Below are 57057 nucleotides of genomic sequence, written 5' to 3' on the forward strand. Positions count from 1 at the left end.
AGGTTTCTAAAGAAATTTGGGGATGAGGACTTCCGGTTTTTAAGGAATCCTGCTATCCGAGGTGAAAAGGGTACTTATGGTTAACATCGGGGACAGAGTGCCCCTCCTTTTACCCATCTAAGATAAAAATACATCTTGAAAAAATGATGCCTTTTCGCAACTATAAACTTCAATAGTTTTGACCATGCCAATGGCTAAAAGGGTTGATGGGAATGAAAAGAAAATCTTAGAAAGTGCATCTTTGTAAAATAGAAAGACGGCTAATGAACAAATTGCTAAGACGAAGAGTCCTAATAGAAAGAGTGGAAAAAACTATGGAAAGCGGCAGCGTGAAAAATAGGGAAAAACAAATTCTATTATGACTACAGGAATATTCAGTGTAAAGGCAGGAACAAGGGGAAGCCATCTTGTTCCTGTCTTTTGTTTTATGCCTATTGAAATTAGTGCTATTATGATGAGTAAATGGGGGAGTAAAGGGCCTCGACCCTGGGACAATGTACCTGTCCCTCCGTCCCGCAGGAAGGTGAATTATATTGAAAATGAGTGAAAATACCAAAATCACTGTGACGCCTGATTACCCTTCTTATCTAGTAGAAAACTTCAGAACCTATTTAAACTACCTATTGACACATACTATTAAATTAACGAGAAGAAGCGCTTATTTTACGAAGAAAGATCTGCTTTCCCTCCATTCTCAGATGAAGGGAGAATGGAGGGAGGTTCCCAATCATGCTGCACAGGCGGATTACCCTATTCTTCATTTGTTTTACGAGCTTTCGAGGGTTCTTAGTTTTATAAAGGTTCGTCGTACTTCGTCCACGGCGGCTGCTATCATCCAAACGGACCGGATTGAGGATTTTATGAAACTGACAGCTGCCGAGCAGTATCTCTCTTTGCTTGAGGCATTCTGGATGGAAGCGGATTGGGATGAGCTTCAAGGTGAAAAGAGGGGAAAAGCGTTCTTTGCAATTCATTCTTTATTTGAGGAATTAGAGCGGTTTCCGGCAAATGAAGTGATTCAACTGAAACATCATCCGGAAATACTGGATAGTGTGAGGGAGTTTGGATCTTTTCTCCATACTTTAGTTACTTTTGATTTTGGGAAGTCAGGATAAATGAAGAGAAATCAAGTGAGCTTACTTTCGCTGAATCCATTGAATTAACACCTTTTTTCAAGAAGATACAGCATGTTCTAAGCGACACGTATGAAATGTACTCAGATCCCAGGGAAGAACAGGCCTTTGCTGCAATGGAAGAACTTTTCGGGCTGCCAGGCGGATTGGACGAAGAAGAGGAATATGAAGAGCCTGCAGAATCTCTTACTGCCTTATTACTTCCATATTTTTCGGAGGAGGAAGTACGAACGACTTTTTAAAAAAAGGAGCCTGCCTGTGAAAGTGGAAACTACCTTTTCAAAGTGAGTGAGGGTTCTTCTTCCTGGATAAGTCTCATACTCTCCAGTTCTCATACCTTGTTGGACTTAAATGATTCTATTCAGAAATATTTTGATTTACATGATGACCATTTTTACGCCTTTTATATGGATGGTAAAAAGTTTGGCAAACACTTCTATAATGCTCCGACGAATCCTGCTGGCCCCTATGTCAATGAAGTGCAGATCGGGAGTTTGGATTTATATGAAGGTCAGACGTTCCTCTATCTATACGACTTCATGGCAGAATGGGGGTTTCGTATTCAGTTACTGAAGATCATTGAAGAAGAAGAGGCTGCAGACCCCTTGTTGAAAGAAAAGTTCATGGAGGATTCAGAGTGATTGAAGTAATAATGGAAACCAATAGTTAGATAGAAATTTGTAAGGTGAGGTCAGGCCTATGAATCTGAATAATTTTAAAAAAATTGTAAATAAGAAAATCCTGGAGAGAGGACACGACTATTACTTGGAGGGTAATATTACTGAGGTTTTTAAGAAGAGAGAGAATGAATATCTTTTCTTGATCGAAGGAACTTACAATTATGAAGTAGTGGTTAAATTGGATGAAGCTGGAGAAATCATTGACTCTCGGTGTGATTGTCCATATGACTTTGGCCCGGTTTGTAAACATGAGGCGGCTGCTTACTTTGAGCTGTATGAAATCATTTATGAGCACCCAGAGAGGGAAGTGGGATTGACCAGGGCCGAAGATCCTTCAACCATCCAGGACATACTGAGAAATTTATCAAAAGAAGAATTGATTTCTATCATTATGGATATAACCAACACGGATGAAGTTTTGGCAAACACTCTAATGATGAAATACTCTCATGGAGACAGTGAACTGGAGTCCTGTCAAAAACTGATTGATGAAATTGTGAGGAAATATACTGGCCATAATGCACTGATTGCTTATCGTGATACTGCTTCTTTTACAAGTGAGCTGGAAACTATCCTGCATAAAGCAAGGAATACGGAGGACCTTTCTCTGGCATCCGATATTTCCTTGCTTCTTCTTGAGGAAGCGGTATATTCGTTTCAATATGCGGATGATTCAAGTGGAGATATTGGACATCTCGTCGGGCAGACTTTGAAAACGATAGAGGAAATTGCAATGGAATCAAAGGGGAGCGCGTGCTGGGAGGAAGTTTTTCTTAAGCTGTTAACTTTTTCAAAGAGTGAAGTTTTTGATGGATGGGAAGACTACAGGGTTGATTTATTAACTATTTGTTTACTAGCTGCTGATGAGGAAGCTTATAGAGAAAACCTGAGAAGTGCCATTGAGTCTTTGCTAAAAAGAGATTGGGATGATGACTATTCGAAGTATGCGAACGAAAGCTTGCTTCAATTACTTTACGATGTGATTGAGCAGTACGGCACGAAAGAAGAAGCCGCACAGTTTGTAAACGACCATCTGCAATTTTCTTCCTTCCGAAAACGGTTGCTCAACAACTATCTTGAAAAACAGGACTACCAAAAGGTCATTGAAATTGCTCTTGATGGAGAGGAACAGGATCAAGAGCTGCTGGGACTATTGATTAAATGGAAGAATTTCCGGTACAAAGCTTATCAATCTCTTGGATTGAGACAAGAGCAGCAAATGCTGGCTAAAGAGCTGTTTTTAAAAGGAGACTTTGATTACTATTATGATTTAAAAGATTTGTCAGAGAGTCATGATCTATTCTATGAAGAGCTAAAGCAAGAGTTGAAAAGTGCAAAAGGGCGGTATGATAACCACTTATTCTTGAAACTGCTAGAAGTAGAAGATGATCAGGAAGAGTTAATGAAATTCATTAGAGAAAACACTGCCCACATTGAAAAGTACGCCGGCAAGCTGGCTGCACACTATGAAAAAGAAGTTCTTGAAATCTATAGGAATTATATATTTGCAGAAGCAAGGCTTGCCTCCAACCGCAGCCATTATCGGGAAATTTGCAGAAAACTCAAGCGTTATGAGGGGATTGCAGGTAAGCAGAAACAGAAGGCAATCGTCGATGAATTGATGAAGCTGCAAAAGAGGAAACCGGCTTTTATAGACGAGTTGGGGAGTTTGCTCTCAAGTAAGAAAAAGGTGTGAAGGGAAATGGTGAAATAAAAATGAAGCGGCGTGGATCGAAGAAAAAAAGAGATGCCGTCTTAATGAGGCAGATATCAGAATGGCGAAGGAGCTGGGAATGACTCCAAAGAGCTTGATAAAGAATATCCCATCGGCAAATCAGCAGTGGAAAGCACCTGTTAAGATATGGGTCAGGGACCTGTACGAGGGGAAGTTTGGAAAAGTATTAGGAACTGATGATTCCTCGGGTAAACGAAAGACCGGGGCCAGCCGTATACTTGATGATGATGATTTGCCTTTTTGATAATACAGGAATTATTTTAGAGGTTACAGGGCCGCTGGAAGATGAGGTTCGGCTTTACAGCATCAACGGTGGGGGTGCTGATGCTGTATAAGTGAGGTTTAAACGGCATCAAAGGTAGGTGTTTGTTAGTTTGATGCTGTATAAGTGGTGTTTAAACAGCATCAACTGTAGGGATTTGTGGATTTAATGCTGTATAAGTGTGGGTTAAACAGCATCAAGTAGAGGGATTTGTGGATTTGATGTGGTATTAGTGTGGTTTGAGCAGCATCAAGTAGAGGGATTTGTGGATTTGATGTGGTATAAGTGTGGTTTAAGCAGCATCAAGTAGAGGGGTGTATAGGTTTGATGGTGTATAAGTGTGGTTTAAGCAGCATCAAGTAGAGGGGTGTATAGGTTTGATGCTGTATAAGAGGGGTTTAAGCAGCATCACGTATAGTGGTTTATTGGTTTGATGTAGTATAAAAGGGCTTTAAGCAGCATCAAGTAGAGGGATTTATTGGTTTGATGCAGTATAAGTAAGGTTTAAACAGCATCAGCTATCCAGAGCTTTAACTTTCATGCGGTATAAAACGAGGTGTAACCACCCTAAAAGCGTACCCCTCCCACAATCCCAGGTTGTCGAGCCAGCAAAAGAGCTATATAATAAAGGTATCTTAAACATAAAGGAGGGAATATCATGAAATCGTTTATTGTAGACGTCAAAGCAGAGAAAAAATATCTTGTGTTTATGATGTCTATTTTTGGATTCTCGGCTGCCAACGGGACAGGTCTGTCCTTTTTCAGCGGAAATTCCAACTGAACGATCGCATGATTTCCTGAAGATATTTACAGCCGCAGGGGATCTCCCTGTGGTTTTTTACTTTTGTGTTTAAGAGAGGACTTTTTATTATGACTATCAAAAAGAATAATATTTACATGCTGTATTTTTATATATTTTTTGCTCAGTTATTTTTTGACCGGGCATTGTGGGTTATCTATCTTGGTGATAAGGGACTGACATTGGGCGAAATCGGAGTTTTGGAAGCTCTTCTCCATCTGGCCATCGTCCTTTTCGAGGTTCCGACAGGCATGATTGCTGACTTGTATGGAAGGAAAATCAGCCTGGTGGTCGGAAACATCTTCAGCTTGCTTTATGGTCTTTTTATGCTGATGAGCGGTTCGTTTTCGATGTTCACATTAGCTTTTTTATCCATGGGATTGATGGTTACTTTTCATTCTGGAGCCGAGCAGGCATTTGCTTATGATACGTTGAAAAATCAAAACCGTGCAAAAGATTATACAAGGGTCATTGGAAGCATGACGGCTATTAGTTTGCTGTCATTGAGCCTGGCCAAATTCCTCGGCGGCTTCATGGCGGATGTCAGCTGGGAATGGGTGTATGGTTCAACGATCTTCACCCATGTCCTGGCGATGATTCCGCTGTTATTTTTAAAAGAACCACTCCGGGAGAAGCCGGAAGAGGTGGCGGGGCGCTGGTACCATCAATGGGTTCATCAATTCAAGCTGGGGGTTAATGTCTGGAGAACGAATTCGATTATCCACCAGCCGGTCGTACTTTTTATTTTAGCGAGTGCCGTTATGGTGATTATTGTTTTCTACGGACAGGAATACTTCATTCAATTGGGATACTCTCCGGTTGTTGTCGGGGCAGTGTTTACGATTGAAGGACTGCTGGGAGTGGCGATGGCGAAGATTGCTTACAGGGTAGAAAGACGATTGAAGTTCTTCAATATTCTCTATTATGGCTGGGGTCTGTTTCTTCTGTTCTTTATCCTTTTCATCTTTGCCAGTGACTGGGCAATTCTGTTGTCGTTCCTTTTCCTTGCGCAGCTGCTGAGCCTTTTTGAACCGATATTCAGCTCGTTCGTGCAGCAATTTTTAAAAAGCAATATTCGATCAACTTTCCTATCGCTCATTGGGCTGGTGGAAAGCTTCGTCATCATGATCAGCTTCCCGCTGTTCGGGTTTGCGGTGGAACGTGCTGGCTTCACCAACGGCTTTGCCGGCCTGCTGCTTATTTTCTTTGTTGGGGCAGGCGGATATCTGGTCATCCAACGAATCAAGATGCATAGAAAAACGGAATAAAGTATTTTATACGTAAAAAGCTGAAGATCTGTTTATTGGGATCTTCAGCTTTTTTATTGAGCTAATAAAATTGGAAGGTGTCAGAGGCAATTGAGTATGGAGAGCTGAATTGAGAAGCCTTAAAAATAAAATAATCGGAATAGAAAATTAAATGGAGGTAGTGTAGTTAAGCTCTTATGGAGGCTTTCAAATCCTTTATTTCACTTTCATGCTTAATAGAACGAGCTGAAAGTGTGTCAATCATGCTTTGCTGCTCATTGAGGGTTTCTTTGATTGATTCCGTTTTGGTGTCAATGTGCTTCTCGATTTGTTCAAAGTACGGCCCTAATCCATTAATGAGGTTGTCTTTCAACTGGTCTTGTCCAGTTTGCAATCGATCTAGTCCAGCTTGAAAATGGTCCTGTCTGGCTTGCAGTTGGTCTTGTCGAGCTTGCAACCGGTCCTGTCCAACTTTTAATTCTTTTACGTCTTTGGTTAAACCGTCGAGTCGTCCTTCAATTGAAACAAAGCGCTGGTCTACTTGATCAAAACGGTTATTCATTTGTTCCATGAACTGCTTCAATAATTGTTCCATCCTAGTCTCCTCCTTTCTTTTTTACTATTATATCACGGTGTGGTGCGACTGTCCCTTGGTACCAAAAGGAATTTTTTGTACTTTTATTGAGGAAGGGAAAGCTTAAATTGTAGTGCTTTTACAAGCGTTTTGCTTCTCCCCAAAGTGGTATATATAGGAATAAAGTCTTTTAATGAAAAAGGAGGAAGAGAAGTTGTCAGATCATAAAGAAATGCCGAAAGAGACGGGGCTGATGGAAAATGTCCGCCTTCTCAGGGAAGGGTATTTATACATAATGAATCGAAGTGAAAAGTATGATTCTCCCGTTTTTGAAACGAATCTCTTGGGGGAAAAAGGTGTTTGTCTGACAGGTAAGGAAGCCGCGGAACTCTTTTATGACAATGAGCGCTTCAAGCGTGAAGGTGCAGCTCCGAAACTTGCGCAAAAAACGTTGTTTGGCGAAGGCGGTGTTCAAGGACTGGACGGAGAGGAGCATCGAAACCGGAAAGCGATGTTCATGTCGATGATGACAAAGGATTCGCTTGAAGAAATTCAAGGACTCTTTAAAGAAAAATGGGAGCGGTACAGCCGGAAGTGGGAAGCGGAGGATGAGATCGTCCTTTACGATGAAGTGAAAAAAATGCTGGCTGAATCTGCCTTTGAGTGGACGGGTGTTCCGCTTATGGAAGAAAACCTGGAAGAGTGGACAGACGAGTTGAGCGACATGTTTGAAGGCGCGGCGAGTTTTAGCTTGAAGCATTTTCAGTCACGCCGGTCCCGTTCCAAAGCAGAAGAACGGATGGAGGCATTAGTTGAGAAGGTGCGTTCCGGAGGTGTTCATGCTGATGAACAGAGGGCGCTTTATCAGTTCTCATTCCATAAGGATACCAATGGAGAATTATTGAGTCCAGCTGTTGTTGCGGTGGAACTCTTGAACTTGCTGCGTCCAATCACAGCAATCTCCGTCTACGCAGATTTCACTGCCCTGGCTGTCCATGATCATCCAGAGGAAGCGGCGAAAGTGAAAAACGGCGGGGAGGATGAACAGCAGCGCTTCATTCAGGAAGTCAGGCGCTATTATCCATTTTTCCCATTTGCTGCAGCACGTGTGAAGAAGGACTTTGAATGGAAGGGGTACGAGTTTAAAAAAGATACGCTTACTCTTCTTGATTTATATGGCACGAATCACCACCCTGACTTATGGAACCAGCCGGATGTATTCAATCCTGACCGTTTTCTCTCTTGGTCCGGAAGCCCATTTGATTTTATCCCGCAGGGCGGAGGAGAGTACGATATCGGCCACCGCTGTGCCGGGGAGTGGCTGACGCTTGATATCCTGAGGGTGACGGTCGATTACTTGGTGAACCATTTGGAGTATACCGTTCCGAAGCAGGATTTAACCTACAGCATGAACGATATTCCGAGTCTGCCTGAGAGCAGGATGAAGCTTCGGGATGTGAGAAGGCGAGACTAAGGGACAGGTTCCTTGTCCCACCATATAATTCCAGTTGCACTCTTTAATTCACGCTGTTCTTTATACCAAAAAGACATGCCGCATTGGCATGTCTTTTTGGTATGTCTCCTCAGTTGAATGTTCCCTCTATTGGAGATAGGCCCAAGAAGGTCTCATACCGATGTTGGCTGATGTTGTCACGCCAATCATGGTTTCTCCTTCGTGTTCATAATGCTCGACATTGGAGGCGACGACTACTTTTTCGCCTCTTGTGCCGTACACTTCTTTAATTTCATCAGGCTGGAGTTCCGGGTTGAACCGGACGACTAGGAAATAGACGATATCGGCCTGGCGTTCCAGCGTTAAGGTAGACTCGCCTTTAGAATCCACTTCTATTAACTCTTCAACTACAGGTGTCTCCGCCGGTTGTACTTCATCGTTAAAAATCTCCCGCAAGGAGGCTTCCTTAGGATACGCTCTCAGAATTACTTTTAAGAGTGCTCCTTCTTGTAAGTTAGTGTACGCCTTCAAGTTGAGCTGAGACTCATCGTACTCGATATCTCCATTAATGAAGATGCTTAAACTTTCATTTTGCCCGGAAGTGTTCCCGGAAGCCGGTACACTCGACTGAGCAGTGGTTCCAGTGGCAGGGGGGGAATCATTCAAACTCATCTCTATACGGCAGCCGCTCAATAGCAGCAAAAGGACCAGCATCAAACATACTCTGTACATAACCTGATTCAATCTCCCATCCATCTAAATTGAGGTTCCGATCATGTCTGAAACTCCATGCTATACTTTTCGACTTAACGGGTGGAAAATCCTGCATGGGACAAGGAACCTGTCCGAGGGTACAGAAAAGTCCCACCAAAGACTTTTCATACAGAATCGTGCCTTTTCCGCTTCAAATGTATGAAAGAGTGCTGGTTTCCGTTCAAGATACCAGCTCCACTTGGTTGTGTGCCTGATGAAATGTACTTTATAGCGAAAGCGGCATGTCAATTTCCTTAATCGGGTATACAGCGGGAAAAAATAAAGGACTTTTTTTCCCTTAATTGCAAATTCAAGCTCATTTTGGGGTGAATAGAGGAACTTTTTTCCCTTATTTAATAAAAAAGCCCATTTTTCTAGTGTATTAAGTTAAATAAGGGAAATTTATTCCCCTAATTTAGCTCTTTTTGGTATTTTGCAGTAAATAAAGGAACTTTTTTCCTCTATTCACCACCCGAAATACTGAACGACATGGATGAGTACCAACCACCGGTCACTCCTTGAATCAGTATCTTTCCATTGACTCGTTAAGAAAGTACCTTCCCAGGCAGGGCAGGGAAATCTTCTCAGAACCATTAGAAAACCCAAGGATAAAGAGAGCAGCCTATCCATTGCTTTCAAGAAAAAAAAGTCAACTTCTCTTCCTATTTAAGGAAGGATAGTTGACTTTATCTTTGGTCATAACAAGCAGATTATAAAATTCGGCAGATCTGCAGGGCCCTCAACCTGTCCCCCGCTCCGCCCTACCGCATATTCGACAACCCTTTATTAATAAAATTATTAAGGATTTCCGCCATTTCCTTCGGTGTTTTGTTTTGTCCGCTTTCCAGCCAGTTCTTGGTGACGTAGATGCTGCCGCTGACGATGAAAAGGTTGATGTATTCATAGGTTTCCTCATCCATTTTCATGTCGGTGATCCAGTCGTTGAAGATGTACTGCCGGGTGATCATCATGCCCTTTTTTTGAAAATGAATATCTGTATTTTCGCCTAAAAGGGTCTGGCAGACTTCACTGTTTTCCGCAATGAATTCAAAGAATTTCTCTGTCATTTGCAGAGTGTCATCTTCTTTTGAAAAAGTGTATTGAGTGAGGGTGCGGACTAGATTTTCTATGAACTCTTCTTCTATAGCATTCAACAGCTCGTATTGACTGGCGAAATGGGCATAATAGGTGGAGCGGTTGATGTCCGCTTTTTCACAGATTTCTTTGATGGTGATGCTGGAAATGGATTTCTGCTTCAGCAGGTCCATCAAACTCTCTTTTAACACCATCCTCGTGTATTGCTTTCTTCGATCCATTTTGGAACTCATAATCAGTAATCCTTCCTTCACAATATATTCACAAAGTTAACCAACATAATTTTAAAAAATGTTGTGGAATGTACATTTTATATACAACTGTTTGTTGAATACCCAACACTGTGTTTAATATAATGATATAGTGTAAATCGGAAAGTGACAAGAGAGGATGAAAAATCATTAATATAGCATCATGGATCATTAAACATAAAAAAGCTGTTTTGGCTGCTTTCGTCCTTATTACGGTGCTCTCAACAGCCGCGCAGTTTTTTGTATCTGTCAATTACAATATGGTCGATTACTTACCGGAAGACGCCCAGTCGACTCGTGCCATGGAAATCATGGAAGAGGAATTCACCGGTGATGTGCCGGATACCCGGGTCATGGTCACCGATGTCACCATACAGGAAGCTTTGGATTATAAAAAAGAATTAGAGAACATAGACGGTATTTCAAGTGTGATGTGGCTCGATGATATGGTCGATTTAAAAATGCCGCTTGAAATTGCCGATGAAGAAACAGTAGAGAATTACTATAAAGACGGCAATGCCCTCTTTCAGATCAGTGTCGGAAGCGGGGATGAAGTAAAAGCCACCAATGCCGTTTATGACCTGATCGGCGAAGAAGGCGCGATTGCCGGGGAAGCCATCAATACGGCAAGTTCGCAGACAATGGCCGGTCAGGAATCCATGTATGCGGCAATGCTGCTGGTGCCGATCATCATCCTGATCCTGGTCGTCTCCACAACATCTTGGGTAGAGCCGCTGTTTTTCCTGACGGCAATTGGGGTTTCGGTCCTGATCAACTTAGGAACGAACATTTTTATGGGAGAAGTTTCGTTCGTTACCCAGTCGGTTGCGCCAATTTTACAGCTGGCCGTTTCGCTGGATTACGCCGTATTCCTGCTTCATAGTTTTTCCGATTACAGGAAAACCACGAACAGTCCGGAAGAAGCAATGGAGCTCGCTATGAAGAAGTCCTTCCCGGCCATCATGGCCAGTGCCGCGACGACTTTCTTTGGATTCATGGCACTGACATTCATGAAGTTCGAAATCGGGTCCGATCTTGGCTTGAACCTGGTAAAAGGAATTGTCCTGAGCTTTATCAGTGTCATGGTATTCCTGCCTGCATTGACGCTCGTTTTTTACAAATGGATGGATAAAACGAAGCATAAGAACTTTGTGCCAAGCTTCAAGGGAATCGGAAATAAAGTGATGAAGCTGAAGTTTCCAAGCTTGATCCTAATCGCTGCGATTATTGTTCCCGCGTTCCTCGCACAGACGAACACATCGTTTATCTATGGAACTGGAACGCAGCCTGAAGATACACGTGTCGGAAGTGATGCGGTTCTCGTCAATGAAGCCTTTGGTGAAACGACCTCGATTGTGCTGCTGGTTCCTAAAGGAGATGCGGTGAAAGAGACGGAGCTTGTGGATGACATTGAAGAAATGGATTATGTCACAGGCGTCATGGCGTATGCGAATCAGGTTGGTGCAGAAATTCCGCCTGAATACCTGGACGAATCGATTACAAAGGAATTTTACTCTGAAAATTACAGCCGGATCATCATCAACACGAACCAGGGAACAGAAGGCGACATTCCTTTTAGCATCGTCGAAAATGTAGAAGAAGCAGCACAGAATTATTATGGAGATGACGCGCTCGCTTTGGGTGAAAGTGTGACTCTTTATGATATAAAAAATACGGTTAATAAAGATAATGTTGTCGTCAATGTCCTGACCGTTGTGACGATCGCGCTTGTCCTGCTGTTCAGTTTTAAATCGATTTCGATTCCGATTGTGCTGCTGATCACAATCCAGACAGCGGTCTGGATCAACTTGTCGATTCCTTATTTTACAAACACATCACTGGTGTTTGTTGGATACTTGATCGTCAGTACGGTACAGCTGGCCGCGACGGTGGATTACGCAATTCTATTCACAGAAGAATATAATCATAACCGGAAACGGATGCCGGCAAAGGAAGCAATTGTGAAGACCCTGGATGAAAAGACGTTCTCGATTTCAATTTCGGCTGCGATTTTATCCAGTGTCGGATTCATCCTATGGATTACGTCATCCAACCCAATCGTCGGCTCGATCGGCCTGCTGATGGGAAGAGGAGCACTTCTGGCTTTCATCATGGTCCTGTTCGCCCTGCCGGCCATGCTCGTCGTATTCGATAAAGTGATTAAGAAAACAACTTACAAATCAAACTTTTATGAGGAGAAATGATGATGAGAAAAAAACAAATACGTTACACGGCTCTCGCTGCAATGGTCTTCTTGCCTTCATTTCTGAGCCAGCCCGCTCTGGCGGCGACGGAAGGCAATGTCGCTTCAAAAGATGAAGTGATCTATGCCACGTTGAACGCAAGCGGAAACCTGGATAATATCTATGTCGTAAACACGCTCGAGGTAGAAAAAGCTGGGGAAATCCTCGATTACGGTAAATACAGCAGCGTCAAGAACCTCACTGATTTAGCGGAAATCAATCAGGAGGGGCAGAAAATTGAAATGGAAGCCCCTGAAGGAAAGTTTTATTATCAAGGAAACATGGATAAGGAAACAGAACTGCCCTGGAATGTGAATGTTTCGTATCAGCTTGATGGAAAAAAAGTGAAGGCGGAGGAACTCGCCGGAAAACACGGGCACCTGGAAATCTCAGTTGAAATAACGGAGAACGAAAAGGGAGATGCCGCTTTTTATGAAAACTACCTTCTACAGGTATCCTTAGCAATGCCCAACACCTACCAGGACATTGAAGCACCTGACGGAATGGTCGCCAATGCCGGGAAGAACAAGCAGATCACCTTTACGGTCATGCCCGGCGAAGAGGAAACCCTCAGCGTGGAGGCAAATGTAGAGAACTTTGAATTTAGTGGAGTTGAAATCGCCGCGGTCCCATCGACGCTCCCGATTGATGCATCAGGAACCGGAAGCATGACAGAAGACATGTCTGAGCTGTCCAGCGGCATCAAGAAATTGAACGATGGTGTCGGTGAACTGGAAACAGGAATTGCTGAGTTACACAATGGATCAGCCGGCCTTCAGGATGGTTCGGCACAATATAAAAATGGGATTAGCGAAGTGAACGGTTATTCCGCGGGCCTTGTGAATGGATCGGCTTCGATCCGCGATGCATTGGCGGACATTAACCAATCGCTCTCCGGACAGTCCGCCGATATGGACCTTTCAAGTCTGAGTGAACTGCCTGCGGGACTTAAGGGATTAGCGGGAGGCCTGACAGAGGTTTCTGCTGGCCTTACTGCTTTGCAGGAAAACTACGCAGGAGCTTATGCTGCTTTGGCTGGCGCTATCAATGAGATTCCGGCAGGACAGGTTTCAGAGGAGCAAATCGCGGCGCTTTATGAAAGCGGAGCGGATACAGCGGTAGTCGACCAGCTTGCAGCTTCTTATGCCGCTGCACAAAAGGTGAAAGCTGTGTATGGTCAGGTGCAGGAAGCTTTTGCAGCGGTTGAGCCGGCACTCACAGAGCTCAGCGGCTCGGTAAGTACAATCAGCGGACAGCTGACAAAAACGGCGGACAGTATCTCTGCTTCTCTTCAAGAGACTGACATGAGCGGTTTGGCCGAGCTGCAAAAAGGTATCGCCTCGCTGTCTGCCGAGTACGGTGAGTTCCATTCCGGCTTAGCCGGTTATACAAATGGAGTAGGAAACCTCGCTTCTTCTTACAGCGAGCTGCACTCAGGCATTGTTGACCTGACAGGCGGCACAAGCGAACTGCAAAATGGTGTCGGTGACCTCCACGACGGCACTGCCGAGCTATACAAAGAAACAAAAGACCTGCCGGCACAAATGCAGGAAGAAATCGATAAGATGATCTCAGAATACGACAAATCAGACTTCGAACCAGTCTCCTTCGTCTCATCCGAAAATGAAAATGTTTCATCCGTCCAGTTCGTCATCAAGACGCAAAGCATTGAACTAGAAGAACAGGAAGAGAAAAAAGCAGAGCCTGAGAAAGAGAAGGGATTCTGGGAGCTGTTCATGGATTTGTTTAAGTAAGAGCGGGACGGAGGGACAGGTTCTTTGTCCCAGTCCGCCCTAATATATAAATGATAGCAGAAGACCTGGTTCCATTTTGGAACCGGGTCTTTTTTTGATGGTCTTGAAAACCCCTGGCTATGCCGGGGGTTCCAGAGAGCTTATAGCGTGGTATTAAAAAAACCTCACTTCATGATAGGATAAAGTTGGTTTCCCGACCACTTCATTCCATCATAGAAGGAGGTATGCCCTGTGAAGGACATGAACAGTTTAGCATATACAACTTGGAATTGTAAGTATCACTTAGTGTTTGCCCCAAAGTACAGAAGACAAATTATTTATGGAAAATACAAAAAGAGTATTGGGCAAATTATACGAGATTTATGTGAGCGGAAAGGTGTTATTATTCATGAAGCAAATGCCTGCCCGGATCACATTCATATGTTGGTAAGCATCCCACCAAAATTAAGCGTATCTCAATTCATGGGTTACTTAAAAGGAAAAAGCAGCCTCATGATATTTGATCGACATGCCAATTTGAAGTATCGATATGGGAATCGGAAATTCTGGTGTCGTGGGTTCTATGTAGATACAGTGGGCAGAAATAAGAAGCAAATACAAGAATACATTAAGAATCAGCTAAAGGAAGATTACATGGCTGACCAGTTAACTTTGTTTGAAGAACATGATCCGTTTACCGGACAGAAAAATCGGAAGAAATAAAGAAATTCTTTAGAATTAGTGAGTGAATGTGGTGCAGAAGGGAAACCCATTCAGTGGGCCTTTTAGGCCGAGGCCGGTAAGAGAGGCTTCCAGCCGCAGAGCAAACCACCAGTTCACACTGGTGGTTTTGATTTTATGGAAACTGAGGGAACCCAGCCAGCGTTACATGTGAGGCAGGTAGCAGCCAGAAACCCAGCCGGGGTTGGGGACAAACTAAAGTTAGATTTTTTTGAATAGTGACTCATATTGGGGATGGTCGATAGAATGGGAAAAATGGCTGATAGAAGTGACGAACTGGTTGATAGGATTAATAAAGTGGTTGATAGAAGTACGAAAGTGGTTGATAGAACCGCAAAACCGGTTGATAGAAATAACCCCGAAGTATCTGCACCTCATAATTAACGCAAGAAGCAGCCAGAAACCCAGCCGGGGCTAGGGTCTAACTAAAGGTTAGTCCTTTTGAAAGGTGCCTCGTATTGGGTAGTGGTCGATAGAATGGGCAAAGTGGCTGATAGAAGTGGCAAGCTGGTTGATAGGATCAAAAAGTGGTTGATAGAAGTAGGATACTGGTTGATAGAACCGCAAAACCGGTTGATAGAAATAACCCCGAAGTATCTGCATCTCATAATTAACGCAGGATACAGCCAGAAACCCAGCCGGGGCTGGGGTCAAACTAAAGTTAGATTTTTTTTGAAAGGTGCCTCGTATTGGGAAGTGGTGGATAGAATGGGAAAAATGGCTGATAGAAGTGGCGAACTGGTTGATAGAATCAATAAAGTGGTTGATAGAAGTACGATACTGGTTGATAGAATCGCAAAACCGGTTGATAGAGACAAAACTCCGCACTATCCTGCTCATCCTTTTAGCCCTGGGAGAAAAGTTACCCTTTTTCCCATAAGATGCCTATCAGAAAAATTCTCCTATTATGAATACTCCTAGAAGTATTCCTTTCTTGGATTCTCTTGACTATAATGTGGATATTGTTTTTTGAGCAATTATTAGAATATTTAATAATAAATGAAAAAAGGAGGAAGAAAACGATGGAACAAACGAAGAATAATGGTCTCATCATGCGTATGTTAAATGTCATCGAACGTGTCGGAAATAAACTTCCTGACCCGGTCACTTTGTTCTTTATCTTTTCTTTACTAGTAGTCGTTTTGTCTGCTCTCTTTTCTTCAATGGGTGTGCAAGTAGAAGACCCGCTGAATGAAGGAGAAATGATTGCAGTCAAGAACCTGCTGAGCTCCGAAGGGATTCTGTATCTCTTTGAGAGTGCTGTAACAAACTTCACAAGCTTTGCGCCGCTAGGTACCGTCCTTGTGACCATGCTTGGTATTGGGATTGCCGAACGCTCCGGATTGATCAGCGCCGCTCTTCGCGGACTGGTTACATCTGTACCGCGCGTGCTTATGACAGCTGCCCTGGTATTCGGCGGGGTTATGTCGAGTATGGCTGCCGATGCTGGTTATGTCGTATTGACGCCGCTTGGAGCAGTCTTGTTCGCAGGACTTGGACGCCATCCGCTTGCCGGTCTGGCTGCTGCTTTCGCCGGGGTTTCCGGAGGATTCAGTGCGAACCTATTGCTGACATCACTTGATCCGCTTCTTGGTGGATTGACACAGGATGCTGCCGCAATCATTAATCCGGATTACGCTGCAGGCATCAACTATGCGATGAACTACTACTTCATGATCGTGTCGGTATTCTTGATCACGATTCTAGGAACATTGGTAACAGACTTCATCGTTGAACCGCGCCTTGGAAAATATAAAGGCGATGTGAAAGAAGAAGTCGATTATCTAAAACCGGAAGAGAAAAAAGGGCTGTGGGCAGCACTTGCCGCTTTCCTTCTAACGGTTATTGCCATTGCACTGCTTGTCATCCCATCTTGGGGACCACTGCGCGGCGGGGAAGAGAACCTGATCGATGCACCGTTCTTCCATACGCTCGTACCGATCATCCTGATCATGTTCTTCATTCCCGGGCTGGTGTACGGCCGAATCACAAAAGCCATTCAGAATGACAAAGACGTGGCAAGACAGCTGGCTGAAACAATGGCTACCATGGGTGCCTACATTGTACTTGCCTTTGTCGCGGCACAATTCGTATCTTATTTCAGTGAGTCCAACCTTGGAACCGTCCTCGCTGTAAAAGGAGCAGAATTCATTGATGCCACTGGCTTTAAAGGAATTCCGCTGATCCTGACATTCATCGTTGTATCCGGCTTCATCAACCTGTTTATCGGAAGTGCTTCCGCAAAATGGGCCATCATGGCACCGGTCTTCATCCCGATGATGATGCTTTCAGGCTACTCGCCGGAATTCACACAGCTCGTTTACAGAATCGCAGACTCCACAACGAACGTCATCTCACCGTTGATGCCATACTTCGCAATCGTTATCGCCTTTGCGCAAAAGTATGACAAGAAGGTCGGAATCGGAACGCTGATCTCCACAATGCTTCCATACTCCATCGCCTTCACCATCGGCTGGGTGATCCTGCTGATCATCTGGATGCTTACTGGGCTTCCGATCGGTCCTGGATCTTCGATTACGTATTAATCGGCTGGCGCTAAGGGACGGAGGGACAGGTTCCTTGTCCCGTCTGCTTTTGCAGAAAGACCTGATTCCTTTGGAATCGGGTCTTTTTTAACGGCTATTTATCAGAACTATCACATATGTGGCGGTTTTAGTCAGAAATCCCAGCCTCGGCTGGGGACCAACAAGGGTTTGTTCTTTTGAAAGGTACCTCGAAAAGGGAAATGGGTGATAGAAAGCGGAAAGTGGTTGATAGAAGGGCCAAGCTCGTTGATAAAAGCATGAAACTCGTCGATAGAACCGTAATTTTCGTTGATAGGGACATCAAACTCGTCGATAGCACCCTCAGCATAAATGTTCCGTAACCATAGTTAGTGTAAAGCACACTAAATCCACAAGAATAGTGATTATCACAATATTAATATCCCTATCTCATGTATAGTTAAAGCAAGACAATATAATAATGCAGAAAGAGTACATGCGCGAACAATATAACCAAGGGGGAAACAGGATGCGAAGGATCATTTTAACGACCGAAAGCGGTGCCGACTTACCGGAGGACTTGGCCCAAAAGTACAATGTACAGGTGGTTCCCATGCACATCATCATGGACGGAAAAGATTATTTAGACGGTACTTTGCCGGTCCAGGAGATCTATGACTATTATGGGCGCACAAAAAAGATACCTTCCACGGCCTCGACCAATGCTCATGAATATGAAGAGTTATTTGCGAGGATCAGACAAGAATCTCCGGACAGCATCATCGTTCATGTCGGTTATACCTCAAAAGCGTCTTCTTCTTTTCAAAATGCGGTCATTGCCGCGGAAGAATTTCAAGACATTTATCTCATCGATGCCCTCAATGTTACCGGCGGATTAGCGGCAGTCGTTGTATATGCGGGGGAGCTATTAGAAAAAGAACCGGACATCGATCCAAAACTTTTGGTTGAAAAAATAGAGGAAATCGTTCCGAAATCAAGGCTGGCTTTCATCCCGGGCAGCCTGGAGTTTCTGAGAGCAGGAGGACGTGTAAGCAACATGGCGTCTCTGATTGGGACTCTTTTAAAAATAAAACCGTGCATAGAGCTGAAAGATGGCAAGCTTATGTCCACGAAGAAGTACCGCGGAAAAATGAGCGGAGCAGCTGAAAAACTCTTTAAAGATTACTTGAATGAATTCGATATTGATAGAGAACAGCAGCTCTATCTGATCTATTCAATCGGACTCGATGAAGCTATCAAACAGCGGATGGACGAGGCTGCCCGCGAAAATGGCTTCCAGAAGATCAGATGGATCCAGGCAGGCGGAATGATTTCCACTCACTCCGGCGCCGGCGGCTTTGGAGTGGCAGGGTTGGAAAAGTAGTACAAAGATTGGAGTGTAACATATGAAGGATCCCGTCATCATTATCGGGGCAGGGCTGAGCGGTCTCTGCGCGGCTTCCCTCCTCATTTCAAAAGGCATCGAGTGCAAGGTTTTGGAGGCGCGCGGGCGGACTGGCGGAAGAGTATTGAGCCAGGAGGTCGAGGACAGACCGGAGATTGGCCGGTTTGACCTTGGACCAACTTGGTTCTGGCCTGAGCATGAGCCGGTCATCACCAGTTTAGTCAGCGAGCTTGAGTTAAAAACAATCGATCAGCATACGGAAGGAGCCATTCTTCTCGAACAGTCTCCCGGCAGTCCCATCCAGCGCCATCTGCTGCCGGAAGGATCTGTTGAAAAATCGGTCAGGCTTGCGGGAGGGATCCAGTCGCTTATTGACGCCCTGGTTCAAACCCTTCCCCAAGACACAATTGAACTCGACACGCGGGTAACAGCCATCTCTATGGAAGAAGAAAAGGTTGTCATTGCAGCAGCATTAAGTGATGGAACACGGAAGAAGATATCTGGAGGAGCAGTCATTTTAGCTCTGCCTCCCCGGTTGGCAGCACAGAGAATTGAATTCTCGCCAACCCTTCCGAAAGAATTGGTGGACAGCCTGGAGAACAAGCCGACCTGGATGGCAGGGCAGGCGAAGGTTCTGGCTATCTATGAGCGTCCTTTTTGGAGAGGAGACGGTCTTTCCGGACAGGCTATGAGCTGGGCTGGGCCCTTGCAGGAAATCCATGATGCCTCTCCTCTAACCGGATATGGTGCGCTCTTCGGTTTCTTCAGCTTGTCTGCAAAACAACGCCATCAGCTGGGGAGGGAAAAGGTTCTCGAATTAGCTGCCGATCAATTGACCCGGCTATTTGGACCACAGTCTGAAAAGCCGATCTCTGTCCTTTACAAGGATTGGTCCGCCGATTCCGAAACGGCGGTAGAGGACGACCACCAGCCGCTCAACAGTTTCCCGGCCTATGGACTGCCGACAAACAGCGGTACCTGGGAAAAGAAAATCCTGTTTGCAGGGACAGAAACCTCGGCGGAATCCGGCGGGCATCTGGAAGGGGCCTTGCGGTCGGCTGAGCGTGCGGTTTCTGAGGTGCTGGAATTATATAATATACAATAGAGGCTCAGCCGTTGTGCTGAGCCTTAAGAATGCAGCGAACAAGAACCTGTTCTTATGGAAAGGTTCTTTTTTTTTATGATGACTGTCACGAGGGAATAGTCCTGCTTCCCCCACCTTTGCATCTTTCCTCCAGCGAGCATTTTTTCTGTCAGGACTAATAGGGGGAGCCTGCTCTTTTTAAAATAAAGGGAAAAATTCCCCTTATTGACTCATAACAATAGTGAATAAGTGCTTTTTCTTAAAATAAGGGGAAAAACTCCCCTTATTCACCAGCAAAATAAGCGGCACTTAAGGGGAAAATTTCCCCTTATTTTTCCCGCTAAAGCATTTTTTAAAAATGGACGGCCCCTGTTTCTCACATCTTCCGGCTTTCCACCATCTCAAACAACCCCTGATCTGCACGGGATCTATTCTGTTTTTCTTCTACTAGTCCTGCCTCCTGCGGGATAGAACTTTTCTCAAGCTCTTTAGACAACCCCACTAACATCATCTTTCCAGCCAAAATCGTCAAGGTGAAAAAGACAACTGGTATGAAGGCGATCCACGGATACGTCGTCCATAAGAATTGCCACCACGTCCCGAGGGAGCCAGACCATTCATGAGATAAAGATAAAAAGGTTTGTTTATTGAAAAGATCTTCAGCTATTCGGAAGCCGCCGATGAAAATTTCCAGCATACCCAAATGGGAGATTAACAGCATCGTGGCAATGAATTCCCTGATCAAAACAAGATAGACTTGCGGAACGATGAATGGCCGGAGGTGATTCTTGATGAAGTGAAACTCCCGTGCACCAAGCACCCGGGCACCATCTATGAATTCTTTTTTCATCACGTTCTCTATTTCATTAGAGAACAGCAAGGAACGATAAATTTCCTGGAGTCATGCAACTAAATCAGCCAATTTTTCAATCCTATTCCATGAGGTTACAAGAGTATATAGAGGGATCCCTACAGCAAAAATAATATTGCTCTCCAATATGGCCTTCCATGGTTTCATACCTTTACGAATCTTATAGAGTAATAAAATGAGTGATACAGTCACGGCGGTGTAAAGCAGCCAGAGAAATTCTTTTTGCCTGTCTACTTCATAAAGCATGGCGTCTACCATCCAGGCATCTTCCTCAGAAAAGGATAGAGTGGTGATAACCTTTTCCATCCCCAGCCAGTTAAAGGATTGAAGAGATACATGATTCTCTTGCACAGCTGTAAATTCGTACCCATTTGGCAGGAATGACACTTTATAAACAATAAGGTAGGAGAGGCCTGCCGAAATACCTGCAATGAGCAGGAACGACAGAAACTTCTTGATTTTGGTTTTATATTGATTCATTTTTCAAATCAGCTCCTTACTCTTCATTTCATTGTCAGTTTAACATACGTTATCCAAGCCCACTCTGTATAAAGCAGGGGACAATATAAAAAACCAGCACCTTTAAAGGATTGCTGATTTTCTTGAGAAATATTTAACTACCCATTCCGCCTCTTCGTATACCGGTTCGCATAACTCGAAGCCACAAACGCATCCGGCTTGATTTTCGGCTCCACACCCATCGCTTCCATGCGGGCGACCATCTCTGTCACGAACTTATTCGTCTTGCTTTTCTTTCCTGCTCCGATGTCAATATGGCCCTCCATGGTAAAAGAAGCGCCTTTATAAATGTTAGGAAGGACGATGTCGATCAACTGATTTTTTCGTTCTTCCGTAAATAGCGAAACAATCTCCTCAGACAGAGATAACTCATACGAAATCCGCTCATGCAGCTGCAGCATTTTCCGCGGAACAACCACTTTCCTGATACAGGCCCAAACTCCTTTTCCTTCATTTAAAATAACAATTCCCGTGATGAAGGTGGTGTGCCTGGAGTGGACCTGCGAGTCTGTCCCAACCATTAACCGGTAGCTTCCGTTTGGCTGAATTCTCATGAATTTGACAATATGCTCAAAGACCTGTTCAAACGACATCCCGCTTTTCTTCAGGTTTCGGAATGAGTAGTGATCAGCACCATCGCTTTTCATCTTTCATATCACAGCCTTCTTGAAATTTGTGGTGTACAAAGAACCCTTCCTTCTATCCTATGACAGGAAAATTTGTTTGATGTGGGCAAATGGTTGGTTTAGCCCTTGGAAGATCTTGAAGGACACTTCGTGAAAAAAACCGAGCCCAAGTGACCCATAGAGAGCGCCTAAAGGCCACTTCATGCAAAATATCGATTTGAAGTGTGACATAGAGAGTTTCTAAAGGCCACTTCATGCAAAATATCGATTTGAAGTGTGACATAGAGAGTTTCTAAAGGCCACTTCAGCAAAGAAATCGGGTTGAAGTGTGACATAGGGAGTTTCTAAAGAACACTTCATGCAAAAAATGAAGCCGAAGTGTCCTATAGGGAGCGTCTAAAGGCCACTTCGTGAAAAAAAACAAGCCCAAGTGTCCTATGGAGCGAGTCTAAAGAACACTTCAGCCAAAAAATCGGATTCAAGTGTCACATAGAGAGTTTCTAAAGGCCACTTCAGCTAAGATATCGATCCCAAGTGTTACATAGAGAGTTTCTAAAGGCCACTTCAGCCAAAAAATCGATCTCAAGTGTTACATAGAGAGCGCCTAAAGAACACTTCATGCAAAAAATGAAGCCCAAGTGTCCTATAGAGCGAGTCTAAAGGCCACTTCAGCCAAAAAATCGGATTCAAGTGTCACATAGAAAGTTTCTAAAGAACACTTCAGCAAAAACAACAACCCCAAATGTCCCATAGGAGTCCCCTAAAGAACCCACCTATACAAAGGGAGAGCATTGTTACACCTTTACAACGTAACAGTGTTATGTTACGTTAAGAGCAAGGAGTGAAGAACATGGATAAAGATTTGATTTCCAAGAAGGATCTGCTGGAGCAGACGGATATTACGTATGGCCAGCTTTATCGCTGGAAGAGGAAGAAGCTGATTCCTGAGGATTGGTTTATTAGAAAGTCAACGTTTACCGGGCAGGAGACCTTTTTTCCGAAAGAACGGATACTCGAAAGAATCGGCAGAATTAAGGAACTGAAGGACCATTTGTCACTGGATGAATTGGCGGGTGCTCTGACGCCAAAGACGAAGGATATTCAAATCACAAAGGGAGATTTTCTCGGAGGTAACATTGTTTCGTCCAACACGATTTCTATTTTTGAAGAGCTATTTGGCAACCTCGATAGCATCACTTTTCAAACCGGCTTGTACTTGTATCTTTTAGACAGAGCTTTGGAATCAGGAGAAATCGGCTGGGAAGAAGGAAAGCAGATTCTGCAGACGTTGGATGCCCATTTTTCCAAGCTGGAGGACAAACAGGCTTCGCTGAAGGTTTTAAGAAAAATGGGTGTTGTAACAGTGTTGCTTCTGACGAATGTCAATGACTTTTATGTGGATGAGAAGACGAAAATAGCTGTTTCATTGTCCATAGATTCGGAAACAAATGGGCTGATGAAAAAGTTGACAGCGGGAGGTTTTTAAATGGGCGGAGAGAGAACGAAACGGTTGAAGGTGATCGGAGAAGGAACCTATCCGGGCGGAGATTATGAGAAGGTTAAAGTGACCGGGCAGGGGAAGGTTTCCGGGGATATCCGTGCTGTTGAAACAAAGGTGACGGGTGAAGGCCATGTAAAGGGGAAGGCTGCGATCAATCAGTTGAAGGTGACGGGAAAACTGACCATCGACGAAGAATTAAGCAGCAATGAGCTGAACATCATCGGTGAGCTGAATGTCGGAAGCTCTTTAAAGGCAAATACCGGTACTGTGAGAGGGTTTCTGAATAGTTTAGGAAATGCCGAGCTGGAAAAGCTTCACGTAAAAGGCGGCGTAAATATAAATGGCCTGTTGAATGTCGGGGAGCTGATCATCAACCTGCAAGGAGCACCGAGCAAGGCAGTTGAAATTGGCGGAGAGATGATCAAGGTGAAGTGCAGAAGTTTTTTCAGCCGCCCTCAAACCCTGCAAGCAGAATTAATCGAAGGCGACAGCATCTATCTAGAGAACACCACAGCCAAAATGGTCAGGGGCAGCAACGTTGAAATCGGGCCGGGCTGTCATATCGAGAAGGTGGAATATCGGTCGACGTTCATCAATAAGGATAAAACAATTTTAGAGGCTAAAAAGATTTAAAGGGGGATTATCAATGAACCACGAAGAAAAAGAAGCTCTGATATTGTCAGGGAGCAGCGAAACAGGCGGCGGCTCGTTTACAAAGGTTGAAATCAACGGAAGCGGCAAGATTACCGGCGATGTCCATTGTGAAAGCCTGGAATGCAACGGCTCTGCTAAAGTATATGGAAACATCACCTCGGAGCACACCGTCATCAGAGGCAGCATGAATATACAGGGAGACCTTACTTCAGAAAAAATCGAAGTGCACGGAAATTCCGATGTGAGCGGAATGACAGCGTTCAGGAACATGGAAATCAAGGGACAGGCGAAAGTAGATCAATCACTGAAGGGGGACCACATCCTCCTTGAAGGCATGATAAAAGTGAAAGGCGACTGTGAAGTAGAATCTGCCGACCTCAAGGGCGCCTTTACTATCGATGGCCTCCTTAACAGCGACCGCGTGGCTATCGAACTGCATGGAAAATCAAAGGTTAAAGAAATCGGCGGAGAAACCATCACGGTGAAACGATCCGGGCCTTCCATCCTGAACTTGGATAAATTCATCAAAACCTGGAGCAAAGAACTGCAGGCAGAGCTCATCGAAGGCGACTCTATCAATCTTGAATACACCAAGGCAAAAGTGGTCCGTGGGAATAACGTAGAGATTGGTCCCGGCTGTGAAATTGAGCTAGTTGAATACGGAAATGATCTGCAGGTGTCGGAAAAGGCGAAGGTAGGCAAAAGTACGAAGCTGGAATAACTCAGATCTGATTTTTCCAGTAAAATCACCTACCATCTTCCCCAACCATTTTGACTTTTCATGGGGAATGTCTCAAAATAAAGGGAGATGAGGTGACACAATGAGCGAAAATGTAACGAGTGTAAAGTGGTTTGGCATGGCGATTCAGGCGCTGGTGGTCATGGCCAGCAATGAAGGACTCTGTCCAAGCGGCCAATTGGCAGAAAAGCTTAATTCCAAATCAGTTTTTTTAAGAAAAATATTAAGACATCTGGTAAAAGAAGAGCTGATTCAGGCGAAGGAAGGCCGGGACGGCGGCTATTATCTTGTGAAAAAACCTGAAGACATCAAGCTGTCTGACGTGTATGAAGCGATGAGGTCGGAAACGTTTCCTAAAGGATTCTTCGATGTAGAAAGCAAAGAGTGCTTTGCTCCCTGTACGCGTGAATCTATGGGTGAGCTGCGAGATGAGATGGAAAGCTGGGTAGTGAGCGGCTTGGAGCAGAAGACGATTAGGGATTTGATGAAGTCGTAGAAACTTTTCAAATAATAATAGAATTACCAGAATGAGCGACGCGGTGCAGCGTTGCTTTTTTTTATACGTTCAACCAATTTTTTACAGAGTGTGCTAAAATAGAACTAAAACTAACCGGGAAATTTATTATGAGAATTGTTGATGAATATCCTGAAATTTCATACGCCGAATTTACTCTTAAAATAATAGAGGTGATTGATTCTTGGTTAAAAAAACAATGGAATTTTTCTACCCGCTGGGAGATCATCCTGAAAAAGATCCTTTATTAAGTAATTTGCCAACAGGTTATAAATTTGCAGCACATATATTCTTCCCTTTTATAAAAATGCCCGATGACTGGAAATCCGATAAAAGTGACAGCCCTCATCAATACTATCCTATTAAAGAAGATATACTTAAATATGGTAAGCCAGTATCTTGGAATTCATTAAGGGAAAAGTGTGGTTTCGATAGTTTAGGTGAAACGTCTAAAGCTGTAATAGCAAGTACTTTTGGCAGCGGCGTTAGAGAAATCTATCGAAGACCTGATTTGTCTAAACGCTTAGAAAGAGTACTAGATAAACAGACATATTATCCGATGGAAGATGAGATTTCTGTTTTTTTAATAGACGATATTGTTGCAATTCTTGCCTCAAAAGGTGCAAAGCATCTTAATTACCTGACAATATACGGGGAAAAACAGACATATGCATTAACCGAAATAGACACTGACATCAAAATCAGCCTTTCTTCGTCTTCTGGGCCGGTAACCATAACAGACGAGAATGAGGACTTTGTATTTACTTGTTACTTTGATGAAGTTTCTGCTATATTTTTTGCAAAAGAAGATGCTAAGGATTTATTAGAAAAAACTCAGCTGGAAGGTATTATCTATGATAAGGATACCCCTCTTATTTGGGAGGATGATTCATATCAATTGTTTAAATAAGGCTCTTTTCGTAAACTTTGTTGTTATTTGATACTACTACCAAGAAACGAATCATAATTCAACTTAATAACCTGGTAATTACGAAAAGAAAAGAGCTGCTTTCCCCGATTAGAGAGAAATCCCTTAGTATCCGGGGGGAATCCGGCTCCTGGGATTTTTCCGAAAGCAACAATCTACGCGAAAACAGCCTTAAATAAAGGGGCGCTGGCTGAATGGCTGTCCCTCTAAACGGGAGTGGAGTAAATGAATCAACGTTTCGAATTAAGCTTTAAAAACAAAGAAGTAAGAATGTGGATTTACTTGGCAGTACCAACGTTTATTGTAGGAGCCACCCTTATTTTTTATGGTGACGGATATTATCATTGGATCCCTTATTTGTTGTTTCTTGCTATCTTTTATAGTTGGCGTTTCTTTTACAGAAGGAAAAGAAAGAATAATAGGTTACACAGTAAAAAACAGACCTGATTGGCTCTGTTTTTTTACGTTTTAATTCCTTTTTATCCCCTTGGAGCCCCTGTTGTTGAAGAAACTTATTTTAGAGTTGAATTAAAAATTGCACCATAATAAGTACCATCAATTTTTATAGCAACAACAGGATTACTCCGGTCCTGTTCAATAATTTCAAATATTTTAGTCCCAGCCTGTAAGTTGAGGGTGGAATCAAATTTTTCTGCTTCACCATTCTCTTGTATTTCGTCTACTATTGCTTTGATTTCCCCGATTTCTTTTCCTACATCTTCAACTAATACTTTCCCGCGTTCAATAGTGTATAGACTATCATCAAAAGCAAATGCCCCTTTTGATTCACTTGGAGTTTCACCTATTATTTTTCTTGGTTCCTCCGTTGTAGAACAAGCAGCCAGTGAAACAATAGTAATAAGTATGAACATACTTTTTATAATTAATCTCAAGGAATTCCCTCCTTATTTAACCCCTATTCGCACATATCTTTTTCTTTGCCTGTTCAATAAACCAACTCCATCACTTGCACAAAGGACGGCTGGTCGTTACTACCCTAAAGAACCGAAGATTTATTGAATCTCCTTACTACAAGAAACTCAATAATTAAAACTGTAAGGCTATATTGACACGAAACATATTAATAACCAAATTGGATAAATGAACCACTTTCAAGGAATGCAAACCAGAATTCATAGTCGCTTTTAATAATTTCTACCCAAGCAATGGATACAGAAGGAATTATCGGAAGAATGATAATAGAAGAAACATGTATTGAAATTCTATTTGTTTTTTAAACTTAAAAATAGTTTACTAGTGAATTAAAAGTAAAAGAGCTAGTAAATCCAAAGGATACCTCCTGATAAGAATTAATTTGACCAAATCATGGACAAAGGATTTTTATTTAATTTTCATGTGATTCTTCTTCAGTTTTTGTAATATCCATTATTTTCAATGATATCACACAAATCCTCCAATAAGCTTGGCTTCTCAAGAAGCAGGTTGCGAATGGACAAGTCATTTAGCACCCAAATTATCTTATACGACAATCACACTACAATTTGAGGGGAGTAGACCTGCAAGTTAAATTTTGCAGGATAAACCAAGTTAATAATGATATATGTTAAACTATTTATATTACAAATTATTACAAATAACCAATTGCGGTTTGTTAGGTGTAGGAATTCTATCTTCAGCAGAGGTTCTATATTATATGGGTAAGGCTGGCTTCGAATGGGATAAGGACGTTGACGAGGATCAAAAAATGGAAAAACAGTTTAGAGATTTAGGTCAAAGTAATCCTTGGTTATTTAAGTGAAAGGGCAGCATTCCTGAATAAGAAAAATAAAACAATATATAAGAGGTGAATTTAAGTGAATATTAGACTTGCTGAAGCAAGAGACATTAAACAATTAATAAAAATGAGATGGGATAATACCCTTGAGTTTGATGAGGGCAAAAAAGACGATTCCTATGAAGAGTTTGAAAGGGAATGTCAAATATTCTTAGAGGATGCACTAAAAAGCAGCCAGTGGTTTATTTGGGTTGCTGAGGACAAGGGAAAAATTGTTTCCCATATATACATAGAATTAATACAAAAAGTGCCAAGGCCGGGCAGGGTTACTCATCCATTTGCATATATGACCAACGTATACACCATTCCAGAATATCGAAATGGAGGTGTTGGAAGTAAAGTATTAAGTACAATAAACGATTGGATAAAAGAGAATGAATATGAGTTTGTCATTGTATGGCCGAGTGATGAAGCCATTAATTATTACAAGAAAAATGGTTACGTTCATTGTACTGAGCCAATGGAATACTTTCCTTCTTGAACGCTGACGTTTGCTGAATAAGAGCCCCTTTGTTCCAGTAAAGGGAGGTTAACAGAATATAGGGAATCTCAATCAACTTGGGTTTCGTTTATTTCTTAACAGTAGAGTATGCTGAACTTATTTTCAATTATTGGGTTTATTAAAGTTGGAACATTCATAGGAAGGAAGAGGAGGTAAGGGTATGATCAAACCTCGTGCTTTGAAAAAGGGTGACCAAGTAGCAATTATTGCACCAGCTGGCCAGACTGACAAAGAGCAATTGACACAAGGAAAACGGGTACTTGAAGAGATGGGGCTTGATGTCGTCCTTGGACGACACGTGTTCGATGTGGAGGAAGACATGGACACCATGGACCGAAAGCGGCTTACTGATTTGCACGAAGCCTTTAGAAATCCTGCTATCAGCGGCATTTTTTGTGCCAATGGAGGATTTGGAACAGCTAGAATCGCTCCTATGATCGATTATGCAATGGTAAAAAGAAATCCTAAGATATTCTGGGGATATAGTGATATTACATATCTGCTTAATGCCATTCAAAACTTCAGTGATTTAGTTACACTTCACGGACCGATGGTGGCATCCGACTTGAATGATGACGAAAGGACCAGAGAAACAGAATCGTCCATTTTATCTTTGTTTACAGGCGAACCTTTAACCTATGATTCTAGAAATTCGCCATTGAACCCGATTACATCTGGAACAGGAGAGGGACGATTGGTCGGAGGGAATTTAACTCTGCTCACCAATGGGCTGGGAACACCCTATCAAGTGAATGCGGAAATGGTTTATGATAATACTAAAGGTGTTTCATAAAAAGGTGGTGAATGAAATGTCTGTTCGTAAAGAGGATTTATTTAGAATAATGGACTCTTTAAGCAAGGAAGATAAAAAAGCAGCCTTGGACTTTATTGAGTTCTTGGTCGAACGTTCAAAGAATAAGAAACCACAATCTTGGCAAGACATCGATGAGTTAGATAGTGATGATGAAACTTTAACAGATGAAGAACAAAAGCAGTTGAACAGTGAAGAAGGATATGTTTCAGGGGAGGATGCAAAGCGTGAATTCGGACTACAAATTGATTTACCATAGGTCCGCAGTTGTTTAAGGAGGAGTCTTTGGTGTTAGACAAAAAATGAAAAAAGGCTGACAGGAGGAAATGTTTCCAACGTTTATAGGGTGGGAGATACTGTCAGGCGTGAATTAAGTAAGAACAGCCACAAGAGCCATAAGCTGTTAAAGCATTTAGAGAGCAAGGGCTTCAGTTATGCACCATACCTCCGAAAGAAGAGGCTGATCTCCTTATTGAAGAAAAGCCCCCTATCGGAAGAAACAACTATTATGTAGTGAATAACTGACCATCAAGTGCTTGGATGTAACGAATGGCCGATCTTTGAACAGCTTTATCTGCATCCTCTTTTACCACTTTATGAAAAGCGTTATATAACTTATTAAATGGTAACGCACTCACCTTATTGGCTATGTCTTTAACCTTACTTGCCGGGAGTGGAATTAAGTTCGGATAGCTGTACATAAAACTTACCCAGTTAGTATCTGCTACAACCTGTATGATATCTCCGGTTAGAAGAATTCCTCTGCCTTGGTTTCCCTCTCTCCAATGAAGAACTGCCCCGCCTTTAAAATGACCTCCTAAACGATGTAATTTCAACCCTTTACTTAACTTTTTTTCTTCACCCTCCCAAAAGTGTATGTGTTCATTGGGTTCCATTATCCATTCTTGATCATCTTGGTGGATATATATTGGCGCATTGAATGTTTTGGCCCAGTCAACCTGTCTTGAATAATAATGAGGATGAGAAAGTGCTATTGCATCGATTCCACCTATAGAGTTTATAAACTGAATGGTTTCATGATCCAGGAATGTTATACAATCCCAAAGGATATTAGACCCATTATCTACTACTAAATAAGCGGTCTGTCCAATTCCCAATTTTGGGGATGTTGTTATACTATATAGCCCTTCTTCTTCCTTTGTAATAATGTTTTTATACTTACCACTAGTAATTAAATCATGATGAGTAGTCCATTTTTGCCCATTCGGGTTTACATACTGTCTTTCTTCCTCACATATAGGACAATGTTTAGGTTCGCTATTACTTTCGGAAAATTGAACTCCACAAGTAGTACAAATATACTTTTCCATTAATCTGCCTCCTGAAATCTTATTATTTCAAGTTTATTGAAACTCTGGGATATATACCTCCTTAATTAATCTGAAGCTTTGTACAACTTTAGTCGTAGATGACATTTTTCACTGCCAAGGTTGGGTGTTGAGTGTGTCCTCTTTTTTCTTTGATTAACTGTAGTTGACAAAGGAACAGTTTAAGTTTTATACTGTTCTTGTGAAAGTTACAGTTTAAAGGAGGATATTGTTATGTCTGATAAAACAATGAGCAAAGAAGAATATTTAAATAAAGCGAAAGAACTTGATACAACGAAAGAAGCACCGAAGCAGTTGGAGGACACGGACTTTTTGACAGTGGCGAAAGAGCGCCGTTCCGTACGCCAATATGATCCGAATTTTAAAATAGAAGAAAGTGAAATCCGTGAACTTCTGGAAACAGCTGTGCTGGCGCCTTCATCCAGCAATCTTCAATCCTGGAGATTCTTAGTTATTGAAGATCAGAAGGAAAAAGAGAAGCTGCTTCCTATCGCTAATAATCAGCAGCAAATCGTAGATGCTTCAGTTGTCATCGCCATCCTTGGTGATCGTGAAGCCTACAAAAAAGCTGATCAAGTCTACACTCAAATTGCTGAAAGAGGCAACATGCCTGAAGACGTCAAAGACATGTACGTCAACAGCATTTTCGATAACTACGGAAACTTCCCTAAAGAGCGCTTAGCGAAAATCGCTCACATTGACGGTGGAATTGTCGCAAATCAATTAATGCTTGCAGCGAAAGCGAAAGGCTATGACACTGTGCCAATGGGCGGCTACGATGAAGCTCAATTTGTGGAAGCTTTCAATGTACCTGAAAGCTATGAGCCGGTTATGCTGCTTTCTCTTGGTAAAGGAACTAAAGCTGGATTCGAGAAAACTCGTCTGCCTCTTGATGATGTTCTTTCTTGGAATCGATTCTAATAAAAAAAATCAGGGCCTGACTCCAGCGAGCAGGTCCTGAAATTTTATATGAAAAAAGGTTTCAAACAGGTCATTAGACATTAGGTTCGTATACCGTTTACGCTAGTTATAGAAACTAAATCAGAAAGGATGGATTCAATGAAAATTTTAGTTGTTGGAGCAAACGGACAAATCGGAAAACACTTAGTCGGACTGATACAAGACAGCGGCAGCCATACCGCCAAAGCGATGATCCGTAAACAGGAGCAGGTCTCTCATTTCGAATCAATCGGTGCCGAAACCGCGGTTGTGAATTTAGAAGGTGAGATAGAAGATATTGCAAAAGCAGCAGAGGGAGTCGACGCCATCGTGTTCACTGCCGGATCCGGCCCGCATACTGGCGCAGACAAAACCCTTATGATTGATCTAGACGGTGCTGTCAAAACGATAAAAGCGGCAGAAATGGCAGGCGTGAAGCGGTTTGTTATGGTCAGCTCCTATGATACGACCCGCAAAGCGATACAGGAAGCGCCTGAATCCTTCGCGCCATATGTGGCTGCCAAGCACTATGCAGATGAGTGGCTGCGAGGAACAGATTTGGACTACACCATCGTCCATCCTGGTCTCCTCACAAATGACAGTGGAACCGGTAAAGTCGAAATCGCCAGTGAAGTGGAAAGAGGAGAAGTTCCGCGCGAGGACGTGGCGCATGTACTTTTCGGAACCTTGGAAGACGACTCGACGATCGGGAAAGAGTTCCAAGTGGTGACAGGATCTACTCCTGTTAAAGAGGCTTTGGGTAATCTTAAATAGGGCATGTTAGTATGTTTTAAAATGCCCTCGATCTAGAGGGCTGGAGGGTAACTATTCTCTTTTTGAAAATTTGAATCGACTTGAAATCAGCAGGCCTGATCCCCAGTACCGGGGGTGAGGCCTGTTTGCTTACCAATTGTTATGTTGGCGGTGAGGTTTTCTTTATATTTGGCTGAGGGACACCAAGGCGCGTTTTTGGGATGTAAGGTGTCCGTCGTGATCAGCCCGAGTGACACCAAGAGGCCATTTTTCAATGTTAAGTGTCCTTCGTGATCAGCTCGAGTGACACCAAGAGGCCATTTTTCAATGTTAGGTGTTCTTCGTGATCCGCCCGAGTGACACCAAGAGGCCATTTTTCAATGTTAGGTATCCTTCGTGATCCGCTCGAGTGACACCAAGAGGCCATTTTTCAATGTTAGGTATCCTTCGTGATCAGCCCGAGTGACACCAAGAGGCCATTTTTCAATGTTAGGTGTCCGTCGTGATCCGCCCGAGTGACACCAAGAGGCCATTTTTCAATGTTAGGTGTCCTTCGTGATCCGCGTGAGTGACACCAAGAGGCGGTTTTTCGAAGTTAGGTATCCTTCGTGATCTGCTCGAGTGACACCAAGAGGCCATTTTTCAATGTTAGGTGTCCGTCGTGATCCGCCCGAGTGACACCAAGAGGCGGTTTTTCGAAGTTAGGTATCCTTCGTGATCCGCTCGAGTGACACCAAGAGGCCATTTTTCAATGTTAGGTGTTCTTCGTGATCCGCTCGAGTGACACAAAGAGGCCATTTTTCAATGTTAGGTGTCCTTCGTGATCCGCCCGAGTGACACCAAGAGGCCATTTTTCAATGTTAGGTGTCCTTCGTGATCCGCTCGAGTGACACCAAGAGGCCATTTTTCAATGTTAGGTATCCTTCGTGATCCGCTCGAGTGACACAAGAGGCCATTTTTCAATGTTAGGTGTCCCTCGTGTCCGCTCGAGAAACACCAAGAGGCCATTTTCAATGTTAGGTGTCCTTCGTAATCCGCCCGAGTGACACAAAGAGGCCATTTTTCAATGTTAGGTGTTCTTCGTGATCCGCTCGAGTGACACAAAGAGGCATTCTTCAATGTTAGGTGTTCTTCGTGATCTGCTCGAGTGACACCAGGAGTCAGTTTTTCGTGGTTAGGTGTCCCTCGTGATCCGCATGAAGGACACTAGGAGTCAGTTTTTCGTAGTTAGGTGTCCCTCGTGCCCGGCCAAAAGCCGCCAAGCAGCAATTTATCTTCATCAAGCGCCTCTCAAAAAATAAAAAAGTTCTGACCAGCAATCCAACAAAGGATTGCTGGCCAGAACCAGTCTAACTATCTCCCTCCGCCCCCCCTAAAAAGGCATCAAAATCCGTATCGAAGTCCCTTCCCCCGGCCTGCTTTTCACATTAATGCTTCCCTGATGCAGCTGAACCAATTGCTTCGTGATCGCCATGCCCAACCCTGTTCCGCTTCCGGAATCGCTTGTATTGGTTCCGCGGTAGTATCTCTGAAAGAGGCTGTTGACCGTTTGCTGATCCATCCCGATTCCATCATCAGTGATCATCACTTGAAACAAATGATCTTCAATGGTGGATAGTGAAACGGTGACCGTGGTACCGGCAGGGTTGTATTTAAGGGCGTTTTCAACAAGATTATCCGTGATCCTTTGAAACCATTTGGGATCCACCGAAGCTAAAATGTTTTCGTCCTCTGCTTGAAAATCAAGGGTCTTATCCGAGTAGTCCGGGTTGTTCATATACCCGATGACGGTCCTGCGTACGAGTTCCGTAATGTTGGCTTCTTCACGGACGATGGGCAGTGCCCCATTTTTGATACGGTAGGTTAACGTCAGATCGTCCAGCAGATCGCCCATGTAGGACGCCTTGCTGCCAATGACCTCCGCAAACTCCCGAACCTCTGCCTGTGACCAGTTGTACTCGTCGGACTCCATCATTTTCGAATACCCGGCTATAGAGGAAAGAGGGGTCTTTAAGTCATGTGAAATCCCGCTGATCCATTCCTCCCGGGTCATTTTAATTTTTGCCCGCTGATCCTGGTTCTCCTTCAGTGTCTCCGTCAATTGTGAAAGGGTAGTGATGAGATCGCGGTACAATTTGAATTTTCGTTTGAGCTTTCCGTTCTTCTTGAACAGGACGGGCTGATCAACATGGTTGGCGGGCTGCTGGTAATTTCCTTTTCCAAGATTCTCGATCCATTTCATCATCGTCAGAAGCGGATTGCCGAATTTATAGGCATACCAAAAAGTGATCAGAAGCAATAATAAGAAGATCAATACGGCGACCAGGAGGATGCTGCTTCCGATCTTGCTGTCCACCGTTTCCTCCAATGCGGCAGCGGTACCTTGGATAGGCATCCCCATCAAGATCGTTTGCTGCGTACCCCCATCGTAATGAGCTGAAACGGATTCCTCCATGGATTGAGTCAGCTCCAAAATGTCTTCCTGAGTATAGGACTCACGCTTCTCTCCGGCACGATACTCATCCGTTACTTCCCCGGAAGAGTTCACCAGCTGTACCCAGGCATTTTTACCCTCCAATTGGGACGCCATTCCTTGTGGCAGATCCAGTTCACCTTGCCCCCAATCAACCTGCTCCACCACTGACTGTAAAAGGAGCGATTCGCCTTTCTCTTTTCTTAAAAAGACCAAAGGTGAATCGGAGTCCGATTCATCGAGCTCCCAATAGGCATAGTCAAGGGTCGGGTCTTTTTCCAGCAGCAGGCCGGCGAGTTCTCCTTCCTTAAAAGAGACGCCCTCGGGTTCGGGATAGCCGCCAAGGACTTTTCCTTCTTTTGACAGAACCAGGAGGGTACCGGACTGCTCATCAAGCAGTCTCTTTAGTCTCTCTGAAATCGTCGCTTCTCCATCCTCGAGTGAAACGTTCTCCGAAACAAAATAATTTTCAGCTTGCAGCAAATCAAATTCTGCCTCCGTATCGGAAAGCAAGTACCCGATCAGCCCAAAAAGGAAGAAGAGAAACAAGCCAACGAAGAAGAAAATGAGCATGAGCTGCAGGAAAAGCTGAATCATAAACCGTTTATGAATGTTCATGAAGGTCTCCGTTCGGAATGAATTTGTACCCCAAGCCCCTTACAGTGATAATATAGCGCGGATTACTTGGCTGGTCCTCAATCTTTTCGCGAAGCTTCCGGATATGGACCATCACCGTGTTGTCTTCTCCAAGGAACTCCTCGCCCCACACCTGTTCATACAGCTGATTTTTACTGAAAAGTTGGTTCGGGTGCTGGCAGAAAAATACCAACAGCTGATACACCTGGGCGGGCAGATCGACTTTCCGGCCTTTTACAGTAACCACTCCGGCAGAGGTGTTGACGTTCAAGTCGCCGAATATATAGGTTTTTAGAGGAGAGTCAATGGCTGCCCTGCCGTCTTTCCGTCTTAAATGAGCCTTGATCCGCGCGACAACCTCGAGCGGATTGAAGGGCTTTGTAATATAATCATCCGCTCCCAAAGCAAAGCCTGAAAGCTTATCCAAATCAGTAGTCCGGGCTGTCAGGAAGAAAATCGGAGCGTCGGTTGTCTCCCTAATCAGCGGACAGATCTCAAAGCCGCTGCGGTCGGGAAGCATGACATCGAGCAGAACCAAGTCGTATTGCTTCTCACGGCAGCGAGCTAAAGCGTCACCCGCAGTATGGGCACTGTCTATAAAATGAAAATTTTCCTTCTTTAAAATGGTGGCAAGCATTGTGCCGATGGAAACTTCATCATCCACAATGAGAATTTTAGAATCATGCATTCTATAAACCTCTGTTTCTGCTGAATTTATAGCTACATCATACCAATTTCTACATTGGAAAAATAGGAATTAAGGTAAAATTAAGGAAGAGGTTCGCAAGCCTTAAGGAATGGGATGTAAGATGGGGATATCAATAAAAGTCGTATTGATATCGAAGGGAGAAAAGCTATGTTTGCCATTGGAAAAAGAGAATTTCTGAAATTATTCAGGGGTGTCAAATCAATCATCATCATCCTGATCCTGGTTTTAACGTCATACTACTCTGCCAAGTTTTCCAACCTGCTGCTGTCACTAGACGAATTCTCACCAGAGGATGCGGATAAAATTCAATATGCAGGATTATTATTTCTATTACTCTTCTTTGGACAATTATTTGTCATGGGGCTGTCTCATGATGCGGTTAACCGGGAAATCCATGAACGGACGATGCGCTTCCTGGTCACGAGGACCTCGAGATTATCGATTGTACTCGGAAAATTTTCCGGGATAGTACTTTTCTGGTTCACTTGTGTTTCCCTGTCCTTCCTCATCATTTTTATCATGTCCGGCACGATGGATTTTCTCAGTTACTTTCAAACGTTGAGTCTGCTGGCCTACCAAATAGCGCTGACAATCCTTTTGTCGACCATGATCCCAAAGCCAGCATTCACCATGTTTCTCAGCATTATCATCGGATTGGCCTTTCCTATCTTGGGTTTTTGGCTGGTGTTCACGAGCAATCAGTGGGTGAGCTGGCTGAAGTATCTGACACCGTTTAATTACTTGGAAGAGGATTACACGTTTCCTATCATCTTGCCGCTGGCTGCGGTAATGCTCGTTATTTCATACATCGTGTTTAAAAGGAGGGAGTGCTGATGGCTGTGATTGAAACCAAACAGTTGGGTAAAACGTATGGAAGAGTGACCGTTGTAAAAGGAATCGATTTGTCTGCGGAGAAAGGAGAAATCTTTGGGTTCCTGGGCAGGAATGGAGCGGGGAAATCTACTTTTATCAACATGCTGACAGGCATCATCCTCCCAAGCTCGGGTTCATTCTCGTTATTAGGAGCGGACGGCCCGAATGATGAGGTTAAAAAGAAGATCGGTGTGATGCCGGATTACACAAGCTTTCCGGAATCCATGACAGCGATAAGCTATTTGAAATTTTTATCAGAGGTGTCGGGTAAAAAGGCTTCCAAGGAAGAATGCCTCACCGTTTTGGAAAAAGTCGGCCTCGAAGCAGACGCCCATAAGAAGATCGCGAAATATTCATTCGGAATGAAAAAGAAACTCGGCATCGCGCAGGCCATCATCCATGATCCCGAGTTGGTCTTCCTGGACGAGCCGACATCCGGAATCGATGCCGAATCCGTTGTCCACATTCACCAATTAATCCGCGATTTGCATCAACAGGGAAAAACGCTTTTCATGACTTCACATAACCTGGATGAAGTGGAAAAGCTCTGCTCCCGCATTGCGATTATGAAAGAAGGCCAGATTGTGAAAATGGGCTCCATGGACGAACTCCGGTCATTTTACCAAACAAGGATTGTTGTGAAAATCAAGCATGGTAACATTCCGGAATCAGAAGAAACACGCTTGCTGCAATGGCTGGAAGGTGCGGGCGAGGAACTGGAGAGTCTGGACAACCGCCTCCAGATCACCGTCGGGCAGGAAAAGAAAATCGCCGAGATCATCCGCGCTTTCTACCAATGCAAGGTGGATGTGTACCGTGTCGAAGTCGAAGAACCGACTCTGGAAGAAATTTTTCTGGATGAACGAAACCAACATGGAGGATAAGGAAGTGGAAAGAGCATGAATCTACCGCAGAAAAAATTAGCACCGGAGGCGGTAAAGGTATGGAGGATCTCGAGTATCATTTCCAGTAGCGTCGGGTTTCTCGTCCTTGCCGTCCTATTTTATCTGGATCATTATTTTTCCTGGAGGGAGTGGGCGGGATGGCTGCTGACCGCCCTTACACTCTTTACTGCCGCAGAATTGATTTGGTCGATGTTTCAGCCCAAGTGGCTATATAAGAGCTGGCGGTTTGATATTGACGAGGAATTTTTACAGTTAAAATCGGGAGTCTGGCAGGAGCAGCATCATCTCGTGCCGATGACCAAAATTCAGGCTGTCTCGACAGAAAAAGGGCCGCTGCTCCGTAAATTCGGACTAAATTCCATCATGATCGAAACAATGGGGTCGTCCCACACCATCCCTGCCCTTCCTGAAAAAGAAGCGATTGAAATACGAAACAAGATCGCCCACTTTGCAAAAATCAAGGAAGTGGAACAATGAGTTCGCTGTCACGCTATCATCCGCTTTTAATGGTTTTCCGCCTTTGGAAGCTGGTCCGTGACTCGGCCTTCTTCCTGCTGTTTTTATTTGTGTTGAAGAGAGATTCAGACTCTCTCTTTATCTACTACGGAAAATGGGTTTTCCTGATTATTGTTGCCCTCAGCCTGATTTCCATCCCGCTGAAGTGGCTGTACGAAACCTATTCGTACGACGAACGGGCTTTTTATCTGAAGAAAGGTATTTTTACCAAGAAAGAACAGACGGTGCCTTTTTCAAAAGTGCAAAATGTCAATCGGCACACATCGCTTTTGCACCGTGTCTTCGGCTTAACGTCTCTGCAATTTGAAACAGCCTCAGCAGGGGAGGATGCGGAGGTGAAGTTTGATGCTTTGACCCTTCAGGAAGCCGGCAAACTGGAGGAGCTGGCCAACGGGGATGCGAAGGATATTTCGGAAGAGTCAGAGGATGCTGCTCCGGAAGTGGAGAGAGTCGTGCACTTCCGCCCTTCGAAAAAAGACACCATCAAAGCCTCATTCATTTCGATGAGCTTCCTTCTATTGATTCCGCTTCTATTTTCCTTCTACTCCAAAATCAACGATATCTGGGATGTGGAAGAAGAGGCGACGGGCATCTTTTCGTCCATCATCAGTTCAGCAGCGACCTTGACCATTGTGGTTGTCGTGATTCTGATCGTATCCGTCCTTTTAGGAGTAATCCGGACCTACCTTAAATACGGTGCCTATGAACTTTCCTCCGATGGAGACCGGATCTATATCCAGAATGGGGTGCTGGAGCTGCAGAGCTTTTCCATTCTGAAAAACAGAGTGCAAGCCGTGGAAATCAAGCAGCCCCTGCTTAAAAGGTGGTTAGGGCTGGCAGAAGTAGAGCTGGTCAGTGCCGGACAAGGGGCTATTATGGAGGACACCGCGGACATTAAATCACTCTATCCGTTTCTGCCGACAAACCGTGCGTATGAATTGATCTCTGAGCTTTTACCAGGTTACTCTGTCGAAAAAGAGATGACACCTCTGCCGCAGAAATCACTTTGGATTAGGCTGGCGAGTCCCAGCTGGCTGTGGATCATTGGCACAGGAGCTCTCTATTGGTGGAAGCCATCTCTGTTTGGCATTATCGACGTCTCCTGGTGGATTCTCTCGATGGCCTTATTAGCGGGAATCCTGCTGTGGAGGTGGCTGGACTTCCTTAACACCGCCTATACGGTGCAGGAGAATTTTGTTCAATTTAAAAAAGGCTTCTTCGTATCCTCAATTTTCGTGACCAAACGGGAAAAGGTAATCGAAGTAGGGGTCACTCAGTCACGGATACAAAAGCTGATCGGCGCCGCCTCGATTTCAACGATCAACCGGGCCAATCCTATCAGGGTTGAGGATGTGCGGGATATTCCTAAGCAGGCTGCTGAGCGGTTTTATTCTTGGTATTTGGGGCGGTGATGGGAGTTTCTGGTTGGGTGGGGGTCTGTCTTTGATATGTTTGGTGCGGGGGGCAGGGTACACCAAGCGAATGATCAACTAGCATAAGCTCAATATTATCAACAGCCTAACTATAAAGTTAGCTTGAGAGATGGTATGATCTCTCAGCCTTTTTCAGTGGTGCTTGTAAGAAATGTGAGAAAAATAAGGGAAGAAAGTTCCCTTATTTAAGCAACAGCCTCCATATCAGCAAAAATAGAGGAAGAAAATTCCGCTATTTGCTTGGAAAACGAGTAAATAGACCATTTTCCATTACTTAAGGGAAAAATGTTCCCTTATTCAGGGAGTATCTGGTACAAAATTGAATTTAGCGGAAGAAAGTTCCCTTATTTAAGCAACAGCCTCCATATCAGCAAAAATAGAGGAAGAAAATTCCGCTATTTGCTTGGAAAACGAGTAAATAGGCCATTTTCCATTACTTAAGGGAAAAATGTTCCCTTATTCAGGGAGTATCTGGTGCAAAATTGAATTTAGCGGAAGAAATTTCCCTTATTTAAGCAACAGCCTCCATATCAGCAAAAATAGAGGAAGAAAATTCCGCTATTTGCTTAAATCCGAGAAAATTTGCTAATTTTCATTACTTGAGGGAAAAATGTTCCCTATTCAGGGAGTATCTGGTACAAAATTGAATTTAGCGGAAGAAAGTTCCCTTATTTAAGCAACTGCCTCCATATCAGCAAAAATAGAGGAAGAAAATTCCGCTATTTGCTTGGAAAACGAGAAAATAGACCATTTTCCATTACTTAAGGGAAAAATGTTCCCTTATTCAGGGAGTATCCGGTATAAAATAGAATTTAACGGAAGAAAGTTCCCTTATTTTAGATTAGGGTAGTTACTCCACTAAGGAAAAGACTTCTTACAACACTCGGAACAGGTCTCAAAGGTGTCCCTCGAGCCCCGTCTAAAAGCCACTGGGCACCGAATTTTCCCTTGAAATGCACCAAGATTCATTAATCAAACGTTTGATTAATTAATAGAAACCCAGCCTTATCAACCGCCGAAGCTATATACTCCCTAAAGCAATCCGGATTTATGGACTGGGATTTCCTTGGCGGCGGTCACCAAGAAGAATCCATGCCCCACTTCTTCAGCTTCTTCACTAAGGTAGAATGATCAATTCCCAAGGTTTTCGCGGTTTTTCTTATAGAAGTCTCCTTCTTAAGGGCATCTTTGATCAGGTTTTGCTCGTAAAGTTCGACTCTTTGCTTCAGGTTTGTGGTGGTTTCCAAGTTGTCTCCTGTAATTCTTGCTGCTCGATGGATGTGCGGGGGCAGGTCCGCAGCTTCGATGGTCAGGGATGGAACCGAGACAATCATGCTTTCCACCAGGTTTTTGAGCTCGCGAACATTTCCCGGCCAGCTGTAACGCTTCAGCATCTCTCTGGTTTCCGGAGCCATTTCTTTCTGGATGTTATAGGATTTACAAAAAGAAGTGAAGAAGTGGTCCATCAATACCTCGATATCATCCGGTCTTTCAACCAAAGGCGGAATGTGGATCTCGACGACCTGCAAACGGTAGTACAGATCCTCACGGAAGCTGCCTTGATTCGCTAACTCTTTTAAATCCTTATTTGTAGCGGAAATGATCCGGATATCCAGCTGCTTCACTTTACTGCTTCCGATTCTCTGTATCTGCTTTTCTTGTATGACACGAAGCAGCTTGACTTGCAGGGGAAGGGGAAGTTCACCGATTTCATCCAGTAGGACGGTGCCTTTGTCAGCGAGTTCCAGTAACCCGATTTTTCCGTCTGAATTTGCACCTGTGAAAGCTCCCTTTTCATAACCGAAAAGTTCGGATTCCAGCAGGTGCTCCGGGATAGCTCCGCAGTTTACTTTTATGAAGGGCTTATCTTTTCTATCACTGTAATCATGGACTAAATTAGCCAGAACTTCTTTTCCTGCGCCGGTAGGGCCGAGCAGAAGGAGGCTGGTGGGGAAAGGGGCGACTTGTTTAACTTTATGGATGATTTCCGTCATTTGGCTGCTTTGGAAGATGACCTTTTCGCCGGTGCCGTCGACGGAATAGGTGAATCGGTTTTGATTCATCTCTGAAAAGCTTTTGGCTTTTCTCAGTTCCTTGCTCATTTGCGTTAACTGTGTGATATCCCGGACGCTCGTAACGATCATTTCAATGCTGCCGGAGTCATCCAGCACCGGATTTCCTGTTACGATGACATCTTTTTTGTTCTCGATTTTTTGCAGGATGGACAATGGCTTTTTTTCTTCTAAAACTAACAGGGAAACGGATTGGTCAAAGTATCCTTCTTTCATCAGGTCGGCCATATGATTGCCAATCAGATCAATCCGATTAAAGCCTGTTATTTCTTCATAGGCAGAATTGACGAATAAAGTGAGTCCGTTTTTATCCACAACATAGATGCCGTCAGCTGAGGATTCAATGACCTGTTCCATCTGCTTCAGCAAGACCCGGTAATGTTCCATTTGTGAGATTTCTTGAAGGACACCCACCGCGCCCATCAATCTTCCGTCCTGGTACAGCGGGGTCCGGTTCACCATATACTGGGCACCTGCAATCTCCATTTTTACACCGATTGAACTCTGCTCCGTTTCCAATACCTTGTGCAGTTCAGAGTTCGGGATGAATTCTCTGATGTCCTGGCCGGTATAGTCTTCATTTCCGTTACATAATAGATTGCTTGCGGAGGGATTCATAAATAGTATTCTTCGATCCCGGTCCACCACAATCACACCATTGGTCATGGAGGCAAAAGTACTTTTTAGAATATCTTTATCCATGATTACGTTCTGCAAAATCATCCCACCCGTACCTGTTGAATTTTGTCACCGCCTGGTGAATAATATCACCGCTTCAGAAAGCGCTTACAATAAAGTGTAAAGCAGCTCTTTGGTGAATTTTATCACCACCTGAAGAAAATCTCAATTTATAAACCTTGTTATCACACTATTTTAACAGTTGGCACAACTCTTGCATGTAAGTAAGTGAAGGAGGTTAGAAATCTATGAAGACAAGAGGGTTATTGATAAACGGCAAAACGGTAGAAAAAGAGAGAACGTACCCTCTTCGCTCTCCATTTGATGGAGAACTGCTGGCGAATATCAGCATGGCGGACGAACAGGATGTTGAGCAGGCGATAGAAGGCGCACATTCAGCTTTTGAAATCATAAGTAAGATGCCTGCCTATAAACGAGCAGAAATCCTATCCAAGGTGTCGGATATTCTTCGCAGCCGCAAAGAGGAGATGGCCCAGGTCATTGCGAAAGAAGCAGGCAAGCCGATCCGGACCGCCAGAGGAGAAATCGACCGGACCATAGTAACCTACCAGCTTGCTGCAGAAGAAGCGAAAAGGATCTATGGAGAAACGATTCCGATGGACGCAGCGCCAGGCGGGGAAAATCGGTTAGGCTTCACCTGGAGGGAGCCGTTAGGAGTAGTGACGGCAATCAGCCCATTCAACTTTCCTTTCAATCTGGTGGCACACAAGCTCGGCCCTGCATTTGCAGCCGGAAATACCGTCGTCTTGAAGCCTGCGGAACAGACACCGCTCAGCGCCTTTTACATCGCCGAAATTTTTAAAGAGGCGGGGCTTCCAGAAGGTGCGTTATCAGTCGTGACCGGAAGCGGCAAAGAACTGAGCGATGCTTTGATTACAGATGAGAGAGTCAAGAAGGTGACTTTTACCGGCAGTGCTGCGGTAGGGAAATTGATCAAGGAGAAAGCAGGACTTCGCAAAGTCACTCTGGAGCTTGGTTCAAACTCGGGGTTGATCGTTGAGCCCGATGTGCCTGTGGATAAAATTGTTCAAAGATGTGTCGATGGTGCCTTCGGATTCGCGGGACAGGTCTGCATCTCTCTTCAAAGAATATATGTCCATCAATCCATTTACCAGGAATTCAGTGAACAGTTCATTGAAAAAGCGAAGGGGCTGAAAGCCGGAGATCCATTGGATGAAACGACAGATATCAGCGCAATGATCAGCAGGGAAGAAGCGGAACGGATTGAGTCATGGATAAGGGATGCAGTAGACCAGGGAGCGTCAGTCGGCCTGGGAGGAACCCGGGAAGGCTCTGTTTTTACGCCTACCGTCATGCTGGATGTAACCAATGATATGGCTGTTTCTTGTCAGGAAACCTTTGCTCCCGTCGTATCAATCGTTCCTTATGGGAACTTGGATGATGCGATCCACATGGTCAATGATTCTGTGTATGGCCTCAATGTGGCTATTTATACACAGAATATCAACAATGCGATGAAAGCAGCTAAAGAACTGCAGGCAGGCGGTGTCATCATCAATGATATCCCTACCTTCAGGTTGGACCACATGCCATATGGAGGGGTAAAAGAGAGCGGCTACGGCCGTGAAGGAATCAAATATGCTGTTGAGGAAATGACAGAATTAAAATTTGTCACGATCAAAACCACATTTTAAGGAGGAAGAAGAATGAACATTATTACACCAAAACCAAAGCTGTATGTAATGGATAATGGAAGAATGAAAATGGACAAGAACTGGATGATCGCCATGCATAATCCCGCAACAATCAACAACCCAAATGCACAGACAGAGTTCGTTGAATTCCCTGTGTACACCGTACTGATCGACCACCCAGAAGGAAAGATCCTCTTTGATACAGCCTGTAATCCAAACTCCATGGGAGCAGAAGGACGCTGGGGAGAAGCGACTCAGCAGATGTTCCCGATTTCCATGAGCGAAGAATGCTATCTTCATAACCGCCTGGAGCAGTTGAATGTCAGACCGGAAGAGATCAAATATGTCGTCGCGTCCCACCTTCACCTGGATCACGCCGGCTGCCTCGAAATGTTCACCAATGCCAAAATCATCGTCCATGAAGACGAATTGAACGGAACTCTCCAAACCTATGCGCGCAATCAGAAAGAAGGAGCCTATGTATGGGGTGATATTGATGCCTGGATCAAAAATAACCTGCAGTGGCAGACCGTCAAACGGACAGAGGATAATCTGCAGCTGGCAGAAGGAATCAAGCTGTTGAATTTCGGAAGCGGCCATGCCTGGGGAATGCTCGGCCTGCATATTGATATGCCGGAAACAGGCGGAATCATCCTTGCCTCTGATGCCGTCTACACAGCCGAAAGCTTCGGACCGCCAATCAAGCCGCCAGGAATTCTCTATGATTCAGTGGGCTACTCAAGCGCCGTTGAAAAAATCCGCAGAATCGCCAGAGAAACCAATTCAGATGTATGGTTCGGACATGATTCTGAGCAATTCAAGAACTTCCGCAAATCCACCGAAGGCTATTACGAATAAAAGGAGGAACAAGGATGAGTTTTTCAAAACTGGTATTTGCTCCTTTAAGTTATACAGGATGGGGTTCATTAGAGCAGCTTGTGCCTGAAGTGCAAAAGTATGCTCCTGAAAAAATCCTCGTGGTGACCGATCCTTTGCTGGCTGACATCGGGCTGGCTAAACGAGTGACAGACCCTCTGGAGGAGAATGGATTCAATGTGACTCTGTACACAGAGGTAGTACCGGAGCCTCCTTTGGAAACAGGAGAAAAGCTGGTATCCTTTACCCGCGAAGGAAAGTTTGAACTAGTGATCGGCGTCGGCGGGGGAAGCGCGATGGACCTGGCCAAGCTTGCAGCTGTAATGGCTGCCCATGAAGGCACGGCTGCAGATTATTTGAATCTATCAGGAACGAAACAGGTAGAACACAAGGGTCTGCCTAAAATTTTAATCCCGACGACCTCCGGGACAGGGTCAGAGGTGACGAATATCTCTGTCCTTTCATTAGAGTCAACCAAGGATGTCGTAACACACGATTACCTGCTGGCGGATGTCGCAATTGTCGATCCGGAATTAACCGTCTCGGTCCCGCCGAAAGTAACGGCCGCGACAGGGATCGACGCCCTGACTCATGCAGTCGAGGCTTACGTGTCCGTTAACGCCAGCCCGACATCGGACGGACTTGCTCTTCAAGCAATAAGACTGATTGCCCGCTCAATCAGGACAGCCGTCAAAGACGGAGAAAATAAACAAGCCCGTATTGATATGAGCCACGGCAGCTATATCGCCGGCCTTGCTTTCTTCAATGCCGGAGTAGCGGGAGTCCATGCATTGGCCTATCCGCTTGGGGGACAATTTCATATTTCCCATGGTGAATCCAATGCCGTCCTGCTGCCCTACGTCATGGGCTACATCCGAAAAAGCTGTACCACGCGTATGGCCGACATACTGAATGCCCTGGGAGGAAACTCTCTCTACTTATCTGACGATGAAGCTTCCTATAAGTGTGTCGAGGAACTTGTCCGGCTCGTCAAAGATGTCGGCATTCCTCAGGCTCTATCAGAATTCGATATACCCGAATCCGCTTTAGAAAGCCTGACTCAGGACGGAGTGAAGCAAAAAAGGCTGCTTGCCAGAAGCCCGCTTCCTTTAGGGGAAGAGGACATCCGGAAGATTTACAGGTCTGCTTTTGAGGGGAATGTAGTTGAGGGGTAATGAGTAAAATGTCTGTTGTAACAGGTGAGCTTGTGAGGTAATCGCAGGCCAAATCAAACTTCAAAGTACAATTCAAAGTTAAAGAGACTGAGAGATGCAATGATCTCTCAGCCTACTTATGTAAATAAAAGAGTTGAAAAGATAGTCTGAAAAATAAGGGGAGAAATTCCCCTTATTTACGGAATAGTGCCCAAAATCCTCTTAAATAGAGGGAGAAATTCCCTCTATTTGCTTAAAAGCCAGGAAAATAGCCTGTTTTTCAGCGCTTAAGGGGAAAATTTCCCCTTATCTACCTAGGAATAGAGTCCAACTTTGCATTTAACGGGAAAATCTCCCCTTATTTTGGATGAAATGTGGGGGTTACTAAATTAGTTCAAGCCCTGGGCCCTATCACCTGAATGCATGGTAGTTTTTGCTCCATCCTTGTTTCCCTAATTCTCCCAAACTATAATAGTAGTAATAGAAGCTGGAAATTAAAGGGGTGAAGACAGTTTGGCAAAACTACCAATCAAACCAATTATAAAACTAGCTAAAACCCATGGGCCGGCAGCTGCTAAGTTCGTGAAGAAGCACGGACCCGCGATATCTCAGGGAGCAGCCTTTGTGGGCAGCGCCGGCAAAATCGCAAAGGATTTTCGGAAAAATAGAAAAGAGTCTGAGCAGTATCTGGAGAAAAACCACCCACGAAAAATCCGATTTCACCAGTATAAAACAAAAATAGTGCCCGTTCTTCATAACATGAATAGATTAGAACTTTTTAAAGGTAAATTAGAAGTTGAAGATTTTATCGCGCAAATCAAAGAGGAAGAACAGAAAGAGGCAAGTGTGAAAAAGCCGCTCCATACCAAGCGCCTGAAAGACTGGAACGATATTTTAATTCAAATGGAGGCGAAAATAGCAGCAAGGGATTATCAGGAATACATCATGATCTATAATAATCCTTCCTATCATAGTGAGTATTTTACAGGGTATGAAAGGCAGTTGGAAAAGTTCAGGAACCTGGTGGAAAATCAGGACAACGAAGAACTATATGGGTATCTTCTTACGCATACGAAGAGAAGCAAAGAGGAGATCAAGGTTGATTTTTCTCTGTGAATGAAGGTGAATTCTTGTCTAAAATAGGATCATCCCTAATAAGGAGAACTGCTCTTTACTCAAGTGCTTTACCTGCATACAAGAAGTCTGATGAGTGGATTCTTCCCTAAGGGGATTCAAAATAATTGTTATAGTTATGCTTCAAGTGACAAATGCTTTTCAGACTAATCTCCACAATGTAACACTATGTAATTTTAAAAATCCATTCTCAAACTAATACGAGAATGGATTTCACAATTTTATTGTATATTTTTCTATAGTTGATACAATTTCTGGGAATTTGTATTTATGTTTAACGACATCAACTGTAAAATCTTGTTCCTCTTCAATTCCCATTATCCATTGATAATGGTTGATTTTCAAGAAAACAATTAATGAAGCTAGTGCTGTCCGTTTGTTAGCATTATGAAAAGCATGGTTCTTTGCGATTGATTCGAAGAGTGCAGCAGCCTTTTCATAAATGGTGATATAAGCATCACTGCCAAATACTGATTGTTTAGGTCGGTTAATAGCTGAATCAAGTAACCCTGCATCTTTTACTCCCAACGGCTCCTGTGGGGAATAAAGACGAATTTGTACTGTATTGATGGCAATTACCTGGTTTGTGGTTAGATAAATAATCTCGTCCATTATCTATTTACTAACCCCTTAAACGCTTTGTCATGTTCTTTAATAACATCATTCAAAATATTCATGAATTCAGCATCAACACCTTCAGGAAGTGTTACATGTTCTTTTTTCCTCAAAACGATTTTCCCATCCTTTACTTCCGCTTGTACATCATCCCCCTGTGCTAGACCAACTTGTTTAAGTAATTCAGCAGGAAGAGTTATTCCATAACTATTTCCAATCTTAGTAACTTTTCTATCGAATTGTTCCAAAAGCTCACCTCATTTATATAGTTGTTATAACGATTATAACATGATTTGCTGAGCATTTAGAAGGGACAGAGGGACAGCTTCTGCTCGAACTAACCCCTCTGACCCTATTAATTTACTGCCCCACCAACGGATATGTCCTGATTTCCTGTGCCGTATCGTTTATTAAACGAATCTCCCACGCATTAAAGTCAAGCGCGGCAAGCTGCATGGCGTTTTCAAACACCGTGCGGTCAGCTTCTGTAATGATCTCCTCATCCATCGTATATTGAACAGTCGCATTTCCGTTTTGGAGTGAAGCGCTCACGACCTCCAATCCTTTTACAATGGCTGAAGAGTAAAATGCATCTTCATTTTCCAATGTGCCCATCGCTTCTAACGTCTCCGGGAAGGATAGAGGCTCTCCGTTTTCATTCTCAATCTGCTCATCTAAGTCCCCGCCAGGCAGGAACAGAGTCTGCTCTGTGTCTTTGTCGTAAATCGTATAGTACCCGCGCGACAGTCCTCTTTCGTCTTTAATGATGATAGGCTCATCAATCGGACTTTGAGCGACAATGATGTCTTCCTCGCCATCGGGATTGGTAAAAGTAATTTCTTCAATGCCATAGAAATCGCTAATTCCTACTAACGAGTCATAGAAGAGAGTCGTCTGGGCGGAGGTGGTTGATAACTGATTTCCTTCTTCAGTAAAATGCACCTGTAGCTTGGGCCATTCTGCAGATATCTCAGTAAAGGAGCCAAGGATCTCTTGTTCAGAAGGATCATTTTCGATAAGCGACGTCTTTAACCGTTCTTCGGGTGAAAGGTTTTCCCCTTCTTCACGTGTAATCGTGTAGGCTGTAAGAAACTCGGTCCCTGTATCGTACGGGTGTGAATCAATGAAGTAATTCGGTGTGATTTGAGCTTCTCCATAGGTGTCAGAGTCCTCATTTCCTTTTGAGGATTCAGCTTCCGTGTCCTCATCCTCGGTGCTGTTTTCTTCACTTGTTCCCTCGGTTTCCAGTTCGTCCGTATCCTCTGTCACTGCTGCATCTTGAGAGTTTTCATCAAGAGGTTCGTCACCTTGGGCAGTTGCATCGTTTTCAGAGTTTTGACAGCTTACCAGCAGAAAAGCTATTGAAGCCATTACAGCTATCCTGGTGATTTTCTTCACTCCTAATTCCTCCTTTTTTCCTATGTACCCTTTCCTGGGATATTAAACAGGAAGGGACAGAGGGACAGGTTCCTTCCTCCTCCAAATATCACCAAATACAAGTGGAGCTATGACCTCGACGGTACTTTGAGAGACACCAGGTTGCTATTTTTCGAAGTCGGGTGTCCGTCGTGACTGGTATGAGAGACACCTGGAATCAGGACCTGCCCCCAGTCCACTAAAGCATTAAACATACTGGTTCCAGATCCCAGAACAAAAAGAAAAAGGCACTCAGTTAAGTGTCTTTTTGTCTTGATTATTTGTTAGAGTCGACTTCTGTCTTTCTTTCAAAAGAGCAATCAGCTGCTCGTTTTGTTCGAGAATCTTTTCGTTCTGCTTAATGGTCTTCCCTACTCCTTTTGCGATATACGGGAGGTAATACAATATGAATACGACGACTGTAATGGCGATTAATCCATAAATAATCCCAACCAAAATAAGAATCACCACATTTCCTTTTTTTAACATCATGCCATAAACAGGCTCAAAACCGGACCAGTTGCTTTAACGACATAGGGATAGAAGGACAAGTGAAATCGATCCCCGCACACCTGTCCTTTTTGTACAATAACTTCAATCCATCCTAACAAGCAAAGTTCATATGAAAATGATAAAATTTTTAATGACCTAGAAAGTTGAAATAGGTTCAGTGTCACTGTTACGTTGCTTCAAATCAAATTTATATCATCTACAATTTATGGCGATAATTGAATCATAATACTGAAGAGGAGTTGTTTTCTCAATGACTGTATCCAATTCATTAACTCATGAGGAAATCAGAGCTATTTTAAGAGGAGCCGATGCCATTATTGCTCAGGGAGGAAGAACGCTCCTAGCCAAAATTTTGAAAGGCTCACGCGAGAAGAAGGTTCTGGAGCTGGAGTTGGACAAGTCTCCCGTATATGGCTGCTTTCATTCGGAAAAATTGGATAACATCATGCTGAAAATCGACTGGATGATTGATCATGATTTTCTCGAAATTGAGTACTTTGGAAAACTTCCTATGATTGTTTACACGGAGAGGGGATGGCTGATCGAATCGGATCAATATACGGATGAATTCATCAGCGAGTGGGAAGAATGGATTTCACAGAAAAAAGAAAATCCGGACATGACTTATTTAAAAGATCGGAACCGGCAGATGATTCTTTTGATGCTGCAGAAAATCAAAGAGTCTGGAAATCAAGATTTCATTCCTTATCTGAAATTATGGAAAGAAATTGATTATAAAAAAGTCAAAACGGAGATTCAAAATACAATTAATGCTTTGGAAGCGAGTGAGCCTGTCGATGAAGCAGCAATTTGGGAAAGACAAGGCAGAATTCATGAGGCTTTAAAAGGAGCGGCACCGGAAGATTTCCTTCTGAAGTGTTATGAATGTGGAGACCGATTCTTATTTACAGTCGGAGAACAGCAGTTTTATAAGCAGAAAGGGTTTGACTTGCCGAAGAGATGTGGTGACTGCCGCCTCATTAAGGCATAACTTCCAACTAGCGTATTGACGTGCCGGGTGTGAGGTCCTAATGCACTATCGTTATGTTTATTAGATTCATACTGTTAGATAAGGGCAACCTTGGCTACACTAGAGTTAGAGATTTACTGAAGGAATTGTCCTTACAGATCCTCAAAAACAGTTCAATAAATCTTACACAATCGAGCATGAATATAATGAAAACAGCTCATCAAATATTTGATTATATTTGGTTTGAAAGGTATATTCAAAGCAAAGTTGGATTCTCTATTTATATTTGTTCACTGAGAGTGAGAGAGGTGAAGCGGATGTTCGAAAATATTGATCGAAAAAAGGAACACCTGGATGCCAATAGACCGTTACCTAAATATACGGTAAAAAGTTTACGTGAAAAGTTATTACTCGAATGGACATATAATTCAAATGCAATCGAAGGCAACACGCTGACAATTAACGAAACGAAAGTAGTCCTGGAAGGGATTACTGTAGGCGGCAAAACACTTCGAGAACACTTGGAGGTTCTTAATCATCGGGATGCAATTCAATTTGTAGAGGAGATTGTACTTAAGGATGAGCCTTTGACAGAGTGGCAAATCAAGAATCTGCACCGACTTGTACTAAAGGGAATTGATGATGAATATGCAGGTGTATATAGGGATCAACAGGTTTTTATTTCTGGAGCTAAGCACATACCCACAGCACCCTTTCTAATAAAAGAAGAAATGGAGCAGTTGATCCAATGGTATGAACAAGCAGAGACGAAAAGGCTGCATCCGGTTGTTCGCGGAGCTATGTTACATGCTATCTTTGTTGGAATTCACCCATTTATTGATGGAAATGGCCGGACATCGCGTTTGTTGCTGAATTTAGAACTGATGAAAAACGGCTTTCCGCCAATTATTATTAAAGTGAAAAATCGGCTGGCTTATTACGAAGCATTAGACAAAGCACATACACAGAAAGAATATGGTGACTTCATTCAGTTAGTTACCATTGAGGTAGAAGATTCGTTGGATCTTTATTTGAGTGCAATAATTTAAAATGCTGGAGGGCCACTCCCTTGGTCCCTCCAAGTATTAACAAATGTAACGGGTTTACCTTGGAAAATGAGACAGATCACTGTCCCGCCTAAAAGGTTTGGTGATTAGTTAACATGTTTACTGGTCCTTTAACTTTGATTCAACAACCTCTTCACTAATCTCAATCAGTTTATCAGAGACTTGATTCTTCAACTTCGTGCCCTCTTTTAGATAAATATGATTTGTGTTTTGGAGCACAAAGATATCTTCTTTATGACCTCCATGATAGCCCTTATTTAAAAATAGCATGTACTCCTTATTATCAAATGAATATAATTCTTCGTCAAAAGGGATAATCTCCCCGATCTCTCCATCCTTTCGCTGCCTGATTCCTTCCTGGATGACTAATTCTAAGATATCCCCCTTTTTATACTGAGTTTCATCAGAACCTTTAAAACTCTTTGTTACTTCAACATGATAGATTCTATCGACTTCAAATAAAGTCGGGTCCTCTTTGTCAAAAGGCACCTCAACTTCTTTATATTCACTTGGAACGACACCTGTAATGATGGTGTTAGACTCCTCTACTAGTTTGTCGACTTCGTCATATCCAGGTAAGGCTAATGCACCGGAACGTGAAGGAGTTTCTTTTTTAGCTTCTAAAATTCCATAGGAAGTGGCGCCGCCCAATGTAATCGCCAAGCCGCAGAGAATACCAGCAGTAAGCTTTTTCATGTTAAGTACTCCTTTAAAAGTTAATATGACACTATAAATGAAGTTGGTCCGTATAAGGTAAGGTTTTAATTCATTACTGAAAATGTACCAAGCCTAATAAATATCCGGCCGAAGGTATCAGCATCTTTGTCTATGTTAAAAAATACAACGCACAACAACTTCCATTATTAGGAATGTAAGTGTAACTTAAGTGTATCTCAGCAGAAATGGTTTCGGAAGTAGGATTAGGAAGTATATTTGCGGCAGCCTCGACTTATTAGCTGCAATGTTCAATGGAGTTTTACTCGGAGCATTAATAAGAGAAATATAAGTAGTGCTCACCTGAAATTAATCTCTCTTTATAAAATTGAATAGCATTATGTTATTGTTAATAAGTGGTAATGAATTCATAATATTAAGAAAGATTGAACGATATTTAGAGTTGAAAATAGAAGGGAGACTGACCATGCGAACACTAATTGTCTTGCTTTTGGGATGCCTGTTGCTGTCCGGTTGTGCTTCAGAAGGCAGCGGATCGATTATAGTTGAAGAACGAAAAGGGGAAGATCAATATGAAGAAATTTTCAAGGTGAAGGATTCCCATGAGGTGATTGAATTTCTTGATAATCTCCGCTGGCAGACTGAGACACAGGTGATGATGCAGCATTTAGCTGACTATAGGTTCACGATTAAGGACAGCGGGGAGGAGGGAGACTGGAGATACTATGTCTGGATTACCCCCGATGGAGATAAGCTTGAAATGACCAGGGAAAGTGACCTGTCAACTGACTATATAAGGATCTCTGAAGAGGATTCTCAATACCTGTTTAACCTGCTGACAGGAGAGCATCTTTAAATTTCCCTAGCTGGTGGGACTACAGCTATCTTGTCGAAAACGAGAACACTTACTGTAGACTGCGAGACGTACTCGGGGTCGAGGAACTTGTGACGTTTCTACAGAAAAAAGGAACCATGGGGCGTATCCTATAGGGTTCCGTTTTGAGGTACTCGAAGTAAAAAATAAGTTCTAATGACACTCAGATTTACACTCAAACTAGTGGCTATAAAAAGTAAAAAGACTCATTAACTGACGAGTCTTTTTGTCTTTTAATATAAATTGGTTCCGGCGTAACCATCTTCCATTAAAGCACCCGGTAGTTTGACAATTTATGCTTTTTTTATTGGTATGAATAAGGTATTAAGGTCTTCATATTATTTAGGTAAATTTAGTTGCCACGAAACTCCATAACGGTCATTTAGCCAGCCAAATTTCTTACTGAATCCATAATCGCCTATTGGCATGAGTGCTTGTCCACCTTCAATCAGTTTCTGATAAAGATTGTCAAGTTCTTCTTCAGTATTACAAGTAACAAATATTGAGAATGAAGGTGTGAAGGCAAACTGATGTTTAATATTGCTGTCTATGCACATAAATTCTTGACCTTTTAAGGTGAAAGTAGCCTGCATAACAGTTCCTTCGTCCCCACTTTCATTTGCACCATATCGAACAATATTTGTAATTGCTGAATCCTCAATCAGAGATGTGTAATAATTCATTGCCTCTTCTGCTTTGCCCTCTTGAAACATTAAAAATGGTGTGACCTTTTCCATTATAAATCTACTCCTTTTAGAATCTATTTACTAAATTATAATTCAAATATCCATTCTTTTACTAACCTGCTCCTTTAATGGAAGATTCCCTTTTTCAATCAATATTTTACCACAGGTTAGGTTGTTGATTTAACAGTTTAAGATTTGTTTTTGACAGTCAAAGTGGAGAGGGAATTAACACTCATTTGGGCACCTTTTTTCGAGGACAATAGCTGTTGTTCGGGATAAAAACCTTGTCATATGAACTGCCATTTTTAAGAGTAATGCTTTATAAACCTTGATATAATAAGAAACTGACCTATGCCAATCCATAGGTCAGTTTTAATGTCGTTTATACAAAAAGCACAACCTTTTAGGCGTATCCCCATGGTTCTTGTGGTTGTTTTAGAAAATGATAAGATCATCCTCTGTGGATAACTTATAGCTTTGTTATCCACGTCCAGCTTCAGCGCCTAGCCCCTCGGGGTCAAATAACCCTCAGAGAATAAAAGGAAAGACCGCCTTTTTTTCTCTGAGGAACATTTGCCTGTCGGGGCTGGACAAGGCGCTTGCGCTTTTGATCCGTCCAGCTTCAGCGCCTAGCCCCTCGGGGTCAAATAACCCTCAGAGAATAAAAGGAAAGATCGCCTTTTTTTCTCTGAGGAACATTTGCCTGTCGGGGCTGACCGAGGCGCTTGCGCTTTTGATCCGTCCAGCTTCAGCGCCTGAGGGTCCGTACCCACTGAAACGGACATAGCCCCTCGGGGTCAAATAACCCTCAGAGAATAAAAGGAAAGATCGCCTTTTTTTCTTTGAGGAACATTTGCCTGTCGGGGCTGACCGAGGCGCTTGCGCTTTTGATCCGTCCAGCTTCAGCGCCTAGCCCCTCGGGGTCAAATAACCCTCAGAGAATAAAAGGAAAGATCGCCTTTTTTTCTCTGAGGAACATTTGCCTGTCGGGGCTGGACAAGGCGCTTGCGCTTTTGATACGTCCAGCTTCAGCGCCTAGCCCCTCGGGGTCAAATAACCCTCAGAGAATAAAAGGAAAGATCGCCTTTTTTTCTCTGAGGAACATTTGCCTGTCGGGGCTGGACAAGGCGCTTGCGCTTTTGATACGTCCAGCTTCAGCGCCTAGCCCCTCGGGGTCAAATAACCCTCAGAGAATAAAAGGAAAGATCGCCTTTTTTTCTCTGAGGAACATTTGCCTGTCGGGGCTGACCGAGGCGCTTGCGCTTTTGTAATTCCTCACTTCAACTTAATCTGCACCGGCTTGCTTTCCTGCGTATGAATCGTCTGCGGTTTTCGCGTTGCGAGAGCCTTTCTTTTTACGGAGCTTGTCACACTGTGGATCATTTCTCCTACATCTTGAGCCGACTCAACCAGCGGGTCAACGGCTTTCATTTTTCCTTTAACATCGTCAGAAATCTGGTTGGCTGTATGGATCAGTTCTTCTGCTTCATCTGTGAGGCTGTTTACGGATGTACGGGCGTCATGCAATGTCTTTTTTGTTTCGGCAATTGTGGCCATTACTTTTCGCAATGTGAGGATCAAATAAACGACAAGAATGGTAAACGCGACAGCTGCGATAACAGCACTCATCTCAAGCATTGAGACCAGCTCCCTTCTTTTATACATGTCTATGAGATGGGAGGGGGAGACATTCCTTCTCCTTAATTGAAATATTAGGTAAGTGAGGGGCAGAGGCCTGTGCTTTTCTCCAAAAATCTTCGTGCTTTTTTCTTAATTAAACGTTTGATTACATGGCCAATCCTCTAGATCAGGAGGAGAATCAGAGCCTGTCCCCCTGTACGGTAAAGTCCTATCGTGCCGGGGTGTCATTGTGCGTTTATTTTTGTATTCAAAATAAAAAAAGACCATAATTATGAAATGGTCTTTCAATTCTAGTAGTTACTTGTATACATCACCGCGATTATCAATGGTTAATATATAGATTATTTTCTCATTATGATCAATTTCAAATATAGTTCTGTATGGTCCAGTTCTCCACCGTAGTTGCCCTTTTTTACCCTTTAAAGGTTTTATGTCACCTATAGGTGGTTGAATTAATAGTCCATTCAAAACTTGGCTTATTCTTAATACAACAGATCTTTCTTGTTTTTTTAAATATTTTATTGCCTCACGACTTAGAGTCAGTTGGTAAGTTAAGCTCATTCAAAGCTTCCTCCCATGACACAAACTCCGAGTTGTTCTTTAGTTGACTTTCTTCTTCTTCACTTAAAGGGGTTTCATCTGGTTCTAAATCCATAATCTCATTCCAGTTTGGACGAGTATGACTAATTGTTAAGTATTTTAAGTAATCATAAGCTGATTTTTTTGCTGACTGCGGCAGCTGCTTTACCATTTCAACTAATTCTTCATTACTAATAGCCATAATTAAACCTCCCTTTTATCAATCATAATTAAATTTTACCATATACCACACTTTCTATAAAAGGGACTGAGGAGGTCCTTCGTCCCACCAAATATTTATATAATAAACAGAACCCAATGATTGTGGTCAGTTTGAGTGACATCAGCAGTTGATATTGGGGAGAGTGGTGGCCTAAGTGATTTGTATGAGAGCTGCCAGCGTCCAGTTTTTCGTAGCTATTTCTCCTTCATGGCCAGCATGAGAGGCACCTGGGAAGGGATACAAAGACTGATTCCTTGTCCCTTCAAATATTTTCAGTTAGTTAAAACTTAATTGGGAATGTCGTTAAAGTAGATCATTCTGAAGGAAGCTAACCTCCGATTAAGACGCGGGACCTTATAAAGAGTTCACATTAGGGACTACGTAGGGAGGGATTCTTTGCTCTTTAGCTTGGGGGGCTGCTTTTAATAGTATTTAGCTGCGGGTTTCCTAACTTTTTAGTATACCTAGCC

61 protein-coding genes and 1 pseudogene (2 of these 62 running past the window's edge) are annotated in these 57057 nt (G+C 43.4%); 41 read left to right on the plus strand and 21 right to left on the minus strand.

Annotation, left to right across the window (positions count from 1 at the left end):
- The 8 genes from FZC78_RS10355 to FZC78_RS10380 form a co-directional block, all read left to right on the plus strand.
- Positions 1 to 26, plus strand: the end of a protein-coding gene (locus FZC78_RS10355; protein WP_148939636.1) for a 5-methyltetrahydropteroyltriglutamate--homocysteine S-methyltransferase. It extends 1078 nt beyond the left edge of the window; 26 of the gene's 1104 nt are visible here — the last part of the coding sequence; its start codon lies off the left edge, out of view; it ends in the stop codon at positions 24 to 26.
- Between the two features lie 507 nt (positions 27 to 533).
- Positions 534 to 1115, plus strand: coding sequence for a hypothetical protein (locus tag FZC78_RS10360; RefSeq protein WP_148939637.1), 582 nt, complete (start codon positions 534 to 536; stop codon positions 1113 to 1115).
- Positions 1116 to 1210: 95 nt separating this feature from the next.
- A complete protein-coding gene (locus FZC78_RS23635) occupies positions 1211 to 1375 on the plus strand; it encodes a hypothetical protein (RefSeq protein WP_187444887.1) in 165 nt (54 codons plus the stop codon).
- A gap of 42 nt (positions 1376 to 1417) precedes the next feature.
- Positions 1418 to 1774 carry a plasmid pRiA4b ORF-3 family protein gene (locus FZC78_RS10365; protein ID WP_148939638.1) on the plus strand — a complete coding sequence of 119 codons (357 nt, stop codon included), beginning with the start codon at positions 1418 to 1420 and terminating at the stop codon, positions 1772 to 1774.
- 58 nt (positions 1775 to 1832) lie between these two features.
- Positions 1833 to 3509 carry an SWIM zinc finger family protein gene (locus FZC78_RS10370; protein WP_148939639.1) on the plus strand — a complete coding sequence of 559 codons (1677 nt, stop codon included), beginning with the start codon at positions 1833 to 1835 and terminating at the stop codon, positions 3507 to 3509.
- A gap of 79 nt (positions 3510 to 3588) precedes the next feature.
- Positions 3589 to 3792 (plus strand): hypothetical protein, encoded by a 204-nt coding sequence (locus FZC78_RS10375; RefSeq protein WP_252183581.1) that lies wholly within the window; start codon positions 3589 to 3591, stop codon positions 3790 to 3792.
- 676 nt (positions 3793 to 4468) lie between these two features.
- Positions 4469 to 4591: a hypothetical protein gene (locus FZC78_RS24570; protein ID WP_262372216.1), complete on the plus strand. Its 123-nt coding sequence runs from the start codon at positions 4469 to 4471 to the stop codon at positions 4589 to 4591.
- Positions 4592 to 4680: 89 nt separating this feature from the next.
- The gene (locus FZC78_RS10380; protein WP_148939641.1) at positions 4681 to 5877 is read left to right on the plus strand and encodes an MFS transporter; all 1197 of its coding nucleotides are present in this window, start codon (positions 4681 to 4683) and stop codon (positions 5875 to 5877) included.
- A gap of 166 nt (positions 5878 to 6043) precedes the next feature.
- On the opposite strand, the gene FZC78_RS10385 is transcribed toward FZC78_RS10380, so the two are convergent.
- Positions 6044 to 6451 carry a hypothetical protein gene (locus FZC78_RS10385; protein ID WP_148939642.1) on the minus strand — a complete coding sequence of 136 codons (408 nt, stop codon included), beginning with the start codon at positions 6449 to 6451 and terminating at the stop codon, positions 6044 to 6046.
- A gap of 193 nt (positions 6452 to 6644) precedes the next feature.
- Here FZC78_RS10385 and FZC78_RS10390 point away from each other — a divergent pair, with 193 nt between their 5' ends.
- Entirely contained in the window at positions 6645 to 7904 is a 1260-nt protein-coding gene (locus tag FZC78_RS10390) for a cytochrome P450 (protein ID WP_187444888.1), read from the plus strand.
- 126 nt (positions 7905 to 8030) lie between these two features.
- On the opposite strand, the gene FZC78_RS10395 is transcribed toward FZC78_RS10390, so the two are convergent.
- Positions 8031 to 8627 (minus strand): hypothetical protein, encoded by a 597-nt coding sequence (locus FZC78_RS10395; RefSeq protein ID WP_148939643.1) that lies wholly within the window; start codon positions 8625 to 8627, stop codon positions 8031 to 8033.
- Between the two features lie 770 nt (positions 8628 to 9397).
- Positions 9398 to 9964 carry a TetR/AcrR family transcriptional regulator gene (locus FZC78_RS10400; protein ID WP_148939644.1) on the minus strand — a complete coding sequence of 189 codons (567 nt, stop codon included), beginning with the start codon at positions 9962 to 9964 and terminating at the stop codon, positions 9398 to 9400.
- Between the two features lie 164 nt (positions 9965 to 10128).
- On the opposite strand from FZC78_RS10400, the gene FZC78_RS10410 reads away from it, so the two are divergent.
- The 9 genes from FZC78_RS10410 to FZC78_RS10440 all read left to right on the plus strand — a co-directional run bounded on the left by FZC78_RS10410 (position 10129) and on the right by FZC78_RS10440 (position 19713).
- A complete protein-coding gene (locus FZC78_RS10410; protein WP_187444906.1) occupies positions 10129 to 12186 on the plus strand; it encodes an efflux RND transporter permease subunit in 2058 nt (685 codons plus the stop codon).
- A 2-nt stretch (positions 12187 to 12188) separates the two neighbouring features.
- The gene (locus FZC78_RS10415) at positions 12189 to 13979 is read left to right on the plus strand and encodes a YhgE/Pip domain-containing protein (protein ID WP_252183582.1); all 1791 of its coding nucleotides are present in this window, start codon (positions 12189 to 12191) and stop codon (positions 13977 to 13979) included.
- 240 nt (positions 13980 to 14219) lie between these two features.
- Positions 14220 to 14681 carry an IS200/IS605 family transposase gene (gene tnpA / locus FZC78_RS10420; protein WP_148939788.1) on the plus strand — a complete coding sequence of 154 codons (462 nt, stop codon included), beginning with the start codon at positions 14220 to 14222 and terminating at the stop codon, positions 14679 to 14681.
- 273 nt (positions 14682 to 14954) lie between these two features.
- On the plus strand, positions 14955 to 15083 hold the full coding sequence (locus FZC78_RS24575; protein WP_286365488.1) for a hypothetical protein: 129 nt from the start codon (positions 14955 to 14957) through the stop codon (positions 15081 to 15083).
- Positions 15084 to 15176: 93 nt separating this feature from the next.
- Positions 15177 to 15620 (plus strand): hypothetical protein, encoded by a 444-nt coding sequence (locus FZC78_RS10425; protein WP_148939648.1) that lies wholly within the window; start codon positions 15177 to 15179, stop codon positions 15618 to 15620.
- Between the two features lie 101 nt (positions 15621 to 15721).
- Positions 15722 to 17245, plus strand: a complete 1524-nt coding sequence (locus FZC78_RS10430; protein WP_148939649.1) for an AbgT family transporter — start codon at positions 15722 to 15724, stop codon at positions 17243 to 17245.
- A gap of 176 nt (positions 17246 to 17421) precedes the next feature.
- Complete coding sequence (locus tag FZC78_RS23640) at positions 17422 to 17586, plus strand: hypothetical protein (protein ID WP_187444889.1); 165 nt, start codon at positions 17422 to 17424, stop codon at positions 17584 to 17586.
- Between the two features lie 146 nt (positions 17587 to 17732).
- Complete coding sequence (locus FZC78_RS10435; RefSeq protein ID WP_148939650.1) at positions 17733 to 18587, plus strand: DegV family protein; 855 nt, start codon at positions 17733 to 17735, stop codon at positions 18585 to 18587.
- A gap of 22 nt (positions 18588 to 18609) precedes the next feature.
- Entirely contained in the window at positions 18610 to 19713 is a 1104-nt protein-coding gene (locus tag FZC78_RS10440) for a flavin monoamine oxidase family protein (RefSeq protein ID WP_148939651.1), read from the plus strand.
- 355 nt (positions 19714 to 20068) lie between these two features.
- On the opposite strand, the gene FZC78_RS10445 is transcribed toward FZC78_RS10440, so the two are convergent.
- The 3 genes from FZC78_RS10445 to FZC78_RS10455 all read right to left on the minus strand — a co-directional run bounded on the left by FZC78_RS10445 (position 20069) and on the right by FZC78_RS10455 (position 21729).
- Entirely contained in the window at positions 20069 to 20542 is a 474-nt protein-coding gene (locus FZC78_RS10445; RefSeq protein ID WP_187444890.1) for a hypothetical protein, read from the minus strand.
- 51 nt (positions 20543 to 20593) lie between these two features.
- Positions 20594 to 21043: a hypothetical protein gene (locus FZC78_RS10450; protein WP_148939652.1), complete on the minus strand. Its 450-nt coding sequence runs from the start codon at positions 21041 to 21043 to the stop codon at positions 20594 to 20596.
- Between the two features lie 137 nt (positions 21044 to 21180).
- Positions 21181 to 21729 carry a ribonuclease H-like YkuK family protein gene (locus tag FZC78_RS10455; RefSeq protein WP_148939653.1) on the minus strand — a complete coding sequence of 183 codons (549 nt, stop codon included), beginning with the start codon at positions 21727 to 21729 and terminating at the stop codon, positions 21181 to 21183.
- 829 nt (positions 21730 to 22558) lie between these two features.
- Between FZC78_RS10455 and FZC78_RS10460 the strand changes: the two genes are divergently transcribed.
- The 6 genes from FZC78_RS10460 to FZC78_RS10485 all read left to right on the plus strand — a co-directional run bounded on the left by FZC78_RS10460 (position 22559) and on the right by FZC78_RS10485 (position 26491).
- A complete protein-coding gene (locus FZC78_RS10460; RefSeq protein ID WP_148939654.1) occupies positions 22559 to 23194 on the plus strand; it encodes a YhbD family protein in 636 nt (211 codons plus the stop codon).
- Positions 23195 to 23842 (plus strand): hypothetical protein, encoded by a 648-nt coding sequence (locus FZC78_RS10465; RefSeq protein WP_148939655.1) that lies wholly within the window; start codon positions 23195 to 23197, stop codon positions 23840 to 23842.
- 13 nt (positions 23843 to 23855) lie between these two features.
- Entirely contained in the window at positions 23856 to 24584 is a 729-nt protein-coding gene (locus FZC78_RS10470; protein WP_148939656.1) for a polymer-forming cytoskeletal protein, read from the plus strand.
- A 100-nt stretch (positions 24585 to 24684) separates the two neighbouring features.
- Entirely contained in the window at positions 24685 to 25098 is a 414-nt protein-coding gene (locus tag FZC78_RS10475) for an RrF2 family transcriptional regulator (RefSeq protein ID WP_148939657.1), read from the plus strand.
- Between the two features lie 202 nt (positions 25099 to 25300).
- Positions 25301 to 26026, plus strand: coding sequence for a DUF2711 family protein (locus FZC78_RS10480; RefSeq protein ID WP_148939658.1), 726 nt, complete (start codon positions 25301 to 25303; stop codon positions 26024 to 26026).
- Positions 26027 to 26269: 243 nt separating this feature from the next.
- The gene (locus tag FZC78_RS10485) at positions 26270 to 26491 is read left to right on the plus strand and encodes a hypothetical protein (RefSeq protein ID WP_148939659.1); all 222 of its coding nucleotides are present in this window, start codon (positions 26270 to 26272) and stop codon (positions 26489 to 26491) included.
- A gap of 65 nt (positions 26492 to 26556) precedes the next feature.
- Here the strand turns inward: FZC78_RS10485 and FZC78_RS10490 are convergent, their stop codons facing one another.
- The gene (locus FZC78_RS10490) at positions 26557 to 26937 is read right to left on the minus strand and encodes a hypothetical protein (RefSeq protein WP_148939660.1); all 381 of its coding nucleotides are present in this window, start codon (positions 26935 to 26937) and stop codon (positions 26557 to 26559) included.
- A gap of 921 nt (positions 26938 to 27858) precedes the next feature.
- Here FZC78_RS10490 and FZC78_RS10495 point away from each other — a divergent pair.
- The 4 genes and pseudogenes from FZC78_RS10495 to FZC78_RS10510 all read left to right on the plus strand — a co-directional run.
- Positions 27859 to 28320: a GNAT family N-acetyltransferase gene (locus FZC78_RS10495; RefSeq protein ID WP_148939661.1), complete on the plus strand. Its 462-nt coding sequence runs from the start codon at positions 27859 to 27861 to the stop codon at positions 28318 to 28320.
- 181 nt (positions 28321 to 28501) lie between these two features.
- On the plus strand, positions 28502 to 29134 hold the full coding sequence (locus tag FZC78_RS10500) for a S66 peptidase family protein (protein ID WP_148939662.1): 633 nt from the start codon (positions 28502 to 28504) through the stop codon (positions 29132 to 29134).
- Positions 29135 to 29150: 16 nt separating this feature from the next.
- Entirely contained in the window at positions 29151 to 29411 is a 261-nt protein-coding gene (locus FZC78_RS10505; RefSeq protein WP_148939663.1) for a hypothetical protein, read from the plus strand.
- Positions 29412 to 29465: 54 nt separating this feature from the next.
- Positions 29466 to 29594 (plus strand): annotated as a pseudogene (locus FZC78_RS10510) (aminoglycoside phosphotransferase family protein); the annotation flags it as partial.
- A 64-nt stretch (positions 29595 to 29658) separates the two neighbouring features.
- Here FZC78_RS10510 and FZC78_RS10515 read toward each other — a convergent pair.
- On the minus strand, positions 29659 to 30483 hold the full coding sequence (locus tag FZC78_RS10515) for an MBL fold metallo-hydrolase (protein WP_148939664.1): 825 nt from the start codon (positions 30481 to 30483) through the stop codon (positions 29659 to 29661).
- Between the two features lie 231 nt (positions 30484 to 30714).
- On the opposite strand from FZC78_RS10515, the gene FZC78_RS10520 reads away from it, so the two are divergent.
- The gene (locus tag FZC78_RS10520; protein ID WP_148939665.1) at positions 30715 to 31422 is read left to right on the plus strand and encodes a nitroreductase family protein; all 708 of its coding nucleotides are present in this window, start codon (positions 30715 to 30717) and stop codon (positions 31420 to 31422) included.
- 138 nt (positions 31423 to 31560) lie between these two features.
- Positions 31561 to 32214 (plus strand): SDR family oxidoreductase, encoded by a 654-nt coding sequence (locus FZC78_RS10525; RefSeq protein ID WP_187444891.1) that lies wholly within the window; start codon positions 31561 to 31563, stop codon positions 32212 to 32214.
- Between the two features lie 1351 nt (positions 32215 to 33565).
- Here the strand turns inward: FZC78_RS10525 and FZC78_RS10530 are convergent.
- Positions 33566 to 35284 (minus strand): sensor histidine kinase, encoded by a 1719-nt coding sequence (locus FZC78_RS10530; protein ID WP_148939667.1) that lies wholly within the window; start codon positions 35282 to 35284, stop codon positions 33566 to 33568.
- Positions 35271 to 35990 (minus strand): response regulator transcription factor, encoded by a 720-nt coding sequence (locus FZC78_RS10535; RefSeq protein ID WP_148939668.1) that lies wholly within the window; start codon positions 35988 to 35990, stop codon positions 35271 to 35273. The genes FZC78_RS10530 and FZC78_RS10535 overlap by 14 nt, the downstream gene beginning before the upstream one ends.
- A gap of 168 nt (positions 35991 to 36158) precedes the next feature.
- Here FZC78_RS10535 and FZC78_RS10540 point away from each other — a divergent pair, with 168 nt between their 5' ends.
- From FZC78_RS10540 to FZC78_RS10555, 4 genes are read left to right on the plus strand one after another with little or no spacing between them, the layout of a single operon-like run.
- Positions 36159 to 36845, plus strand: coding sequence for an ABC transporter permease subunit (locus tag FZC78_RS10540; RefSeq protein ID WP_148939669.1), 687 nt, complete (start codon positions 36159 to 36161; stop codon positions 36843 to 36845).
- Positions 36845 to 37768, plus strand: a complete 924-nt coding sequence (locus FZC78_RS10545) for an ABC transporter ATP-binding protein (RefSeq protein WP_148939670.1) — start codon at positions 36845 to 36847, stop codon at positions 37766 to 37768. The genes FZC78_RS10540 and FZC78_RS10545 overlap by 1 nt, the downstream gene beginning before the upstream one ends.
- A 15-nt stretch (positions 37769 to 37783) precedes the next feature.
- Positions 37784 to 38266, plus strand: a complete 483-nt coding sequence (locus tag FZC78_RS10550) for a PH domain-containing protein (protein ID WP_148939671.1) — start codon at positions 37784 to 37786, stop codon at positions 38264 to 38266.
- The gene (locus tag FZC78_RS10555) at positions 38263 to 39717 is read left to right on the plus strand and encodes a PH domain-containing protein (RefSeq protein ID WP_148939672.1); all 1455 of its coding nucleotides are present in this window, start codon (positions 38263 to 38265) and stop codon (positions 39715 to 39717) included. The genes FZC78_RS10550 and FZC78_RS10555 overlap by 4 nt, the downstream gene beginning before the upstream one ends.
- A gap of 1097 nt (positions 39718 to 40814) precedes the next feature.
- Here FZC78_RS10555 and FZC78_RS10560 read toward each other — a convergent pair.
- A complete protein-coding gene (locus FZC78_RS10560; protein WP_148939673.1) occupies positions 40815 to 42527 on the minus strand; it encodes a sigma 54-interacting transcriptional regulator in 1713 nt (570 codons plus the stop codon).
- 209 nt (positions 42528 to 42736) lie between these two features.
- Between FZC78_RS10560 and FZC78_RS10565 the strand changes: the two genes are divergently transcribed.
- The 4 genes from FZC78_RS10565 to FZC78_RS10580 all read left to right on the plus strand — a co-directional run bounded on the left by FZC78_RS10565 (position 42737) and on the right by FZC78_RS10580 (position 47310).
- Positions 42737 to 44164 (plus strand): aldehyde dehydrogenase family protein, encoded by a 1428-nt coding sequence (locus FZC78_RS10565; protein ID WP_148939674.1) that lies wholly within the window; start codon positions 42737 to 42739, stop codon positions 44162 to 44164.
- A 12-nt stretch (positions 44165 to 44176) separates the two neighbouring features.
- Positions 44177 to 45022, plus strand: a complete 846-nt coding sequence (ahlS, locus tag FZC78_RS10570) for an AhlS family quorum-quenching N-acyl homoserine lactonase (RefSeq protein WP_148939675.1) — start codon at positions 44177 to 44179, stop codon at positions 45020 to 45022.
- A gap of 14 nt (positions 45023 to 45036) precedes the next feature.
- The gene (locus FZC78_RS10575) at positions 45037 to 46215 is read left to right on the plus strand and encodes an iron-containing alcohol dehydrogenase (RefSeq protein WP_148939676.1); all 1179 of its coding nucleotides are present in this window, start codon (positions 45037 to 45039) and stop codon (positions 46213 to 46215) included.
- 492 nt (positions 46216 to 46707) lie between these two features.
- On the plus strand, positions 46708 to 47310 hold the full coding sequence (locus FZC78_RS10580; RefSeq protein ID WP_148939677.1) for a hypothetical protein: 603 nt from the start codon (positions 46708 to 46710) through the stop codon (positions 47308 to 47310).
- A gap of 231 nt (positions 47311 to 47541) precedes the next feature.
- On the opposite strand, the gene FZC78_RS10585 is transcribed toward FZC78_RS10580, so the two are convergent.
- From FZC78_RS10585 to FZC78_RS10600, 4 genes are all read right to left on the minus strand, one after another.
- Complete coding sequence (locus tag FZC78_RS10585; RefSeq protein ID WP_187444892.1) at positions 47542 to 47940, minus strand: type II toxin-antitoxin system death-on-curing family toxin; 399 nt, start codon at positions 47938 to 47940, stop codon at positions 47542 to 47544.
- Complete coding sequence (locus FZC78_RS10590) at positions 47940 to 48191, minus strand: AbrB/MazE/SpoVT family DNA-binding domain-containing protein (protein ID WP_148939679.1); 252 nt, start codon at positions 48189 to 48191, stop codon at positions 47940 to 47942. The genes FZC78_RS10585 and FZC78_RS10590 overlap by 1 nt, the downstream gene beginning before the upstream one ends.
- Positions 48192 to 48303: 112 nt before the next feature.
- Positions 48304 to 49341: a hypothetical protein gene (locus tag FZC78_RS10595; RefSeq protein ID WP_148939680.1), complete on the minus strand. Its 1038-nt coding sequence runs from the start codon at positions 49339 to 49341 to the stop codon at positions 48304 to 48306.
- 270 nt (positions 49342 to 49611) lie between these two features.
- Complete coding sequence (locus FZC78_RS10600) at positions 49612 to 49851, minus strand: hypothetical protein (RefSeq protein WP_148939681.1); 240 nt, start codon at positions 49849 to 49851, stop codon at positions 49612 to 49614.
- 271 nt (positions 49852 to 50122) lie between these two features.
- On the opposite strand from FZC78_RS10600, the gene FZC78_RS10605 reads away from it, so the two are divergent.
- Together FZC78_RS10605 and FZC78_RS10610 are read left to right on the plus strand one after the other, a co-directional pair.
- Positions 50123 to 50863, plus strand: a complete 741-nt coding sequence (locus FZC78_RS10605; RefSeq protein ID WP_148939682.1) for an RQC-minor-1 family DNA-binding protein — start codon at positions 50123 to 50125, stop codon at positions 50861 to 50863.
- Between the two features lie 296 nt (positions 50864 to 51159).
- Entirely contained in the window at positions 51160 to 51891 is a 732-nt protein-coding gene (locus FZC78_RS10610) for a Fic family protein (RefSeq protein WP_148939683.1), read from the plus strand.
- Positions 51892 to 52008: 117 nt separating this feature from the next.
- Here the strand turns inward: FZC78_RS10610 and FZC78_RS10615 are convergent, their stop codons facing one another.
- Positions 52009 to 52605 carry a hypothetical protein gene (locus FZC78_RS10615; protein ID WP_148939684.1) on the minus strand — a complete coding sequence of 199 codons (597 nt, stop codon included), beginning with the start codon at positions 52603 to 52605 and terminating at the stop codon, positions 52009 to 52011.
- Between the two features lie 445 nt (positions 52606 to 53050).
- Here FZC78_RS10615 and FZC78_RS10620 point away from each other — a divergent pair, with 445 nt between their 5' ends.
- Positions 53051 to 53440 carry a hypothetical protein gene (locus tag FZC78_RS10620; protein ID WP_148939685.1) on the plus strand — a complete coding sequence of 130 codons (390 nt, stop codon included), beginning with the start codon at positions 53051 to 53053 and terminating at the stop codon, positions 53438 to 53440.
- 356 nt (positions 53441 to 53796) lie between these two features.
- On the opposite strand, the gene FZC78_RS10625 is transcribed toward FZC78_RS10620, so the two are convergent.
- From FZC78_RS10625 to FZC78_RS10670, 5 genes are all read right to left on the minus strand, one after another.
- Positions 53797 to 54195 (minus strand): VOC family protein, encoded by a 399-nt coding sequence (locus tag FZC78_RS10625; protein WP_148939686.1) that lies wholly within the window; start codon positions 54193 to 54195, stop codon positions 53797 to 53799.
- Between the two features lie 1224 nt (positions 54196 to 55419).
- Positions 55420 to 55782: a DUF948 domain-containing protein gene (locus FZC78_RS10655; protein WP_187444893.1), complete on the minus strand. Its 363-nt coding sequence runs from the start codon at positions 55780 to 55782 to the stop codon at positions 55420 to 55422.
- A 300-nt stretch (positions 55783 to 56082) separates the two neighbouring features.
- Positions 56083 to 56346 carry a type II toxin-antitoxin system RelE family toxin gene (locus tag FZC78_RS10660; protein WP_148939688.1) on the minus strand — a complete coding sequence of 88 codons (264 nt, stop codon included), beginning with the start codon at positions 56344 to 56346 and terminating at the stop codon, positions 56083 to 56085.
- On the minus strand, positions 56312 to 56566 hold the full coding sequence (locus FZC78_RS10665) for a hypothetical protein (RefSeq protein ID WP_148939689.1): 255 nt from the start codon (positions 56564 to 56566) through the stop codon (positions 56312 to 56314). The genes FZC78_RS10660 and FZC78_RS10665 overlap by 35 nt, the downstream gene beginning before the upstream one ends.
- Before the next feature lie 485 nt (positions 56567 to 57051).
- Positions 57052 to 57057 carry the end of a hypothetical protein gene (locus FZC78_RS10670; RefSeq protein ID WP_148939690.1) on the minus strand. It continues 225 nt past the right edge of the window, so the window shows 6 of its 231 coding nt (coding positions 226–231); its start codon lies off the right edge, out of view; it ends in the stop codon at positions 57052 to 57054.

The organism is Rossellomorea vietnamensis (assembly GCF_008180415.1).
GTDB lineage: Bacteria > Bacillota > Bacilli > Bacillales > Bacillaceae_B > Rossellomorea > Rossellomorea vietnamensis_C.

What these genes read in the sequence shown, in the direction of transcription:
- FZC78_RS24575 (WP_286365488.1), top strand. Translation starts at nt 14,955, where the DNA reads ATGGCTGATAGAAGTGACGAACTGGTTGATAGGATTAATAAAGTGGTT.
- FZC78_RS10435 (WP_148939650.1), top strand. Translation starts at nt 17,733, where the DNA reads ATGCGAAGGATCATTTTAACGACCGAAAGCGGTGCCGACTTACCGGAG.
- FZC78_RS10525 (WP_187444891.1), top strand. Translation starts at nt 31,561, where the DNA reads ATGAAAATTTTAGTTGTTGGAGCAAACGGACAAATCGGAAAACACTTA.
- FZC78_RS10600 (WP_148939681.1), bottom strand. Translation starts at nt 49,851, where the DNA reads ATGATGTTAAAAAAAGGAAATGTGGTGATTCTTATTTTGGTTGGGATT.
- FZC78_RS10515 (WP_148939664.1), bottom strand. Translation starts at nt 30,483, where the DNA reads ATGGAAAAGTATATTTGTACTACTTGTGGAGTTCAATTTTCCGAAAGT.
- FZC78_RS10520 (WP_148939665.1), top strand. Translation starts at nt 30,715, where the DNA reads ATGTCTGATAAAACAATGAGCAAAGAAGAATATTTAAATAAAGCGAAA.
- FZC78_RS10660 (WP_148939688.1), bottom strand. Translation starts at nt 56,346, where the DNA reads ATGAGCTTAACTTACCAACTGACTCTAAGTCGTGAGGCAATAAAATAT.
- ahlS (WP_148939675.1), top strand. Translation starts at nt 44,177, where the DNA reads ATGAACATTATTACACCAAAACCAAAGCTGTATGTAATGGATAATGGA.
- FZC78_RS10470 (WP_148939656.1), top strand. Translation starts at nt 23,856, where the DNA reads ATGAACCACGAAGAAAAAGAAGCTCTGATATTGTCAGGGAGCAGCGAA.
- tnpA (WP_148939788.1), top strand. Translation starts at nt 14,220, where the DNA reads ATGAACAGTTTAGCATATACAACTTGGAATTGTAAGTATCACTTAGTG.
- FZC78_RS10605 (WP_148939682.1), top strand. Translation starts at nt 50,123, where the DNA reads ATGACTGTATCCAATTCATTAACTCATGAGGAAATCAGAGCTATTTTA.
- FZC78_RS10440 (WP_148939651.1), top strand. Translation starts at nt 18,610, where the DNA reads ATGAAGGATCCCGTCATCATTATCGGGGCAGGGCTGAGCGGTCTCTGC.
- FZC78_RS10615 (WP_148939684.1), bottom strand. Translation starts at nt 52,605, where the DNA reads ATGAAAAAGCTTACTGCTGGTATTCTCTGCGGCTTGGCGATTACATTG.
- FZC78_RS10540 (WP_148939669.1), top strand. Translation starts at nt 36,159, where the DNA reads ATGTTTGCCATTGGAAAAAGAGAATTTCTGAAATTATTCAGGGGTGTC.
- FZC78_RS24570 (WP_262372216.1), top strand. Translation starts at nt 4,469, where the DNA reads ATGAAATCGTTTATTGTAGACGTCAAAGCAGAGAAAAAATATCTTGTG.
- FZC78_RS23635 (WP_187444887.1), top strand. Translation starts at nt 1,211, where the DNA reads ATGTACTCAGATCCCAGGGAAGAACAGGCCTTTGCTGCAATGGAAGAA.
- FZC78_RS10455 (WP_148939653.1), bottom strand. Translation starts at nt 21,729, where the DNA reads ATGAAAAGCGATGGTGCTGATCACTACTCATTCCGAAACCTGAAGAAA.
- FZC78_RS10485 (WP_148939659.1), top strand. Translation starts at nt 26,270, where the DNA reads ATGAATCAACGTTTCGAATTAAGCTTTAAAAACAAAGAAGTAAGAATG.
- FZC78_RS10575 (WP_148939676.1), top strand. Translation starts at nt 45,037, where the DNA reads ATGAGTTTTTCAAAACTGGTATTTGCTCCTTTAAGTTATACAGGATGG.
- FZC78_RS10500 (WP_148939662.1), top strand. Translation starts at nt 28,502, where the DNA reads ATGATCAAACCTCGTGCTTTGAAAAAGGGTGACCAAGTAGCAATTATT.
- FZC78_RS10530 (WP_148939667.1), bottom strand. Translation starts at nt 35,284, where the DNA reads ATGAACATTCATAAACGGTTTATGATTCAGCTTTTCCTGCAGCTCATG.
- FZC78_RS10585 (WP_187444892.1), bottom strand. Translation starts at nt 47,940, where the DNA reads ATGGACGAGATTATTTATCTAACCACAAACCAGGTAATTGCCATCAAT.
- FZC78_RS10610 (WP_148939683.1), top strand. Translation starts at nt 51,160, where the DNA reads ATGTTCGAAAATATTGATCGAAAAAAGGAACACCTGGATGCCAATAGA.
- FZC78_RS10450 (WP_148939652.1), bottom strand. Translation starts at nt 21,043, where the DNA reads ATGAATCAATATAAAACCAAAATCAAGAAGTTTCTGTCGTTCCTGCTC.
- FZC78_RS10425 (WP_148939648.1), top strand. Translation starts at nt 15,177, where the DNA reads ATGGGCAAAGTGGCTGATAGAAGTGGCAAGCTGGTTGATAGGATCAAA.
- FZC78_RS10415 (WP_252183582.1), top strand. Translation starts at nt 12,189, where the DNA reads ATGAGAAAAAAACAAATACGTTACACGGCTCTCGCTGCAATGGTCTTC.
- FZC78_RS10565 (WP_148939674.1), top strand. Translation starts at nt 42,737, where the DNA reads ATGAAGACAAGAGGGTTATTGATAAACGGCAAAACGGTAGAAAAAGAG.
- FZC78_RS10545 (WP_148939670.1), top strand. Translation starts at nt 36,845, where the DNA reads ATGGCTGTGATTGAAACCAAACAGTTGGGTAAAACGTATGGAAGAGTG.
- FZC78_RS10535 (WP_148939668.1), bottom strand. Translation starts at nt 35,990, where the DNA reads ATGCATGATTCTAAAATTCTCATTGTGGATGATGAAGTTTCCATCGGC.
- FZC78_RS10380 (WP_148939641.1), top strand. Translation starts at nt 4,681, where the DNA reads ATGACTATCAAAAAGAATAATATTTACATGCTGTATTTTTATATATTT.
- FZC78_RS10400 (WP_148939644.1), bottom strand. Translation starts at nt 9,964, where the DNA reads ATGAGTTCCAAAATGGATCGAAGAAAGCAATACACGAGGATGGTGTTA.
- FZC78_RS10555 (WP_148939672.1), top strand. Translation starts at nt 38,263, where the DNA reads ATGAGTTCGCTGTCACGCTATCATCCGCTTTTAATGGTTTTCCGCCTT.
- FZC78_RS10370 (WP_148939639.1), top strand. Translation starts at nt 1,833, where the DNA reads ATGAATCTGAATAATTTTAAAAAAATTGTAAATAAGAAAATCCTGGAG.
- FZC78_RS10465 (WP_148939655.1), top strand. Translation starts at nt 23,195, where the DNA reads ATGGGCGGAGAGAGAACGAAACGGTTGAAGGTGATCGGAGAAGGAACC.
- FZC78_RS10375 (WP_252183581.1), top strand. Translation starts at nt 3,589, where the DNA reads ATGGCGAAGGAGCTGGGAATGACTCCAAAGAGCTTGATAAAGAATATC.
- FZC78_RS10620 (WP_148939685.1), top strand. Translation starts at nt 53,051, where the DNA reads ATGCGAACACTAATTGTCTTGCTTTTGGGATGCCTGTTGCTGTCCGGT.
- FZC78_RS10385 (WP_148939642.1), bottom strand. Translation starts at nt 6,451, where the DNA reads ATGGAACAATTATTGAAGCAGTTCATGGAACAAATGAATAACCGTTTT.
- FZC78_RS10625 (WP_148939686.1), bottom strand. Translation starts at nt 54,195, where the DNA reads ATGGAAAAGGTCACACCATTTTTAATGTTTCAAGAGGGCAAAGCAGAA.
- FZC78_RS10655 (WP_187444893.1), bottom strand. Translation starts at nt 55,782, where the DNA reads ATGCTTGAGATGAGTGCTGTTATCGCAGCTGTCGCGTTTACCATTCTT.
- FZC78_RS10505 (WP_148939663.1), top strand. Translation starts at nt 29,151, where the DNA reads ATGTCTGTTCGTAAAGAGGATTTATTTAGAATAATGGACTCTTTAAGC.
- FZC78_RS10550 (WP_148939671.1), top strand. Translation starts at nt 37,784, where the DNA reads ATGAATCTACCGCAGAAAAAATTAGCACCGGAGGCGGTAAAGGTATGG.
- FZC78_RS10665 (WP_148939689.1), bottom strand. Translation starts at nt 56,566, where the DNA reads ATGGCTATTAGTAATGAAGAATTAGTTGAAATGGTAAAGCAGCTGCCG.
- FZC78_RS10430 (WP_148939649.1), top strand. Translation starts at nt 15,722, where the DNA reads ATGGAACAAACGAAGAATAATGGTCTCATCATGCGTATGTTAAATGTC.
- FZC78_RS10460 (WP_148939654.1), top strand. Translation starts at nt 22,559, where the DNA reads ATGGATAAAGATTTGATTTCCAAGAAGGATCTGCTGGAGCAGACGGAT.
- FZC78_RS10475 (WP_148939657.1), top strand. Translation starts at nt 24,685, where the DNA reads ATGAGCGAAAATGTAACGAGTGTAAAGTGGTTTGGCATGGCGATTCAG.
- FZC78_RS10445 (WP_187444890.1), bottom strand. Translation starts at nt 20,542, where the DNA reads ATGAAAAAAGAATTCATAGATGGTGCCCGGGTGCTTGGTGCACGGGAG.